The organism is Sphingomonas sp. URHD0057, assembly GCF_000620665.1.
Taxonomy (GTDB): Bacteria; Pseudomonadota; Alphaproteobacteria; order Sphingomonadales; family Sphingomonadaceae; genus Sphingomicrobium.
On record NZ_KK211162.1, the window covers coordinates 1 to 55,038 of the forward strand.

General features: G+C 65.3%; 61 protein-coding genes (1 of these 61 only partly in view). 8 read left to right on the top strand and 53 right to left on the bottom strand.

The genetic code is table 11. From position 1 onward, the window contains the following. On the top strand, positions 1 to 1,417 hold a 1,417-nt coding region (locus tag N539_RS18785; RefSeq protein ID WP_028969934.1), incomplete at its 5' end, for an Ig-like domain-containing protein. Between the two features lie 169 nt (positions 1,418 to 1,586). Next, positions 1,587 to 1,865, top strand: a complete 279-nt coding sequence (locus N539_RS0108650) for a hypothetical protein (protein WP_156029850.1) — start codon at positions 1,587 to 1,589, stop codon at positions 1,863 to 1,865. Between the two features lie 110 nt (positions 1,866 to 1,975). Here N539_RS0108650 and N539_RS18185 read toward each other — a convergent pair whose 3' ends face one another. From N539_RS18185 to truB, 11 genes are all read right to left on the bottom strand, one after another. Further along, a complete protein-coding gene (locus N539_RS18185) occupies positions 1,976 to 2,539 on the bottom strand; it encodes an RcnB family protein (RefSeq protein ID WP_028969936.1) in 564 nt (187 codons plus the stop codon). An 81-nt stretch (positions 2,540 to 2,620) separates the two neighbouring features. Then, positions 2,621 to 3,235, bottom strand: a complete 615-nt coding sequence (locus N539_RS0108660) for a DUF937 domain-containing protein (protein ID WP_028969937.1) — start codon at positions 3,233 to 3,235, stop codon at positions 2,621 to 2,623. 76 nt (positions 3,236 to 3,311) lie between these two features. After that, positions 3,312 to 3,512: a dodecin family protein gene (locus tag N539_RS0108665; RefSeq protein ID WP_028969938.1), complete on the bottom strand. Its 201-nt coding sequence runs from the start codon at positions 3,510 to 3,512 to the stop codon at positions 3,312 to 3,314. 511 nt (positions 3,513 to 4,023) lie between these two features. Next, the gene (locus N539_RS18190) at positions 4,024 to 4,842 is read right to left on the bottom strand and encodes a ThiF family adenylyltransferase (protein ID WP_081774287.1); all 819 of its coding nucleotides are present in this window, start codon (positions 4,840 to 4,842) and stop codon (positions 4,024 to 4,026) included. Beyond that, positions 4,842 to 5,348, bottom strand: coding sequence for a hypothetical protein (locus N539_RS0108675; RefSeq protein WP_028969939.1), 507 nt, complete (start codon positions 5,346 to 5,348; stop codon positions 4,842 to 4,844). Before N539_RS0108675 ends, N539_RS18190 begins: the two co-directional genes overlap by 1 nt. Positions 5,349 to 5,670: 322 nt before the next feature. Then, a complete protein-coding gene (locus N539_RS18510; RefSeq protein ID WP_156029851.1) occupies positions 5,671 to 5,934 on the bottom strand; it encodes a hypothetical protein in 264 nt (87 codons plus the stop codon). A 268-nt stretch (positions 5,935 to 6,202) separates the two neighbouring features. Further along, positions 6,203 to 6,736, bottom strand: a complete 534-nt coding sequence (locus N539_RS0108690) for an ImmA/IrrE family metallo-endopeptidase (protein ID WP_231462985.1) — start codon at positions 6,734 to 6,736, stop codon at positions 6,203 to 6,205. Next, on the bottom strand, positions 6,729 to 7,091 hold the full coding sequence (locus tag N539_RS0108695; protein WP_028969943.1) for a helix-turn-helix domain-containing protein: 363 nt from the start codon (positions 7,089 to 7,091) through the stop codon (positions 6,729 to 6,731). Before N539_RS0108695 ends, N539_RS0108690 begins: the two co-directional genes overlap by 8 nt. A gap of 292 nt (positions 7,092 to 7,383) precedes the next feature. Next, positions 7,384 to 9,771 (bottom strand): polyribonucleotide nucleotidyltransferase, encoded by a 2,388-nt coding sequence (gene pnp, locus N539_RS0108700; RefSeq protein ID WP_028969944.1) that lies wholly within the window; start codon positions 9,769 to 9,771, stop codon positions 7,384 to 7,386. A 157-nt stretch (positions 9,772 to 9,928) separates the two neighbouring features. After that, positions 9,929 to 10,198, bottom strand: coding sequence for a 30S ribosomal protein S15 (gene rpsO / locus N539_RS0108705; protein WP_028969945.1), 270 nt, complete (start codon positions 10,196 to 10,198; stop codon positions 9,929 to 9,931). A gap of 17 nt (positions 10,199 to 10,215) precedes the next feature. Further along, positions 10,216 to 11,136 (bottom strand): tRNA pseudouridine(55) synthase TruB, encoded by a 921-nt coding sequence (gene truB / locus N539_RS0108710; protein WP_051531672.1) that lies wholly within the window; start codon positions 11,134 to 11,136, stop codon positions 10,216 to 10,218. A 9-nt stretch (positions 11,137 to 11,145) separates the two neighbouring features. Here truB and N539_RS17775 point away from each other — a divergent pair, with 9 nt between their 5' ends. Continuing rightward, positions 11,146 to 13,152 (top strand): TIR domain-containing protein, encoded by a 2,007-nt coding sequence (locus N539_RS17775; protein ID WP_081774289.1) that lies wholly within the window; start codon positions 11,146 to 11,148, stop codon positions 13,150 to 13,152. A 37-nt stretch (positions 13,153 to 13,189) separates the two neighbouring features. Beyond that, positions 13,190 to 13,441 carry a hypothetical protein gene (locus N539_RS0108720; protein WP_156029852.1) on the top strand — a complete coding sequence of 84 codons (252 nt, stop codon included), beginning with the start codon at positions 13,190 to 13,192 and terminating at the stop codon, positions 13,439 to 13,441. A gap of 21 nt (positions 13,442 to 13,462) precedes the next feature. Here N539_RS0108720 and N539_RS0108725 read toward each other — a convergent pair whose 3' ends face one another. The 14 genes from N539_RS0108725 to N539_RS16285 form a co-directional block, all read right to left on the bottom strand. After that, the gene (locus N539_RS0108725; RefSeq protein WP_028969949.1) at positions 13,463 to 15,088 is read right to left on the bottom strand and encodes a S1 family peptidase; all 1,626 of its coding nucleotides are present in this window, start codon (positions 15,086 to 15,088) and stop codon (positions 13,463 to 13,465) included. A gap of 237 nt (positions 15,089 to 15,325) precedes the next feature. Next, entirely contained in the window at positions 15,326 to 16,003 is a 678-nt protein-coding gene (locus tag N539_RS0108730; RefSeq protein WP_028969950.1) for a site-2 protease family protein, read from the bottom strand. Further along, entirely contained in the window at positions 16,000 to 16,539 is a 540-nt protein-coding gene (locus tag N539_RS0108735) for a GNAT family N-acetyltransferase (protein ID WP_028969951.1), read from the bottom strand. The genes N539_RS0108730 and N539_RS0108735 overlap by 4 nt, the downstream gene beginning before the upstream one ends. Continuing rightward, on the bottom strand, positions 16,536 to 16,928 hold the full coding sequence (rbfA, locus tag N539_RS0108740) for a 30S ribosome-binding factor RbfA (RefSeq protein WP_028969952.1): 393 nt from the start codon (positions 16,926 to 16,928) through the stop codon (positions 16,536 to 16,538). The genes N539_RS0108735 and rbfA overlap by 4 nt, the downstream gene beginning before the upstream one ends. Then, positions 16,929 to 19,433: a translation initiation factor IF-2 gene (infB, locus tag N539_RS0108745; RefSeq protein WP_028969953.1), complete on the bottom strand. Its 2,505-nt coding sequence runs from the start codon at positions 19,431 to 19,433 to the stop codon at positions 16,929 to 16,931. A 1-nt stretch (position 19,434) separates the two neighbouring features. Further along, positions 19,435 to 20,145 (bottom strand): DUF448 domain-containing protein, encoded by a 711-nt coding sequence (locus tag N539_RS16275; RefSeq protein ID WP_028969954.1) that lies wholly within the window; start codon positions 20,143 to 20,145, stop codon positions 19,435 to 19,437. Continuing rightward, positions 20,126 to 21,748: a transcription termination factor NusA gene (gene nusA / locus N539_RS0108755; protein ID WP_028969955.1), complete on the bottom strand. Its 1,623-nt coding sequence runs from the start codon at positions 21,746 to 21,748 to the stop codon at positions 20,126 to 20,128. Before nusA ends, N539_RS16275 begins: the two co-directional genes overlap by 20 nt. Next, positions 21,748 to 22,281 carry a ribosome maturation protein RimP gene (gene rimP, locus N539_RS0108760; protein WP_028969956.1) on the bottom strand — a complete coding sequence of 178 codons (534 nt, stop codon included), beginning with the start codon at positions 22,279 to 22,281 and terminating at the stop codon, positions 21,748 to 21,750. Before rimP ends, nusA begins: the two co-directional genes overlap by 1 nt. 131 nt (positions 22,282 to 22,412) lie before the next feature. Then, positions 22,413 to 22,889 carry a hypothetical protein gene (locus tag N539_RS0108765; RefSeq protein WP_156029853.1) on the bottom strand — a complete coding sequence of 159 codons (477 nt, stop codon included), beginning with the start codon at positions 22,887 to 22,889 and terminating at the stop codon, positions 22,413 to 22,415. Continuing rightward, positions 22,831 to 23,319, bottom strand: a complete 489-nt coding sequence (locus N539_RS0108770) for an isoprenylcysteine carboxyl methyltransferase family protein (protein ID WP_028969958.1) — start codon at positions 23,317 to 23,319, stop codon at positions 22,831 to 22,833. Before N539_RS0108770 ends, N539_RS0108765 begins: the two co-directional genes overlap by 59 nt. Further along, entirely contained in the window at positions 23,316 to 24,359 is a 1,044-nt protein-coding gene (locus tag N539_RS0108775) for a type III polyketide synthase (RefSeq protein WP_028969959.1), read from the bottom strand. Before N539_RS0108775 ends, N539_RS0108770 begins: the two co-directional genes overlap by 4 nt. Before the next feature lie 165 nt (positions 24,360 to 24,524). Next, positions 24,525 to 25,691 (bottom strand): S8 family peptidase, encoded by a 1,167-nt coding sequence (locus tag N539_RS16280; RefSeq protein WP_037552809.1) that lies wholly within the window; start codon positions 25,689 to 25,691, stop codon positions 24,525 to 24,527. Between the two features lie 38 nt (positions 25,692 to 25,729). Further along, entirely contained in the window at positions 25,730 to 26,353 is a 624-nt protein-coding gene (locus tag N539_RS0108785) for a zf-HC2 domain-containing protein (RefSeq protein ID WP_028969960.1), read from the bottom strand. An 8-nt stretch (positions 26,354 to 26,361) separates the two neighbouring features. Beyond that, on the bottom strand, positions 26,362 to 26,961 hold the full coding sequence (locus tag N539_RS16285) for a sigma-70 family RNA polymerase sigma factor (RefSeq protein ID WP_231462987.1): 600 nt from the start codon (positions 26,959 to 26,961) through the stop codon (positions 26,362 to 26,364). Between the two features lie 133 nt (positions 26,962 to 27,094). On the opposite strand from N539_RS16285, the gene N539_RS0108795 reads away from it, so the two are divergent. Beyond that, entirely contained in the window at positions 27,095 to 28,204 is a 1,110-nt protein-coding gene (locus N539_RS0108795) for a PQQ-dependent sugar dehydrogenase (protein ID WP_028969961.1), read from the top strand. On the opposite strand, the gene N539_RS0108800 is transcribed toward N539_RS0108795, so the two are convergent. Next, positions 28,194 to 29,429 (bottom strand): aminotransferase class V-fold PLP-dependent enzyme, encoded by a 1,236-nt coding sequence (locus N539_RS0108800; protein ID WP_028969962.1) that lies wholly within the window; start codon positions 29,427 to 29,429, stop codon positions 28,194 to 28,196. The genes N539_RS0108795 and N539_RS0108800 overlap by 11 nt on opposite strands. A 15-nt stretch (positions 29,430 to 29,444) precedes the next feature. Next, complete coding sequence (gene trmB, locus N539_RS0108805) at positions 29,445 to 30,143, bottom strand: tRNA (guanosine(46)-N7)-methyltransferase TrmB (RefSeq protein ID WP_028969963.1); 699 nt, start codon at positions 30,141 to 30,143, stop codon at positions 29,445 to 29,447. A 102-nt stretch (positions 30,144 to 30,245) separates the two neighbouring features. On the opposite strand from trmB, the gene N539_RS0108810 reads away from it, so the two are divergent. Together N539_RS0108810 and N539_RS0108815 are read left to right on the top strand one after the other, a co-directional pair. Then, positions 30,246 to 30,674 carry a DUF2231 domain-containing protein gene (locus N539_RS0108810; RefSeq protein WP_028969964.1) on the top strand — a complete coding sequence of 143 codons (429 nt, stop codon included), beginning with the start codon at positions 30,246 to 30,248 and terminating at the stop codon, positions 30,672 to 30,674. Further along, a complete protein-coding gene (locus N539_RS0108815; protein WP_028969965.1) occupies positions 30,671 to 32,020 on the top strand; it encodes a PQQ-dependent sugar dehydrogenase in 1,350 nt (449 codons plus the stop codon). Before N539_RS0108810 ends, N539_RS0108815 begins: the two co-directional genes overlap by 4 nt. Here the strand turns inward: N539_RS0108815 and metK are convergent. From metK to N539_RS0108830, 3 genes are all read right to left on the bottom strand, one after another. Beyond that, the gene (gene metK / locus N539_RS0108820; protein ID WP_028969966.1) at positions 32,017 to 33,252 is read right to left on the bottom strand and encodes a methionine adenosyltransferase; all 1,236 of its coding nucleotides are present in this window, start codon (positions 33,250 to 33,252) and stop codon (positions 32,017 to 32,019) included. The genes N539_RS0108815 and metK overlap by 4 nt on opposite strands. Positions 33,253 to 33,306: 54 nt before the next feature. After that, positions 33,307 to 34,824 carry an apolipoprotein N-acyltransferase gene (gene lnt / locus N539_RS0108825; protein ID WP_231462989.1) on the bottom strand — a complete coding sequence of 506 codons (1,518 nt, stop codon included), beginning with the start codon at positions 34,822 to 34,824 and terminating at the stop codon, positions 33,307 to 33,309. Positions 34,825 to 35,006: 182 nt separating this feature from the next. Next, positions 35,007 to 36,308, bottom strand: a complete 1,302-nt coding sequence (locus N539_RS0108830; RefSeq protein WP_028969968.1) for a PQQ-dependent sugar dehydrogenase — start codon at positions 36,306 to 36,308, stop codon at positions 35,007 to 35,009. Between the two features lie 94 nt (positions 36,309 to 36,402). On the opposite strand from N539_RS0108830, the gene N539_RS0108835 reads away from it, so the two are divergent. Continuing rightward, complete coding sequence (locus N539_RS0108835) at positions 36,403 to 36,825, top strand: VOC family protein (RefSeq protein WP_028969969.1); 423 nt, start codon at positions 36,403 to 36,405, stop codon at positions 36,823 to 36,825. A 74-nt stretch (positions 36,826 to 36,899) separates the two neighbouring features. Here the strand turns inward: N539_RS0108835 and N539_RS0108840 are convergent, their stop codons facing one another. From N539_RS0108840 to N539_RS0108950, 23 genes are all read right to left on the bottom strand, one after another. Then, positions 36,900 to 37,781 (bottom strand): hemolysin family protein, encoded by an 882-nt coding sequence (locus N539_RS0108840; RefSeq protein WP_028969970.1) that lies wholly within the window; start codon positions 37,779 to 37,781, stop codon positions 36,900 to 36,902. Next, on the bottom strand, positions 37,781 to 38,284 hold the full coding sequence (gene ybeY / locus N539_RS0108845) for an rRNA maturation RNase YbeY (protein ID WP_331280082.1): 504 nt from the start codon (positions 38,282 to 38,284) through the stop codon (positions 37,781 to 37,783). Before ybeY ends, N539_RS0108840 begins: the two co-directional genes overlap by 1 nt. Further along, on the bottom strand, positions 38,281 to 39,273 hold the full coding sequence (locus N539_RS0108850) for a PhoH family protein (protein WP_028969972.1): 993 nt from the start codon (positions 39,271 to 39,273) through the stop codon (positions 38,281 to 38,283). Before N539_RS0108850 ends, ybeY begins: the two co-directional genes overlap by 4 nt. Further along, positions 39,273 to 40,580, bottom strand: coding sequence for a tRNA (N6-isopentenyl adenosine(37)-C2)-methylthiotransferase MiaB (gene miaB, locus N539_RS0108855; protein ID WP_028969973.1), 1,308 nt, complete (start codon positions 40,578 to 40,580; stop codon positions 39,273 to 39,275). The genes N539_RS0108850 and miaB overlap by 1 nt, the downstream gene beginning before the upstream one ends. After that, complete coding sequence (locus N539_RS16290) at positions 40,577 to 41,431, bottom strand: lysophospholipid acyltransferase family protein (protein WP_081774292.1); 855 nt, start codon at positions 41,429 to 41,431, stop codon at positions 40,577 to 40,579. Before N539_RS16290 ends, miaB begins: the two co-directional genes overlap by 4 nt. After that, positions 41,325 to 41,747, bottom strand: a complete 423-nt coding sequence (locus N539_RS0108865) for a Fur family transcriptional regulator (protein ID WP_028969974.1) — start codon at positions 41,745 to 41,747, stop codon at positions 41,325 to 41,327. Before N539_RS0108865 ends, N539_RS16290 begins: the two co-directional genes overlap by 107 nt. Positions 41,748 to 41,833: 86 nt before the next feature. Then, entirely contained in the window at positions 41,834 to 42,244 is a 411-nt protein-coding gene (locus N539_RS0108870) for a MucR family transcriptional regulator (protein WP_443027627.1), read from the bottom strand. 132 nt (positions 42,245 to 42,376) lie between these two features. Continuing rightward, positions 42,377 to 42,865, bottom strand: coding sequence for a GNAT family N-acetyltransferase (locus N539_RS0108875; RefSeq protein ID WP_051531675.1), 489 nt, complete (start codon positions 42,863 to 42,865; stop codon positions 42,377 to 42,379). Next, positions 42,862 to 43,473 carry a tRNA (adenosine(37)-N6)-threonylcarbamoyltransferase complex dimerization subunit type 1 TsaB gene (gene tsaB, locus N539_RS0108880; protein WP_028969977.1) on the bottom strand — a complete coding sequence of 204 codons (612 nt, stop codon included), beginning with the start codon at positions 43,471 to 43,473 and terminating at the stop codon, positions 42,862 to 42,864. Before tsaB ends, N539_RS0108875 begins: the two co-directional genes overlap by 4 nt. 46 nt (positions 43,474 to 43,519) lie before the next feature. Beyond that, entirely contained in the window at positions 43,520 to 44,095 is a 576-nt protein-coding gene (locus N539_RS0108885; RefSeq protein ID WP_028969978.1) for a NifU family protein, read from the bottom strand. Between the two features lie 31 nt (positions 44,096 to 44,126). After that, positions 44,127 to 44,762 carry a cytochrome b/b6 domain-containing protein gene (locus N539_RS0108890; protein WP_197018392.1) on the bottom strand — a complete coding sequence of 212 codons (636 nt, stop codon included), beginning with the start codon at positions 44,760 to 44,762 and terminating at the stop codon, positions 44,127 to 44,129. Positions 44,763 to 44,788: 26 nt separating this feature from the next. Beyond that, entirely contained in the window at positions 44,789 to 45,211 is a 423-nt protein-coding gene (locus N539_RS16295) for a c-type cytochrome (protein WP_051531676.1), read from the bottom strand. Positions 45,212 to 45,268: 57 nt separating this feature from the next. After that, entirely contained in the window at positions 45,269 to 46,174 is a 906-nt protein-coding gene (gene mmsB, locus N539_RS0108900; protein ID WP_028969980.1) for a 3-hydroxyisobutyrate dehydrogenase, read from the bottom strand. A gap of 2 nt (positions 46,175 to 46,176) precedes the next feature. After that, on the bottom strand, positions 46,177 to 46,953 hold the full coding sequence (locus N539_RS0108905) for an enoyl-CoA hydratase (protein WP_028969981.1): 777 nt from the start codon (positions 46,951 to 46,953) through the stop codon (positions 46,177 to 46,179). A 10-nt stretch (positions 46,954 to 46,963) separates the two neighbouring features. Beyond that, positions 46,964 to 48,031 (bottom strand): enoyl-CoA hydratase/isomerase family protein, encoded by a 1,068-nt coding sequence (locus tag N539_RS0108910; protein ID WP_028969982.1) that lies wholly within the window; start codon positions 48,029 to 48,031, stop codon positions 46,964 to 46,966. Between the two features lie 8 nt (positions 48,032 to 48,039). Further along, complete coding sequence (locus N539_RS16300) at positions 48,040 to 49,665, bottom strand: PHA/PHB synthase family protein (RefSeq protein ID WP_156029854.1); 1,626 nt, start codon at positions 49,663 to 49,665, stop codon at positions 48,040 to 48,042. A 4-nt stretch (positions 49,666 to 49,669) separates the two neighbouring features. Continuing rightward, a complete protein-coding gene (locus tag N539_RS0108920) occupies positions 49,670 to 50,812 on the bottom strand; it encodes an acyl-CoA dehydrogenase family protein (RefSeq protein WP_028969983.1) in 1,143 nt (380 codons plus the stop codon). Between the two features lie 52 nt (positions 50,813 to 50,864). Then, positions 50,865 to 51,095 (bottom strand): hypothetical protein, encoded by a 231-nt coding sequence (locus tag N539_RS0108925; protein ID WP_028969984.1) that lies wholly within the window; start codon positions 51,093 to 51,095, stop codon positions 50,865 to 50,867. After that, positions 51,079 to 51,573 carry a hypothetical protein gene (locus tag N539_RS17780; RefSeq protein WP_051531678.1) on the bottom strand — a complete coding sequence of 165 codons (495 nt, stop codon included), beginning with the start codon at positions 51,571 to 51,573 and terminating at the stop codon, positions 51,079 to 51,081. Before N539_RS17780 ends, N539_RS0108925 begins: the two co-directional genes overlap by 17 nt. Before the next feature lie 39 nt (positions 51,574 to 51,612). After that, a complete protein-coding gene (locus N539_RS0108935; protein ID WP_028969985.1) occupies positions 51,613 to 52,050 on the bottom strand; it encodes a hypothetical protein in 438 nt (145 codons plus the stop codon). A gap of 69 nt (positions 52,051 to 52,119) precedes the next feature. Next, a complete protein-coding gene (locus N539_RS0108940; RefSeq protein WP_028969986.1) occupies positions 52,120 to 52,989 on the bottom strand; it encodes a TolB family protein in 870 nt (289 codons plus the stop codon). A 68-nt stretch (positions 52,990 to 53,057) separates the two neighbouring features. Next, positions 53,058 to 53,996 (bottom strand): polysaccharide deacetylase family protein, encoded by a 939-nt coding sequence (locus N539_RS0108945; protein WP_051531679.1) that lies wholly within the window; start codon positions 53,994 to 53,996, stop codon positions 53,058 to 53,060. A 4-nt stretch (positions 53,997 to 54,000) separates the two neighbouring features. Then, positions 54,001 to 55,038 carry the 3' portion of a CoA-acylating methylmalonate-semialdehyde dehydrogenase gene (locus N539_RS0108950; RefSeq protein ID WP_028969988.1) on the bottom strand. Its footprint extends 462 nt past the window's final position, so only the last 1,038 of its 1,500 coding nucleotides appear in the window; its start codon lies beyond the right edge, outside the window; it ends in the stop codon at positions 54,001 to 54,003.

Consider the following 55,038-nt stretch of genomic DNA (forward strand, 5'->3'; position numbering starts at 1 on the left):
CGACAGCGACAACAACTCGGTGGTGACGATCACGTTCAACGAGGCGGTGTCGAACTTCTCGAACGCCGACGTGACGGTCGCCGGCGGCACGCTGAGCGCACTCTCTTCGAGCAACGGAGGGATCACCTGGACGGGGACCTTTACGGCGACCGACGGGGTCGAGACCACCGGCTCGGTGACGGTCAACGCCGGCGGCTACAACGATGCGGCCGTCAATATCGGTGTGAGCGGAAGCGACACGGTTGCGATCGACACCAAGAACCCGACCGCGACGGTGAACATCGTCGATACGCTGCTCAACGATGGCGATCCGAATTCGGTGGTGACGATCACGTTCTCGGAGGCGGTGACGGGGTTCAGCAACGCCGATGTAACGGCCACCAACGGAACGCTTACCGCGTTTACCTCCAGCGACGGGATCACATGGACGGCAACATACACTGCGAATGACGGCTTTGACGGCACCGGCAGCGTGACGCTCACGGGGCCGTACACCGACCTCGTCGGGAATACGGGCGCAACTGGGGCGAATGACACCGTCACCATCGACCGGCAGGAGGCCGCTTTTACCGCCGACAACCTTCGCTTCCTCATCAATACCACGACAGAAAATGAAGGCGGTGGTGGATCGGGTGGTCAGAACATCGTCTCCGGCGCCGATCTAGGCACGTTCCAGGCCTTGGGTCTCCCCGGTACCTGGACATTCACTCTGGCGAGTCCGGTTGCGGGCTTCCAGATCACCGGCAATCATCTGATCACGACCGACACCTTGTCCAATCTGCCGGGCACAATTCTGACGATTCATGCCACCGATGGCACGACCAGCGTGGACATTCCGGTGACCGTGGCCGTCGGCACCAATGGTACCAACACGATCTCGCTCGGCACCGGCAATGACCTCGGCTTCGGAATCGGCGGTAATGACACCATCACAGGTGGAAACGGAAACGACTCCCTGTCGGGCGGCTCCAACGACGACATCCTCGATGGTGGCGCGGGGAGCGACGTACTCTGGGGCGCGTCCTCCAACGACACACTGATCGGTGGCCTCGGGGCGGATGTCTTGACCGGCGGCACCGGCGACGACTTGTTCGAGTTCGTGAAGGTGGGCGCGGACAATGACCTTACTCACTACGGAGTCGATCAGATTACCGATTTCTCGAAGGTGGCGACCAACACCGACCATATCGGTCTTGATCATAATCTCTTCGCAGGAATCGGCAGCAGCGGGACCTTGAACGCAAACTTCTTTAAGCTGACCACCGGAGCCCTCGATGCCGATGACCGGATCATTTACAATCAGGCGACTGGCGCGCTCTTCTATGACGCGGACGGCAGCGGCTCAGGGGCGGCTATTCAGTTTGCCCAGCTAACCGCCGGAACTGTGCTCACGCCGTCCGACTTCCTTATAATCTGACGAACGGAAGGCTCCCACGGCGGGCAACCTCCCACCGTTCGCCGTTTCGTCGTTGCCGGGCGGCCGCTTGTCGCTTGGCAAAACGCCCGCGACCGCTGGTCGATGGGTGCTACATATGTCGCATGCTAGATGCTTCACTCGGGGCTCCTCGAATCAGGGAGAGGTCCCCATGCGTAGGTTCGTCATGTGTATCGCGTCGTTCACCCTCGTTGCGGCGGCTCCGGCGCCGGCGGCGCAAAGCCAGAGCTCGTCCGCGGCCTCGCGCTCGACTTGCGACGCCAAATATTACGATTATCTGGTCGGCAAGAACCTCGACAGCGCGCGCGACATCAGCGGCACCAATTATCGCGTCCTCGCGCAAGGCGCCGCGGCGGGCGCCGCGCAGCCGAAGCGGATGACCGTCACCGTCGACAAGGGCAACCAGATCGTCGACGTCAGCTGCAACTGACGCAAGTCGGCGCGAAGCGCGGAGCCGCTGAACCCCTCAGGCCCCGCGTTTCGCGCCGCGCCGCGCGGCGAAGCCTCCCGGGCGGTGGCTCGGGAGGCTCCTTCTTGCCTTCAATAAAATACGCCGGTCACGACATAGGCGATCCGGTGGGTGTGAATGTTCACCAGGAGCAGGTCGGGCCCGTAGCGAACCCAGCGGTAGCCGTGCGGCGGATAACCGACGTGGTGGTAATCGTCATAATAATAGGCCGACGAGAAAAGGAGCGCCGGGAGGATGTGGCCGACGGCCCACAGCCGGTAATGGTAGCCGCGCGGATAGCGGTAGTGCTTCGCGCGGATGCGCTTGAATTGATATTGATGCGGGCGATTGTAGCCGGGGCGAGCCGGCTTGGTCGGGCGGACCGGCTGGATCGATGGACGATCGGGCCGTGTCGGGCGAACCGGCTTGGTCGGACGGACCGGCTGGATCTGCGGGCGATCGGGCCGGGTCGGCCGATGCGCGCCGGGCCTGGACGGTTTCGTGGTGGGTCTTGTCGGCTTCGCCGGCCGCGCCGGCCGGACTTTGCCGGGGCGGGTCGGCTGCGTCTGCGGCTGAGCCGGTCGAGTCTGCGCCGCCGCGCCGGCGGGCGGAAGCAGCAGCGCCGCGATGGTCAGTCCAAGCATCGATCTCTTCATGTGCACCCCTCGATGCCCCTTAGTTTTAAGATCACGGAAGCTGCGCGAGGCGGACGCAGGTTCCGACCGAATCGAAATCGACTAGCGCGCCAGGTATTTGCCCGCCGCGCCGATGAGGTCGCCAAGAATGCTGGCCGATGGGGCCGGTTCGGACCCGCCGCGCGCCGGAGCGGTTTGCCCGCCGAGAATGCTTCCGAGCATCCCGCTGAGACCGCCGTCCAGACTGCCGCCCGCGGCGCTCCCTTGGCCTTGCCCGGCCTGCTTCATCACATATCCGGCGGCGGCCATGGCGAGCAGCGGGAGCATCTTCTTGAGCAGCGACGGCTCGACCCCGGACTGCGACGCGGCCTGCGCGGCGACCGCGCGGCTCTCGTCCTTGGAGCCGAAAATCTGGCCGAGAATCTGATTGCCTTGGCCGACGTCGCTCGGCGCGTTCGCGGTGACGTTATCGAGCAGCCCGCCGCCGCCGAGCGCGGAGATCGTCCCGAGCAATGCGCCGAGCCCGCCGCCCGCGGCATCCGTTCCGCCACCGATCGCCGATTGCGGCTCGGCGGCCGCGGCCGGATTCTGGAACCCGGAGAGGATCGAGGGCAGAAGCGCGGCCGCGCCGGCCTCGGCGGTCGCCGGGTCGATCCCAAGCTCGCGCGAGATCGCGCCGACCGCGCCGGTCTGCTGCAGCATGTCGGTAACATTCATTGCTGTTCTCCTCGTTGGCGGAGGATTCCGGTGCGGATGCTCAGGTCAACGCAAACTGGCCGAAGCCGAAGAGCGGTCAGGATACGACGAAGGTGACGGCGAGCGTGACCCGCCACTCCGTAACCTTGTTGTCGCCCACGATGACCTTGGTGTCCTTGACCCACGCGCCCTCGATTCCCTTGACGGTTTCGGACGCCTTGGTGATCCCCTCGCGGATCGCGGCTTCGATCCCGCCGGGCGAGCTGGCGATGATTTCGATGGTCTTGGCAACCGACATATGCGGTCTCCTCCGGCGGGCTCTGGGCGCCCATTTTTAACCCAAGTCAACTTGGCTCATCAATTGCGAGCAACATCGGCCGGCATTGCCGGAATTTGTGACGATTGAATGACGGGGTGGCGCGCTGGCTCCTGTTCGCGGGCGAGTGCGGTCCGTCGAAATGGCGCGAATGTTCGCGAATGTTCGCAGTGACGAGCGCTTTCGGGCGGTCTCGAAACGCAGCAAACGCAGCGAGCCTATGCGTGCGCGTGCGCGCGAGGGCAGTACGCGAAAAACGATTTCACGCAGGATTGGAGATGACCTGAGGTCAACGCTCGACGGCCTGAAGATCGGTCGTAACTCGGGTGGAGGACTCATCCGCCAGTCTATGACTCAAGGGGTGGGCTGTAGGACAGCACAAAATGCCGAGCGTAGGGGAGCGCTTTGTTCAAGCAAACGGGAGCCAGCGCGTAGAGCCTTCGAATGCCCGGACGGCGGGGCGAGAGGTCTCAGCCGAGCGAACTGTTCGACGTCACCGATTCACTCCATGACGTTCCCGTATCCGGAACCCCGGATCACCACGCTGATCAGCTGGATAATGTTGGCATCGCCCTGACCAATTCGCGAGACGATGGCTCTCCGAGACAGTGCCGATATTTCCATCGTACTGAAGCAATGCCGTTTCCACAGGGGTCGGCTGCCAAGGATTCAGCATCTGTATGATGAGCCCAACGGCCGTCGAGGCAAGCACACCGTTCGGCCAGACGACCTGTGGATTGCCGCCCGCGGCACCATAATTCCGTGCTTCGGTCGCTACCGCGGTCTCCGTGACGATACCTAGACAGCGTAGGCACGGGCCGCCGACGAACGAGAGCGCAACTTGACCAGCGATCAGATGGCCTGACGGGATTTCGTGCACATCCATGCCGATGTCGATGAATGGAATCAGGTACCGGCGACAGAACGCATCCAGTTCATCCTTCGCCCTCACTTGATCGAGACAGCCGACGATGATGTCGCATGCCTTAAGAATGTCGAAGCAAGCCTGCCATTCACCCGAAAACGAGATCACTCGCGCGGTAGCGTTGACGCGTCTGATTTGCCGCTTGGCGATCGAAGTCTTCTTACGACGAAGCAGCACGTCGAGGCGAGTGCCGCCTATGAGCCGGTTGAGATTGGTGGAACTGATGCGGTCGGGATCCACGATAACAACTTCGCCGATCCCGACATGGCCAAGTTGCTGACAAACGTGCGACCCGCCTCCGCCAAGACCAACAACTCCAACGCGTGCCGACCCAAGAAGCTCGGAGCTATTAGAACCAAGAAAGGACTGTCGCGAAAGCCAGTCCATTATCGCACTCCGAACTTGAGCAACGGCGCACCGACAAAGGCAAACTCTGCAACTTCGGTGGACCCTAGTCCCCTGTTGAGCCAGAAACGGCCTGCAGCTCGGTCGCCGCTGAAAACGATCATGCCGTGCGGCATTGACGGAATTGCCTCGAAGAACCCTGGGACAAATTCGCTCCCGCTCCGTAGGTCAATCCCGCTGAAACCCGGAATGCCGGAACCACCATGCGAGTGAATGTGCACGAGGCCAGACCGAGTCCGGTAGGCACGCTCCAGCGCTTTTCGAAAAGCCGGACCTCCAATTCGGGCGCCGCAAGATGGGTCCATTTCGTAGTCTTCGTCAGCAACCGGAGAATAGTTGCGAGCGAGCAAGAGCAGTCGCTGATCGGGCAGCGAAGTAGCGCCTACCATCAGAAAGCCGACTCGCTCATGCGCGAACGTGTGCCGTCTGCTCAGGTCCGCATGGATTTGCAGGACGAGCGATCTGGGCAGTTTAAGGTGCAGTTTCATGCGAACGCCCGCAGATGTGCGAGAATCATGTCAAGCCACGGGAGGCTCGCGGCCACGCCCTTCCACGAGCACGCATGCCATTTCCGGCCGGCAATGGAATACACCTTCCAATTGGCGGCTTTAGGCGCTTGGACTGCGTCGGACAGGAAGAAGCGGCTTTCGTACCCGTCGCGCGCAGCCGGCCAAAGGAGCACGTCCCGAACAATGGTGCGACCCTGTGACCGTATCGGCACCTGAGGCACGTAGACGACCGGCTGCTGACCGTCCTGCCAAAGCTCAGCAGCCGAATACGCCTGTTTGATCTGACGAAACATCTCCGAGGTCACGACGATTGGCCAACCGGTGGATGGGAGGCAAATCTCATGTCGTCTCGAATGACGATCTTCCGCGTCGGATCAACGTCATCAAAGCCGCCGTCTTCGTTAACGACATCCAGAATGTAGCCAGCGGGCACCGAAAAAATTGCCGCCAGCTCCGCGCCTTCATGCGCACCTGGCTTCAGGTCAAAGGCCGTTTCTCCGTAATAGACCCGGATCGTACGACCGTGCCGATCGCCAGGCTCCTTCTCCTCATGCTGAGCTGCCATTTTTAGTCCTTTGCGTCTCTCGGAGGCCCACCTTGAGCCCGCCGTCCTCGTTATGAGGTGAAGTGAATTTACTCATAGGTGAAAAAAAAGTCAACTATGGCGAATTCACGACACTAACGAGTGCCGTGAGTTATTCAGCGCGGAGCTCTGGCGCGGCCGCCGCTGGTACGCTGGCGGATAGGTCGAAATCCAATGTAAGCAGGCGGCAGGAAACGTCCCGCGCAGGAATATCAGCGATTAAGGACGACCAAAAGTTGAAGGTCGGTGGTTAGAAGGGCAGGTCCAAGTTCAACACGCTCGCGCGGACCTCAGCCGCCCTCCTGCTCACCCTGAAGCGCGTCAGAATTTCCCGGACGCAGCTGCACCGGCGCACTTCACCCTCGGGCATGAGAAACGCGCTCGCGAAAGTGTCAGCTTGCCATTCGGCATTCACATAAGGCTTGACGCTATTGCCGCGGGCCATCTGCGCGCTGCTTCCTGTATGCATGAGCAGATGGCCTAATTCGTGCGCGAGGGTAAATGCATACCTGGCTTGGCCCTGACGGGCAGCCTCGTAGCAAGTTAGTCCCATCTTTATGGATCGCTCCGTCATTGAGGTAGTTGCCTCCGCTTCGCCCAGTTCGCGATCGGCAACTACCTCAAAGCTGTACTCGTCCAGAACTCTGGGAAGGACCAACTCAAGGAGCCGAAGCATATCAACTGCTGAACCGTCCGAAACACCGAGCGCCCTACGAACCGCTAAAGCATATTCTTCAATCTGCTTACGCGATCGAGGCGCCACGATGATCGGATTGTTAGCCACCCCTTCCTCCATTGATGACCTTTGCGATGCGTTCTTTTGCATCTGGCGAAAGTCGAGCGAACTCGGTTGCGAGCGCGTCTGCCAAAACCTTATCATTGGCGTTGGCGCGATCGCCTAGCTGTATTTTGAACTCACTGGTCGAGATAACAGCATGATGTCGGACGTCGACAAGTTCGACGTCAGTAAGGCGGAGGGCGGCACGTAGCTTATCAACGAAGCCGTCTGGAATCGGCTTCTTGCCAGTTTCGATTTGGCTCAAATAGCTGGGGCTAATCTTAAGCCGTTCGGCCATGTCACCAAGCAAGAGCTCGCGATCGATGCGGAGCTTTCGCAAGGCTTTTCCGAATGGCGTCATTACTCATTTCCTTTCGCTTTCGGGATGCCCCCGCAGCGAATGTCTGCGCCCATTTGTCGCATGATTGTCCCCCTGTTCTTACCCACACATTGGGTGAAGGTCTTTTACGCTCAAGTGAATTTTCCTACAAGTCCAGTGATTAATTTACACACTTCGATAGAAAAAGGCCCCGCATCGCTGCGGGGCCTTCGTGTTTTTGTGATAAGGCATTGCGCGGCTCACGCCGCTTACCCCTCCACCACCTTTCAGGTGGTCCCCCTCCCCGAGCGAAGCTCAGGGAGGAGTTGACGGTTCAGTCGTTGTCGCCGTCGCCGGTGAGGAACGCCGGAGCGAACTCGGGCGCGGGGCCTTTGTCTTCGCCGCCACCTTCGCGTTCACGCCGGGGGCCGCGGTCGCGGTCACCACCGCCGCGCGGTCCACGATCGCGGTCGCCGCCGCGACCTTCGCCGCCACGTCCACCGCCACCGCCGCCTTCACGCCGCGGGCCACGGTCACGGCCGCCGCCGCGATGGCGATCACCACGATCGCCACGCGGGCCACGGTCGCCGCCTTCACGCGGTTCGCGCGGGGGGCGGGTGTCGGGGATTTCCTCGCCGGTTTCCTGGTCGACCAGGCGCATCGACAGGCGGACCTTGCCGCGCTGGTCGACCTCGACCAGCTTGACCTTGACCTCCTGGCCTTCGCTGAGGACGTCGCGGACGTTCTCGACCCGCTCGTTCTTGATCTCGCTGACGTGGACCAGCCCGTCCTTGCCCGGCATGAAGGTCACGAACGCGCCGAAATCGACGATGCTGGCGACCTTGCCGGTGTAGATGGTGCCGGGCTCGGGCTCGGCGACGATGCCGCGGATCCACTGGCGCGCGGCCTCGATCTGGCTCAAGTCGGACGAGCTGATCTTGATCACGCCCTCGTCGTCGATGTCCACTTTCGCGCCGGTCTCGGCGACGATCTCGCGGATGACCTTGCCGCCGGTGCCGATCACTTCGCGGATCTTGTCCTTGGGGATCTGCATCGTCTCGATCCGCGGCGCATGGGCGCTGAGCTCCTCACGGGTGTGATCGAGCGCCTTGGCCATTTCGCCGAGGATGTGGGCGCGGCCGTCCTTCGCCTGGGCGAGCGCGGTCTTCATGATCTCCTCGGTGATCCCGGCAACCTTGATGTCCATCTGCAGCGAGGTGATGCCGTTGGAGGTGCCGGCGACCTTGAAGTCCATGTCGCCGAGATGATCCTCGTCGCCGAGGATGTCGCTGATCACCGCGAAGTCCTTGCCTTCGAGGATCAGGCCCATGGCGATGCCGGCGACCGGACGCTTGAGCGGAACGCCGGCGTCCATGAGTGCAAGCGAGCCGCCGCACACCGTCGCCATCGACGAGGACCCGTTGCTCTCCGTAATGTCGGAGAGGACGCGGATCGTGTACGGGAACTCCTCGTTGCTCGGCAGCATCGGGCGAAGCGCGCGCCAGGCGAGCTTGCCGTGGCCGGTTTCGCGCCGCGACGGAGCGCCGAAGCGCCCGACTTCACCGACCGAGTAAGGCGGGAAGTTATAGTGCAGCATGAAGCGCGAGTAGGAGAGGCCCTCCAGCCCGTCGATCATCTGCTCGGACTCCTTGGTCCCGAGCGTGGTCGAAACGATCGACTGGGTCTCCCCGCGGGTGAACAGCGCCGAGCCGTGCGTGCGCGGCAGGAAGCCGACGCTGATCTCGATCGGGCGCACGGTCTTGGTGTCGCGGCCGTCGATGCGGCGGCCGTCCTTGAGGATGGCGATGCGGACGACGTCGGCCTCGATCGACTTGACCAGCTTGGCCGCGACCAGCTGCTCCTGCGGGTCGCTGTCGGCGAACGCCTCGGCGGCCTTGGCGCGGACAGCGGCGAGCGCGGTCTGGCGCTCCTGCTTGTTGGTCAGCTTGTAGGCGGCCTCGACATCGTTGCCGATGAGCGTCTTGAGCTTCTTCTTGATCGCGTCCTTCTCGGCGCTGACCGCGAGATCCCACGGCTCCTTGGCAGCCTGCTCGGCGAGCTTGATGATCGCCTCGATCACCGGCTGCAGCGAGCGGTGAGCGAACATGACCGCGCCGAGCATCTCGTCCTCGGACAGCTCCTTGGCTTCGGATTCGACCATCATCACGGCGTTGCGCGTACCGGCGACGACGAGGTCGAGCTGGCCTTCCGCGATCTGCGTCTGGGTCGGGTTGAGGATATAGTCGCCGTCAGCAAAGCCGACGCGAGCGGCGCCGATCGGGCCCATGAACGGGACGCCGGACAGGGTCAGAGCGGCCGATGCGGCGATCATCGCCAGCACGTCCGGCTCGTTCTCGCCGTCGTAGGAGAGGACCTGCGCGATGCACAGGATCTCGTTGTAGAACCCTTCGGGGAACAGCGGGCGGATCGGGCGATCGATCAGGCGGCTGGTCAGCGTTTCCTTTTCGGTGGCGCCGCGCTCGCGCTTGAAGAAGCCGCCGGGGATGCGCCCCGCGGCCGAGAATTTCTCCTGATAGTGGACGGTCAGCGGGAAGAAGTCCTGGCCCGGCTTGACCGACTTGGCGGCGGTGACCGCGCAGAGGACGACGGTTTCGCCCAGGGTCGCGAGAACCGCGCCGTCGGCCTGGCGGGCAACGCGGCCCGTTTCGAGCTTGAGGGTCTTACCGCCCCACTCGATTTCGACTGTTTTGGTATTGAACATTTGATTTCCTTCACCCCGCGGCCGGATGCCGGCGGGGACAGCTAGCGCGGGTAATCCGACCCGCTGCGGTCCGGGGCCTTGAAGCGCCCCTAAGGCCGAACCGCCGAATTGCGGATGGCCCCGATGTGCGAAAGGCGCCGGATGGGCGCCCTTGCGGTTATTTGCGAAGGCCGAGCTTGGCGATGAGACCGGTGTAACGGCTCTCGTCTTCGCGGCGCAGATAATCGAGCAGCGAACGGCGCTTGTTGACCATCATCAACAGCCCGCGCCGGCTATGGTTGTCCTTGGCGTGGCTCTTGAAATGCTCGGTCAGCGTCTGAATGCGGCTGGTGAGGATCGCGATCTGGACTTCGGGCGAACCCGTATCTTCCTTCGCGCGGGCATGTTCCTTGATCACTTCCTGCTTGCGCTCGGCGGTAATCGACATCGTGTCACTCCTGTTTTCTAAAGGTTAAAGCCCCGGACGACCTTGAGGCCGTCGGCCGTGGCTTCGACCAAAGCGACCGGAATTGCTTCCAAAGTCGCCAGGCTCAGCCCCGGCGGTGCGGGGATGCCGACAAGCCTCTGCCCATGACGGAGCAACTCGGCTTGGCGGCTAGTGACGGGGAGGGCCGGGATGTCGTCCAGCGCCGCTTGCAGCGGCAATACCGCCCGCGTCAGTTGGCGCGCCTTAGCCAATTCCTCGAGAAAGTCCAGTGAAACGGCCTGTTCGAGGGAGAAGGGCCCGGCGCGGGTCCTTCTTAGATAGGAAACGTGGCCGACCGTTCCAAGCGCATGGGCGATGTCGCGGGCAAGGCTGCGGACATAGGTGCCCTTGGAAACGGTGGCGAGCAACGAAGCCTCGTTCGCGCAATCGGAGACGACGCGCAGCTCATGGATGGTCACGTCGCGCGGCTTGAGCTCAACCGTTTCGCCGGCGCGGGTGCGGGCGTAAGCGGGCTTGCCGTAGACCTTCAGTGCCGAATGAGCCGGCGGGATCTGGCTGATCTTGCCGGTGAAGCCGGGCAGGATCGCCTGGACTTGTCCGGCGGTCGGGATGACGGCGCTGGTGGCGACGACTTCGCCTTCGGCGTCGAGCGTATCGGTTTCCTCGCCGAAGCGGATGGTGAAGGCATATTGCTTGGTCGCGCCGAGCATTCGGCCGGCGACCTTGGTCGCTTCGCCGAGCGCGATCGGCAGGACCCCGCACGCCAGCGGATCGAGCGTGCCGCCGTGGCCGACCTTGGTCTTGGGCTCGCCCGCTTCGCGCAGCAGGCGCTTGATCGCACTGACCGCCTGGGTCGAGCCAAGGCCGGCGGGCTTGTCGAGAATGATCCAGCCGTGGAGCATGGGCAGGCGATAAGCACCGATCCGCGGCTTGGCCATGCCGCGCTAATGACAAGCCCTCCGGTCAGCCCTACGGTGCGCATTGTCGTCAATCCGACGCTCCTTGGGGGAAGCAAGCGGATGGACCGGAATTCGGGCCGTGGTGAACCGCCGTCACGCGGGGAGGACTATGTCTTCCTCAGCTACGCGCGCGCCGACGAGAAGGCGGCCAGAGCGATCATCAAGCTAATCGAGCGCGCGGGATTCCGCGTCTGGTGGGACGGGCTGATTCCGAGCGGCGAGCGGTTCAGCGCGAAGATCAGCGAAGCGCTCGAAGCCGCAGGTGCGGTGGTCGTGTTGTGGTCGGCAAATTCTGCCAAATCGAACTGGGTCCAGGACGAAGCCTCGTTCGCCCGCGACCATCAGCGGCTGGTTCCGATTCTGATAGACGGATCCGAGCCCCCGCTCGGCTTCCGCCAGCTGCAGTGTGTCGATGTTTCGCGGGGCGGGCTGCGCGCCAGCAATCCTGCGATGTTCCGAGCGCTGCAGACGATCGCCGACATGATGGACCGACCATTGTCTGCGGCGGTCAATCAAAGACGAGGCGGGATTGACCGGCGTGGCGTGATCACGGCGGGCGCTGCGGCCGGCGTCGCCGCGGTCGGATTCGGCGGCTGGCAACTTCTGCGGCCTGGCCGCGCCGGTGCGAACACGATCGCGGTGCTGCCGTTCGACAACCTCAGCGGGGAGGCCGGAAAGGGATATCTTTCCGACGGCCTTGCGGCGGAACTGCGCTCGACGCTGTCCCGCAACCCGCTGCTGAGAGTGGTCGGCCAAGCCTCGTCCAACGAATTCCGCGACCGTAAGGACGGCAGCCGGAGCATCGCGCGCAAGCTGGGGGTCGCCAACTTGCTCGACGGCAATGTCCTTTCCGAGGGCGGGATTGTGCGGATCGGGATCGAGTTGATCGACGGGGATAATGGCTTCAGCCGCTGGTCGAAGCGGTTCGAACTGCCGATGGGCAATATCATCGAGGTGCAGGAGGAGATTGCGAGTTCCGTCGGTGCCGCGCTTGCGGTGCGCCTGAGCGACAACAGCGAGCAATCGCCGGAGCGATCGGGTGGGACCAGGAATGTCGCGGCGTTCGATGCCTATCTTCGCGGGAAGGATTTGTTCGATTCCCAGCGCGACGAAGACAGTGATCGCGGCGCCCTTGTGCAGTTTACGGATGCGGTGCAACTCGATCCCAAATACGCCGCGGCCCGGGCGGCGCGATCGCGCACTCTTGCAGTAATCGCCAATGCTTATGCACAAGCAACCGAGCGGCGACCGCTTTACGACGAGGCGGTCGCGGAAGCGCGACACGCGGTCGCGACGGCCAATCAGTTTGCCGATGCTTATGCCGCGCTCGGCTATGCGCTGTTCTACGGCAAGCTCGACATCATTGCCGCCGACGAGCCTTACGAGAAAGCCAGCCAGCTCGGCGGGTGGAGCGCGGATGTGCTGGGCCTTTGCGCAATGTATCGCGCACGGCGGCGGCAGTTCGATCGTGCGCTTCCCGCGATCGAACGCGCGGCTTCTCTCGACCCGCTGAACCCTACCGTGTTCAAGAACCGCGGACGGATCAAGTTTGCAGCGGGCGATTACGCGGCCGCGATCGAGGCGGCGCGGCGTGCGATCGATCTCAATCTCAAGGTTGGCGGAGCGCACGGCGACATCGGAAACGCGCTGCTGTTCCAGGGCCACACGCGAGATGCGGCGGCCGAATTCGCTCAGGAAAAGGTACAGCTGCTCGCTCTTCCAGGCCGCGCGTTCGTCGCCATTCGCGAGGGTAAGGCCGCCGAAGCGCAAGGCGCATATGACGAGCTCGTGAAGACGCAGGGTGACAATGGACTTTACCAGCAGGCGCAGGTGCTGGCGCAGTGGAACAAGGTTCCGCAGGCGCTCGACGTGCTCGACAAGGCCGTGAATGAGCAGGATTCAGGCCTGGTCTATCTGCTCAGCGATCCGTTCCTCCAGCCGCTGCAGAACCAGCCGCGCTTCAATTCGCTTCTGAAACGATTGCGCTTCGTCTAAGCTGATCAATTCTGCCGAGGGAACGAAGGGGGATACAATGCGCAGACTGATAACTGGACTCGCGATCGTAGGAGTGGCCTTGTCGCTTGAGGGATGTCCGAAGCCAGCCAACAACGAGTCCGCCAACGAGGTGGCAACCAATGAAGCCGTTCCAGTCGAGAACGCCGCAGAGATGAACGCGGCCGACATGAACGCGACAGACATGAACGCTGCCGGTGCCGCCAACACGGTCGAAGCCAACAACGCCGCCGACCAGGGCTCGACCGACCACGGTTCGACGGACCATTGATCCGAGACCCGGCGCGTTGCTTTAGCGGCCCCGCGCCGGGTCTCCGATCCTGATTACGGCGCCCGCACGGATTGCTTTGCGAGCGGCTTCGACCCAGCGCGAAAAATAGGCGGCGTCAGTGTAGATCGACGGTGTGGCCTTGTAACCGCAGCCCAGCGACCAACTGGTAAGGCCGACCAGTTCTTCAGTGGTGGACCCGTAATTGCGAACCAGCGGCCCGCCGCTGTCGCCGCGGCAGCTGAATGTCGGCGCGCCGCCGCTCGCCGCGACCGCCTTGGGCGTTACCAGGCAGAGCATTCCGGGCCGCCACTTGCCCTGGACACGCTGGTTGCAGTCGGAAGCGGCAATCACTTCAAGAGGCGCCTGCTGTAGCGTTTGAGGATTGTGCTGAATCTCGTTCGACATGCTCATTAGAAGATTGGCGCCCGGCGCGACCGATTGGGTATAGCCCCAGCCGAGACCTGTAAGCGTCGTGCCGCGTGCGGGAATAGCAATGCTGACCTTCAGGGGACGAGGGGCCAACTGGACCTGCTCGTCACTTTTCAGGAGCAGAAGTGCGATATCGTCCGGAAGCCCACTGCTCTGGCCAGTGTAGCCTCCATGAATCACGGCGCCGACGATCGCACGCGTTTCTCCGCCGCGTCCCAGCCGCAATGAACCGATGCGGACCCGCCGGTCGGTAAAGATCCTCGCCTCGTTGGGGCTGAGGAAGCGACCGGTCGCAACGCAATGCGCAGCGGTAAGCACGAGGTCTGGAGCAATCATCGTTCCGCCGCACGAATGCGCCCGTTCTTCGGGAGTCCGTTGGGCGAGATATTTCCGTTCTGCCGGAGGGAGCTTCTTGTCGGCTTCGATCTCCTCGGGTGAGTAGGGTAGCGTCGAATAGAGTTCGACCATCCAATCGGCATCTCCGCGCGCGGCAAACTGACCACCGCCCATCGCCGGGCCCGGCTCCCCATCCTGATCGTCGTAGGTGAAGCTTATTGCCGAAAGTCCGGCGGTCGACGGCAGCGGCGGGACCTTTGCGACGCAGTCGGAATAAAGGCGCACGAAGCAGGTCGCCGTGGATCCATAGGGGCTCGGCTGCGTGAGCGCGGCCGGATCGAAGGGCCGGTCCGACACGAGCACGATTTCGTGGGATGCACCCTTCGAGCCCACGCCCGCCGAGGGTGCAATCACAAGCCGTTCGCCAGCGGGGAGCTTGACGATGCTTTCCCGGCCCCGCACGCCAATGGTGCTAATTCCCAGGCTGGACGAGGTCTCGAGAATGGCGATGAATTTCGCCTCGCCGGAACCATTGCGGACCGAGGTCGACAACATGGGGCCGACGGCACGAACGAGCGCATCCGGCAGGCAGGTGTCCGGGGACTGATCATTCACCTTGCATGCTTCGATGCCGTGGGGCTGAGGCCGGTCAACTAGCGCAAGGAGGGCCTTTTGACGCTGCTGCAGCGCCAAAACTCGCGGCAGCACGGCTTGCGCGTCCCCCGAGGAGAACCGGCCAAGACGAACGAAATACAGACTGGAGTTTATTTGGTCCGTGGTCGGCCGCAATTCGGCGAAATCCGGGTCAGCACCAGTGGTGAGGAGCAAGTCGGCTGGCTCGGCGATCTCGGCGACGCCGCTCGCCGTGACGTCATTGCGCAATTGGGGTGATTCAAGCTCCGGCGCGATACGCAGCGCAAGCTTGGACGAGGCTACTTGTGGCGGAGCAGGTGGCAAGTGCGGCGCAGCGCCCGTCCGACAGGGTCCGAGCAAAAGGAATGTTGCAAAGAAGCGCCTAAACAGCACTAGCATGTTTGATCGACCCCCAACTCCCTCGATATAGCCGAGACGGCGGCAGCCGTCATGGGACCAAGCGGCGAGAGAGGTTGGCCACCTAGGCTAAGGGCGGATTCCAAACAGCGCGAGCAGTCGCGTTGCGAGACCGTCGACCACCGGCGAGACGAGATGGCCGACGATGTTGATGCCGAGCGCGGGCAGCACGAGCAGCAGGACGACCAGGACCAGCAGCGAATAGCGGCCGATCCGTCCGAATGCGGCAGCCGCGGCCGGCGGCAGCAGGCCCTGGACAACGTGGCCGCCGTCGAACGGCGGGATCGGCAGCAGGTTGAACACCGCGAGGAAGAGATTGATGAGGATGAAGTTGATCGCATTGCCGGCGATCAGCGTGGTGGCGAGGCCGTTCGGATCGGACGAGAAGGACAGCGTCGCCCCGAGGGCGGCCGCGCCGAGCACGGCCAGCAGCAGGTTCATCCCCGGCCCGGCGAGCGCGACCAGCACCATGTCGCGGCGCGGGTTCCTCAGGCGCCGATAATTGACCGGGACCGGCCTGGCCCAGCCGAACACCGGTGCATGGCTGAGCGCAAGAATCAGCGGCAGGATGACGGTCCCGAACGGGTCGATGTGGCGGATCGGGTTGAGGCTCAGCCGCCCGCGCTCCTCCGCGGTCGGGTCGCCGAGCCGCCGCGCGACCAGGCCGTGAGAGACTTCGTGAAAGACGATGGCGATGATCAGCGGGATCAGCCAGGTCGCGATCTGGAACAAGGTATTGGGGTTCATACCGGCCACTCTTCCTTCAGAATCGCGAACAGCACCGTGTCGCGGACGTGGCCGGTCCAGGTGATGCGATCGGCGCGGAGCACGCCTTCGCGGACCGCGCCCAATTTCTTCATCGCAGCCTGGGAGCGCGTGTTGCGGCGGTCGACGCGGAACTCGATCCGGCGATAGCCACGGTCGAACGCGTGGCGCATCATCATGTCCTTGCAGCGGCGGTTGTAACCGATGCCGCGGAAGGCAGGACGATAGTAGGTGCTGCCGATCTCGAGCGTCTGCCGGCCGTCGTCGATGTTGATGTAGCAGCTCATGCCGACGCACGCTTCGCCGTCGAACAAAGCGAACGGAACCCACGGCCGTTTCAAAAGCGCATCGAAGCTCGCGTCGAAATCGGCGGGCGCATAGCTGATGTAATAGATCGCCCAGATCTCGGGATCTTCGGCGCAAGCCTCGCGCAACCGGTCGCGGTGCGTCTCGCCGAGCGGTTGGGCCCGGCAGCCGTCGCCGCTCATCGGCTCGGCGAGCCGTTGGAGATCAGTCATTCCTCGCCGAGGTCCTGCGCGACCTTCTCCGACCGCAACAGCCGGTCGATGTGACCGCCTTCGTCGAAGCTCTCGTCGGCGATGAACTTCAGTTTCGCGGCATATTTGGTGCGGACCCGGCTGGCGACTTCGCGCTGGAGGAAAGCGGTGTTCTGGCGCAGGGCCTTCAGCACCGCGTCCTCGTCCTGGCCTAGGAGCGGCTTCACGAACACTGTGGCGTGGCGAAGGTCGGGGGACATGCGGACTTCGGTGATGCTGACGAGATGCGATTGCAGCGTCTCGTCATGTACCTCGGCGCGCTGCAGAATCTCGCTCAGCACGTGGCGCACCTGCTCGCCGATGCGGAGCAGGCGGACCGAGCGGCCTTCGGGAGTTTCGACGCGGCGCATTTACAGCGTCCGCGCGCGCTCCTCGACCTCGAACACTTCGAGGCTGTCGCCCGGCTTGATGTCGTTGGTGTCGGCCAGCAGCACGCCGCATTCCAGGCCCGAGGTGACTTCCGCCACGTCGTCCTTGAACCGCCGCAGCGAGCTGATCGTCGTCTTCGACACGATCACATCCTCGCGCGTGAGGCGGGCGTTGAGGCCCTTGCGGATGACGCCTTCGAGGACGAGCAGACCGGCGGCCTTGTCCCGCTTGCCCGCCGGGAAAACCTCCTGGACGCGGGCGCGGCCGACGACCGTCTCGATGATCTCGGGACCGAGCTCGCCGGCCATGGCGCCTTTGGCCCAATCGGTCAGGTGATAGATGACATCATAATAGCGAAGCTCCACCCTGGTCCGCGCCGCGACCTCGCGCGCCTTGGCGTTGGGGCGGACGTTGAAGCCGATGATCGGCGCGCTGCTCGCAGAGGCAAGCGTGACGTCGCTCTCGGTGATCGCGCCGACGCCCGAATGGAGGACGCGGACCTTGATCTCGTCGGTCGACAGACGGTTCAAGGCATGGACGATCGCCTCGACCGAGCCCTGGACGTCGGCCTTGACGACGAGAGGGAACTCCATGGTGGTCGACGCATGGTTCGCGAACATGTTCTCAAGACTGACCGGCGCCGAGGTGGTGCGCTTGCGGTCGAGCACGCTTTGGCGATAGGCCGCGACCTCGCGCGCCCGCGCCTCATTCTCGACGACCGTGAATGGATCGCCCGCGGACGGCACGACGGACAGGCCGAGCACTTCGACCGGCATTGACGGCCCGGCTTCCTTCACCTGGCGGCCATGGTCGTCGATCATCGCCCGGACCTTCCCCGACGATGCGCCCGCGACGAACACATCGCCGACGCGCAAGGTGCCGCGCTGGACCAGCACGGTCGCGAGTGGACCGCGGCCCTTGTCGAGCTTGGCCTCGATCACCGTCGCTTCCGCGGGGCGATCGGGATTGGCCTTGATCTCGAGGATTTCGGCCTGGAGCTCGATCGCTTCCAGGAGCTTGTCGAGGTTGGTCTTCTTGGTCGCCGAGACTTCGACGTCCTGGACGTCGCCGCCCATGTCCTCGACGATCACCTCGTGCTGCAGAAGCTCCTCGCGCACCTTTTGCGGCTTGGCGTCGGGCTTATCGATCTTGTTGATGGCGACGATCATCGGGGCGCCGGCCGCCTTGGTGTGATTGATTGCCTCGATCGTCTGCGGCCGGAGGCCGTCATCGGCCGCGACCACCAGGATGACGATGTCGGTGACGTTGGCGCCGCGGGCGCGCATCTCCGAGAAAGCCTCGTGGCCGGGCGTATCGAGGAACGTGACCTTCGACTTGTCGGGCAGGCTGACCTGGTAGGCGCCGATGTGCTGGGTGATGCCGCCGGCCTCGCCGGAAACGACATTCGCGCCGCGGATCGCGTCGAGCAATGACGTCTTGCCATGGTCGACGTGGCCCATGATCGTAACCACCGGCGGGCGGGCTTGCAGCGTTTCGGCGGCGTCGACGTCTGCGGACGAGTCGATGTCGATATCGCTCTCGCTGACGCGCTTGATGTTGTGCCCGAACTCGGTGACCAGCAGCTCGGCGGTATCCTGATCGATGGTCTGGGTCAGCGTGACCGGCATGCCCATCTTGAACAACGCCTTGACCAAATCGGCGCCGCGCTCGGCCATGCGGTTGGCGAGCTCCTGCACCGTGATTGCTTCCGGAACCACGACGTCGCGGACCTGCTTGGTCGCGGGGCCGGTTTCCATATGGTGCCGCTTTTCCTTCTCGCGGGCGCGGCGGAGCGCGGCGAGCGAGCGGGCGCGGCTGTCGTCCTCGCCGGACAAAGCGCGGCTGACGGTCAGCTTGCCCGCATGGCGGCGATCTTCGCGGCCGCGGGTCGGTCGCGACGGCTCCGGCCGCTTGGGCGCCGGGGCATGGCCGGGGCGGCGAAAGGAACGCTCTTCCGTCGCGTCGGCCTGCGGCACAGCCGGCTGAGCTTCCTCGGGCGGCGGGGCGGTGACGGCGAGCGCCTCCTCCTGCGCGCGGCGGGCAGTTTCCTCGGCGGCAGCCTCTTCGGCCTTGCGATTTTCCTCGGCGCGGCGGCGCTCTTCCTCATTGGCGGAGGTCTTCGCCTGTTCCTCGCGGCGACGAGCGTCCTCAAGCGACGTCATGCGCGCATCTTCGGCCTCGCGCAGCAGCTTCTCCTGGAGCTCCCGGCGGCGCGTGATCTCGTCCGTCGCCGAGGGCTTGCGCGGCTGCGGAGCGGGAGCGGCAGGCTTGGCCGCCGGCTTGGGCGCTTCGGCGACGGGCTCGGGAGCCGGAGCCGGCGGTGCCTCGCCCGGGCGGCCGAGGATGCGGCGCTTCTTGACCTCGACCACGACCGTGTTCGAGCGCCCGTGGCTGAAGCTCTGCTTGACCTTGCCGGTCTCGACCGTGCGCTTGAGGCCCAGCGGCGGCCGGGTGCCAAGCTTCGGTTTTTCGGTCTGGTCTGCCATTCTATTCCTTCGTCAAAATATCGTCAGCCGAGCCGGGGCGCGGAGCGGGAGCGCCGCCCTCTAGCCCTTCGCCAGGGTCAGTGAAAGCTCGCCACCGGGCAAGCGCGTGTCGAACACGCGACGCGGCGGCGGGATCGGTCAGCGCGACATGTACCACATTCTCGCGCCCCAGTGCCATGGACAAGATAGTGCGGCTCTCTGGGAAAATCATCCCCTGAGCGTCGCCGCCGCCGACGCGCCAGCCCTGGTCCATTCGCCGGCGGCCGTCCACGCTCGCATCGAGCGCGTGGAGCAGGAGATGGACCTTGCCGGCGCGCGCGGCCGCTTCGACCTTGTCGGCGCCGTTGATCAAATTGCCGGCGCGCGCCTCCATCCCGAGGCGGTCGAGCGCAGTCTTACGAAGCGCATGCTCGGTCCGTTCGCCGAGGTCTGAGGGCACTTGCAGCTCGCTCGTCTTGAAGGCGCGCTGGAGCGCGGCCTTGAGCTTGCCCTTGGCGTTGGCTTCGTCGAGCGCGCTGCGCGCGACACCGATCCACGCGCCCCGGCCCGGCGCGCGGGCGCGAACGTCAGGCGCGACCTCGCCGTCGGGCGCGCGGGCGAGCCGGATCAGCTCGTCCTTGCTGCCCTTGCGGCGCGTGAGGATGCACGTCCGCTCCGCGACGTGCGGGTCCGGCTCGGCTAGCGCGAGGTGGTCATTCCGGGGATTCCGCATCGGCGGCCTCCTCGGTTTTGGCGGGCGCTTCGTCCTCGAACCAGTGGGCGCGGGCGGCCATGATGATCTCATTGCCTTGCTCTTCGCTGAGGCTGTACTCGGCGAGGATTCCGCCCTTGTCCTCGGGCCGGGTGCTCGGCTCGCGGCGGCGGGGCTCAACGCGCTTCTTCTGGATGAGCTCGTCGGTGGCGAGGTCGGCAAGGTCGTCGAGCGTCCGGATGTTCGCCTTGCCGAGCGTCACCAACATCTGTTCGGTGAGGTGCGGAAGCTCGGCCAGCGCATCTTCGACGCCGAGCTTGCGGCGCTCCTCGCGGGACGCGGCTTCGCGCCGCTCGAGCGCTTCGCTGGCACGGCTCTGGAGCTCCGCCGCGATGTCGTCGTCGAGACCCTCGATCGAGGCAATTTCCTCGACCGGCACGTAAGCGACTTCCTCGAGGCTGGTGAAGCCTTCGGCGACGAGCAGTTGCGACAGGGTCTCGTCGACGTCGAGCTCGGTCTGGAACAGCGAGGACCGTTCGACGAATTCGCGCTGGCGCTTTTCGCTCGCATCGGCCTCCGTGAGGATGTCGATCTGCGAGATGGTGAGCTGGCTGGCGAGGCGGACGTTCTGGCCGCGGCGGCCGATCGCGAGGCTGAGCTGGTCGTCGGGGACGACGACTTCGATCCGGCTCTCCTCTTCGTCGATGACGACGCGGCTGACGGTCGCCGGCTGGAGCGCGTTGACGACGAAGGTCGCGGTGTCCTGGCTCCACGGGATGATGTCGATCTTCTCGCCCTGAAGCTCCTGCACCACGGCCTGGACTCGGCTGCCCTTCATGCCGACGCAGGCGCCGACCGGATCGATCGAGCTGTCGTGGCTGATGACTCCGATTTTCGCGCGCGAACCCGGGTCACGAGCCGCCGCCTTGATTTCGATGATGCCGTCGTAAATCTCGGGCACTTCCTGGGCGAACAGCTTCTTCATGAAGTCGGGATGGGCGCGCGACAGGAAGATCTGCGGCCCGCGGGCTTCGCGGCGGACTGACATGATCAGCGAGCGGATGCGGTCGCCCACGCGGACCATCTCGCGCGGAATCTGCTGATCGCGGCGGATGACTCCCTCGGCGCGGCCGAGGTCGACGACGACGTGGCCGAACTCGACGCGCTTGACGACGCCGGTGATGACTTCGCCGCCGCGCTCCTTGAATTCTTCATATTGGCGCTCGCGCTCGGCGTCGCGGACCTTCTGGAAGATGACCTGCTTGGCGGCCTGGGCGGCGATGCGGCCGAACTCGATCGGGGGCAGCGGATCGACGATGAAATCGCCGATCGACGCACCCTTCTCCAGCTTCTGGGCGCCCTTGAGGTCGACCTGCTTGAAATGGTCTTCCGGTTCTTCGACCACTTCCAGCACGCGCCACAGGCGCAGGTCGCCGGTCTCGCCGTCGAGCTTGGCGCGGATGTCGTTCTCGGCGCCGTAGCGGGAGCGGGCGGCGCGCTGGATCGCGTCCTCCATCGCCTCGATGACGATGCCCTTGTCGATCAGCTTCTCGCGCGCGACGGCGTCGGCGATCGCAATCAGCTCGGCCTTGTTGGCGCTGACGGCTGCGGGTGCAGTGGCCATTAGATTTCTTCCTCTACGGTCTGAATAGTGTCGGCGCCGTCGGTGCTGAGGGGCGCGGTGGCTTGGATGAGCTTGTCGGTCAAGACGAGCTTGGCCGACGCGATAGCGGACAAAGGCAAAGCGTGCGCAATGCCTTCCTTGTCGGTCAGCTTGACCTCGTCATGGTCGAGGCCCTGAAGCGTTCCGTTGAATTGCTTGCGCCCGTCACGCGGCGCGGCGAGCGTGATCCGCGCCTCGTGCCCGGCCCAGTCGGAATAATCGGCCGGGCGGGTCAGCGGCCGGTCGATCCCCGGGGAGGAGACTTCGAGGCGATAGCTGCCTTCGATCAGATCGTCGCGGTCGAGAAGATCGGACAGGCCGCGCGACAGCTGCTCACAATCGCTAAGGTCGAGCTGGCGCGTGTCGGGCCGCTCGGCCATCACTTGCAGCGTCGGATCGGAAACGCCGCCGATCATCATCACGCGCACGAGTTCGTAGCCGAGGCGCTTGACCTCGGGTTCGATCACTCCGGTGATGGCGGCAACGTCGACCAATTGACGCAAATCCTTATCGGGTAAGCCCAAACAGTTCTCGGACCGGAGCCGTGGGGCCCCAGCCTCAGCATCTGGCGATGTCGAGGAGAGAGCCGCGATATAGGCCGCGGCCACCGCTCGCGCAAGGCGGTTCACCGCGGGCGGCAGCCGGCTCCCATCCGCGCCCGGATCGCCTGCTCGACCTCGGGCGACTGGCGGTTCACGCAGCGGCCGATTTCGTAGGTGCCGCGGTTCTGACCTTCGCCTTCGGCGAGGAGCAGGAAAACCGGCTTGCCGATCAAGGTTTTGAGCTCGAGCGGGTCAAGCGAGCAGTCGCTGAGCAACTGAATGCGGTAGGCGGCGTGGCGCGGCCCGCGGTATTCGTGCGTCGGGGTGAATCGCCACGCGTAAGCTCCGTCGGCTTTGAGAACGCCCTCGGCCGCCACCGGATAATATTCGGCGATACGGTCGATGTCGGCCTGAAACCTGGGGTTGCCGGGAATGAGGCTGACGCAGTCGCAGGCGAGCGCGGGACCCGGAATCAACGCCAGGCCCAGCAACAATGCGAACCTAAGCGCGGCCGAGCGCGCGATCTTCCTCGCGGATGCGGATGGTGAGGACTGCGGCATTGAGCAGCGAGAATAGCACGGAGATCCACCACAGGCCGAAGACTAACGGCAGAACGGCGATTTCGGCGACGACGACCGCATAATTGGGGTGGGCGACGAAGCGATATGGGCCGTGGCGGACGAGGGGCGCATCGGGCAGGACGATGATCCGCGTCGTCCAGCGGTCTCTCAAGCTGGCGATGACCCAGAAGCGGGCGATCTGCAGTAGGACATAGAGAGCCAGCCAGAAGCCTTCGGCCGGCCGCCCCGGTGCGAGCCACCACAAAGTGGCTAGCCATAGAACGTGGACCGCTACGATCAGCGGGTATTGCTTCGCCCCAACCTCTTGCGCGCCGCGTGCGAGCAGGCGCCTCGTGTTCCGGTTGGACAGCCACAATTCGCCGAGGCGCTGGAGAGTCACCAGCGCCAGAATGACGATGCCGAGAGTCACGCGGCTTCGAGCAGCAGGCCGGAGCAGGTGAAGCCTGGGCCGAAGGCGGTCATCAGGACGCGCTCAGGCAAGCCTTGCTTGAGCAACCGTTCGAGCACGAACAGGGCGGTCGGCGCGCTCATGTTGCCGAAGTCCTTCAGTACCTCACGCTCGAGGTTGAGCTCGCCCTGGTTGAGCCGGAGCGCGGCCTCGATGGCGTCGATCACCTTGACCCCGCCCGGATGGCAGCAAAATCGGTCGATGTCGTCGCGGGCGATGCCGAGCTGCACGCACATGTCATCAACTGCATCGGCCAGCTCGGCTTCGATGAACGGCGGAATGGCGCGGTCGAACAGGACGCCGAGACCGGGGTCCTCAACCCGCCATCCCATGATCCCGAGCGTATCGGGCCAAAGCTTCTCCGCCGAGCCTTTGAGCGATGCCAGTCCACCCTCGCCGGAAGTAACGACGGCCGCCGCGGCACCATCGCCGAACAAAGCGGTGGCAACGATTGCCGCGGGGTCGTTGCTGTCGAGGCGGATCGAGATCGAGCAGGTCTCGACCGTGACCATCAGCCAATGCGTGCCGGGATCGGAGGCGGCAAGGCGCGCGGCAAGCGCGAGCCCGCTGACTCCGCCGGCACAGCCGAGACCGAAGACGGGAACGCGGCGCACGTCGGATCTCAGGCCAAGCCGCGGGCCGACGCGCGCTTCGAGGCTCGGCGTGGCGATGCCCGTCGTCGAGACGGTGACGACACCGTCGATCTCGCCGGGCAACAGCCCCGCTTGCTCGATCGCGGCACGCGCTGCATCCTCGAACATCCGCTCGGATGCGGCGAGATAGACCGCATTGCGTTCTGCCCAGCCATGCGGCTGCTCATACCATTCCGGAGGAGCGACGAGGTGGCGCTTGGCAATGGCGGCATTGTCGAACACGCTCGAAAGGCGGTCGAACAGCGCCTTGCGGCCGAACGCGCGGCGACCGATCTGCTTCGCTTGTTCTTGCTCGATCACATGCGGCGGCAGGGCCGTTGCAAGGGACACCAAACTGCAGCGCTGCATTCATCACCGCCTTTTTCGAGATCATCCCCCAACGCGAGTGACCGGCCCGAAGTTCAGGGCTGGATTGCGATGGGGCGTGCAACCCAGCCCTGAGTCGCCTGCCCGGTACAGGGGCTGATGCTGGCAGGCGGCACGTCGGTAAGTGGCCCGGAAGGGCCGCTCGGTTCACCGCCCCGCGCGGCTCGCGATGCTTCCGCACGAACAAACGCAATTGCCGACGGCGCGAATCAGCGTGGCGCAGGCGTCGATCGGCCCATCGCGATCGGTCACCAATGTCAGTGGGTTCGAGCGTTGCCGCTGACGCATCAGCGCGACGAGACCGCTGACATGCGCAGCGGCGAAGGAACTGCCGCTGACGAGGAACCAGCGGCCGCCGGGCTCGGTGGTCGGCACGTCGCGTCCAGGCGCGATGTAGGCGTGGCCACGCCGCGCGTCGGAAACTGCGATCACACCCGGCGCATTGGCTGGGAACCCTCCGTCCGGCCTCCTCGCATCGAACGCCGTCACGACCGTCAGGTCGCGGTTTATGGCGACCTTGAGCAGCTCGCGGAGCAGGCGGTCGTCGGGTCCGCTCAAGCTCAGATTGATCACGTCCGCCCGGGTCGAGATGGCGAAATAGAGCGCCTTGGCGAGGCTGAAGCTGTCGCACATGGTCGAGGCGATGCCGGCTCCCTCCTGCCAACACGCCCTCAGCGCAAGAATCCGCGACCCGGGGGCAACTCCGGCGATGCCGATGCGATTGTTGGATTTGGCGGCGATGATTCCCGCGACGCTGGTGCCGTGCTGCTCGACGGCGTCGCGCCCACGAGGGACGAAGTTGAGCCGCAACGCCACCTGCCCGGCGAGATCCGGATGCCGATTGTCGACCCCGCTGTCGATCACCGCGACCTTGACTCCGCGTCCGGTCGCGATGTGGTGCAGGTCGGCCAGGTGCCACAGTTTGGCGGCGGGCTCGGCCGCGAAAAGGGGATCGTTCGGCGAAGCCGACGCGGCTTCGCCCGAATAGATCTGCACCGGCTCCGACCATGCGACGTCGCGGTCTTTCGACATTTCGTCGACGACGTCCGCGGTCGCTCGGCCGGCGGGCACCTCCATGACAAAGCAATCGTATCCGATCAGCGCCATCGGCCAGGCGTCGACGAGCGCAAGGCCGTGCCGGTCGGCAATCAGCTGGCCGAGGCGGTCGCGCTTGCTGCGGCCGAAGCCGTCGCCGTAGCCGCGCGAATCATCGTCCCGCGGTCCATCGGGCTGCTGAAGCATGACGAGGATTTCGCGATCGGGTGGGGGCGGCGTGTCCGATTCGCGGGTCTCGGCAGCCGCGGACAGGGTCAACGCCGCGAACGCTAGCGCGAGCAGGCGCCAGGGTCCTATCACTGCGCGGCCCCGTCGATCGGCTCCGCCAGTTGCACGTCTTCATCCGCCTGCAGCGTGGCCAACGCCGCGTCGCGGCGATCCGCCGGTACCCGCAGCAAATAGGCATCGGCGGCGGTAGGTCCTCCAACCAGCGAAGCGCCGCTCGCCCGGAGTATGCCGACGATGTCCCGCTGGGTGGCATCGGCATGAAAGACCACGATCACGTTCGCGGCCGCTGCTGCCGGCGCGGGGCTGCCGAGCGCCTGATATTGCGGGCGGTCGAGCGAGAGGAGGACGCCGCCGGCGACGACGACGAAGGCGAGCTGCGCGGCGACGAGCGTGGCCACCGCGGGGCGCTTGACAATGTCCCAGGCCCCGGGGCGCGATCGCCACCCCTTGCGCGGCTCGCTCTCCTTATCGAGCCGAGCGCGCAGCCGCGCCCAGCCGCTCTCGATTTGCGGATCGAGATGCTCGAATTCGCCGGTCATCCGATGGTCGAAGCGCAGCTGGCGCTGGCATGGGAGGCAGGTCGCCAGATGCCGCTCGACAAGCGCACGCTCGTCGCCTTCGAGCTGGCCGGTGGCGTACCAGGGAAGCAGCGCCTCAGCCTGGTCGTGCGGGTTGATCGCGGGATCGGGCATCGTCCGGCCTAGAGCCAATCGCCGAGCGCGCCCGAGAGCGTGTCCTTGAGGCGCCGGCGGGCGTGGAACATCCGGGTCTTCACGGTGTCGACCGGACAGCCCATGATTTCCGCGATCTCTCGATAGCCGAGGCCGTGGAAATAGGTGAGGTCGACGACCGCGCGATGATCGGGTGACAGCTTTGTCATGGCGGTAACCAGCGCCTCGTGCAGCTCGCGATGATGAAGCTCGGCGTCGGGCGCCGGCTCGTCGCTCACGCGACTGTCGACCGCCGGCTCCTCGACCGGCTCGGGCCAGCGCGCGCGCGCCTTCAGCGCCTTGCGATAGGCAATCGCAAACACCCAGGTCGAAGGCTTGCTTGCGCCCCGAAAGCTTGCCGCGGTTTGCCACACTGCCATCATCGTATCGTCAAGCACCTCTTCCACCAGCTGCGGTCGGCGCACGAGATTGGCGAGGAACCGCGCCAGGCGTGGTTGGTAAAGCCGATACAGCTCCTCGAACGCGTGCACATCCTTCGCGCTAACGCGATCGAACAGCTCGCTTTCGGCAAGCCTGCTCGCTCGCGCAGCGTCGGTCCGGGACCGGTTGGCCGTCCCGACCAGCTTCACTTGCGCACCCTCCCGCTGCTCAATGTGTGCCTCCGTTCGAAAGATTGGTTCATTGTACGCGGATGCGGGCCCGGATGACATGGGCTAGAGACAGGCGATGCCCGTTTCCCGTTACGCAAGTGGAACAGTCCGGATGACGCTACGCTTAATGCAAGCCGCTTTGTTGCTCGCGGTCGGCGCGTGCGGCGCCTCGCCCTCCCGCTCGCAAGCGAGCGGCCAACGGCCGTTCACGACGACCGAAGTCGCGCGGTTCAACGCGCCGTGGGCGATGGATTTCCTGCCCGGCTCGGGCGTGCCCAAGACCAACATGGCGCTGGTGACCGAAAAGGCGGGCAAGCTGTGGCTTGTCGACGTTGGCTCTGGCCAGAAGCAGGAAGTCGTGGGGGTTCCGCGCGTCCACGTGCAGGGACAGGGCGGGTTCGCGGAGGTGGTCGCGCATCCCGATTTCGCCGGCAACCAGCGGATCTATCTGAGCTTCCCCGAAGCGGGTCCGAACGGGACCAGCGGCGCGACCATCGGCTATGGCCGGCTGATCCTCGGCCAGGGGCAGCCGCGCCTGGAAGGATATAAGACGATCTGGCGCCAGCAGCCCAAGGTGACCGGCGGCGCTCACTATTCGGAGCGAATCGCCTTCGCGCCGGACGGCACGATGTTCATTACCAGCGGCGAGCGCTTCCAGTTCGCGCCGGCTCAGAACCCGAACGTGGACCTCGGCAAGATCATCCACATGACGGCCGAGGGTCAAAGGATCGGCGGCAATTATTATACGCTCGGGCACCGGAACCTGCTCGGGATCGCGTTCGCGCCGGACGGACGGTTGTGGGAGGCCGAGATGGGGCCGATGGGCGGCGACGAGCTGAACCTGATCGTGAAGGGCCGCAACTACGGCTGGCCCAAAGCGTCGAACGGCAGCAATTACGACGGCAGCGACATCCCCGATCACAAGCCTGGTGACGGGTTCGAGCCGCCCAAGCTGTGGTGGAACCCGTCGATCAGCCCGAGCTCACTGCTGATCTACAGCGGCGACCTGTTTCCTCAGTGGAAGGGCGACGCGCTAATCGGCGCGCTGTCGGGTGAGGAGTTCATCCATGTCCGGATCCGCGGCGACCAGGCGACGAAGGCCGACCAATGGCCGATGAATGCGCGCATCCGCGCGGTTGATCAGGGTCCGCGCGGTGAAGTCTATCTGCTCGAAGACGGCGACAGCGGCGGGCGGCTGTTAAGGCTGAAGCCTAAGCGGTAGCGATTTCCCGGATCGCGGCGGCGAGCGCATCGACATCGCTCATCCGCGTCGCGAGCGCCGGTGTGACCCGCACGCACGAGCCCGAGGCGAGCCCGTCGCGGTGGACGGTGAAAATGCGGTGCTTGTCGAGCAGCGCCTTCGCCAGAGCGACATTGTCATCGTGCGAGGTCCGCCCGCGCAGTCGGAACGAAGTGATTGCGCCGTAGAGCTTGGGATCGCCGGGCGTCAGCACCTCGACCTGGGGCAGGTCGCGGAGCGCGTGCACCCAGCGGTCGCGCAAGGCCCTCAAGCGCGCTTCGCGCCGCGCGCCGCCGATTGCCGCTTGAAATGCGAGCGCCGTGGGAACGGTCAGCTGCGCCGAATAGTCCGGCGTGCCGGTATGGACGCGCGCGACGATGTCGCCGCTGGTCGGTTTTTCCGCCGGATCGGGGTCGATCGCGCTGATCCGTTCGCGGCGAATGTACACCGCACCGACGCCGAGCGGCGCGCCGATCCACTTGTGCAGGTTGATCCCGATGAAGTCGGCCTTGAGGTCGGGCAAGCGGAAGTCGAGCTGGCCGACGGCGTGGGCGGAATCGACCAGGACGTCGATGCCGCGCTCTCGCGCCATGGTCGCGATCTCGGCGATGGGCAGGACCAGTCCCGTGCGGTGGCTGAGGTGTGTCAGCAGCGCCATCTTGATCGCCGGATTGGCGTCGAACTCGATCCGGTAGGCGTCCACCAGGGACTGCCGCGTGGCCGGCTCGGGAAGTGCAATTTTGATCACTTTGGCGCCGCGCCGAGCGCCGAGCGACTCCATGCTCGTCTGCATGCTGTCGTAATCGAGATCGGCGTACAGCACCGCGTCGCCGGGCTTCAGCCGGTTGTACTGCAGGATCAGCGCCTTCATCGCTTCGGTCGCGTTGCGGGTAAAAGTGATCTCGTCGAGACCGACCCCCATCGCGCTGGCCAGCGCTGCGCGCGCCGCCTCGAGGTCGCCGACCATTGTCCGCCGCGCATAGTAGCTGGTGTCGCGGTTCACCCGTTCGACCATCGCGCGGTAGGCCACGAGCACCGGCCGCGCCATCATTCCCCAATTGCCGTGCTCGAGCTGGATGACTTCGCGGGTAACGTCATATTCGCCCGCGATCCGTTCCCAATCGTCTGTCGCTGCGGACGCCGCGATCGATCCCGCCGCGAATGGCACGGCGGCCGCGCCGAACAAGGTCCTGCGATCGATGTCCATGATCCGGTCTGTGGGTCAGACCCGCCGGTAGCGCAAATAATAAGGCCGGCGGCCTTCGCGGCGCGACTTGGCACCGTAGCGGGTTTCGATCCAGCCGCCGGGCGGTTCAAGGAAATCCTGCGGCCGCTCGGCGGTCCATTCGAATTGATGCGCGTGGCGCTGCATGATCATCAAAGACCAGGTGAGATAGGTCGGATCGTCGGTGGCGAGCCGGAACTCGCCGCCGGGCTTCAGCTTGGACGCGAACAGGTCGATCGGGCGGTCGTTGACCATCCGCCGCTTGGCATGACGCGCCTTGGGCCACGGATCGGGATGGAGCAGATAGAGAAAGCTCAGGGTCCCATCCGGAACGCGCTGGAGAACGTCGAGTGCGTCGCCGCGCCACAGGCGGATGTTGGCGAGATGCTGGTCGCGGATGTGGCCGAGCGCGGTGGCGACTCCGTTCAGGAACGGCTCCGCGCCGATGAAGCCGTGGTCCGGCAGCATGTCGGCGCGCTCGGCCAGATGCTCGCCGGAGCCGAAGCCGATCTCGAAGTGAAGCGGGCGGTCGTCGCCGAACAGTCCGCGCGCGGTGACTTCGCCGTCCGCCGCCACCTCGATCTTCGGGAGCAGCGTTTCGACCAGCTCCTGCTGGCTCTTGCGCAGCTTGTGCCCACTCGACCGGCCGTAAAGGCGGTTGAGGGTCAGCGGGTCGCCCGATTTGAACGCGGTCATGCGGCGCCAGTGCCTACGGCCCCACCCGGGCACTCACAACTCTTCATGGAACATCTCGACCGCTTCCGCGTCCGATGCGCGCGGGGAAAGAGAGGAGAGGCCATGGCCGACCTTGTGGCGCGCCGCCCGGCACGTCCGATGGCGATCGCACGGCGCCCGATCTCCACGATGTTCCTGCCGGTGGCGATCGTCTGCTTCGTCGGGGCGCTGATCACCGACATCGCTTATGCCCAAAGCGGCGGGACCTTGATTTGGGTGAATTTCTCGAGCTGGCTGATCGCCGCCGGACTGGTGTTCGGGGCCATTGGCGCGATCGTCCTGTTGATCGATGGCGTTCGCGGCGCAGTGACCTGGGCCCCGTTCGGACTGCTCGTCCTGACCTGGATCGTCGAATTCATCAACTCGCTGATCCATGCCCGCGACGGCTGGACCGCCGTCGTTCCGCTCGGCCTGATCCTGTCGATCGTCGCTTCGTTGCTGATCCTGATTGCGGGCTGGTTGAACCGGCCTGTCGTCGAGGTCGTACGATGACCCGCGCCCCAGTGATTTGCGTCGCCCTGGCCGCGCTGGCCGGTTGCGGCAAGGTGCAGGATATCGATCCATCGCAGCAGGTTGGGCCAAACCCGGTGCTGCCCAAACCGGCGGAAGAGCTGGTCGCCGCGGTCGGCGTGCCCAAGGTCGTCGGCTGGCAACCGGGCCAGGCGCCGTCGGTTCCGGCCGGCTTCCACGTCGAAGCAATGGCGACGGGGCTGTCGAACCCGCGCAACGTCTATCCCCTGCCCAACGGAGATATCCTCGTCGTCGAATCGCAGCGGGTCGGTTCGGAGCCGCTCGAGCGGCCGAAAGATCCGATCCGCGACTTCATTATGTCGCTCGCCCACGGCGGCGGCGGCGCCACGGAGACGGCGGGGGCGAGCGGCGGCCCGCCCGAGCGCATCACTTTGCTGCGCGACGCAAACGGCGACGGCAAACCGGAGCTCAAAACGGTGCTGCTCGACCATTTGAACGCGCCCTTCGGCGTCGCAGTGGTCGGAAGCGATCTCTACGTCGCCAACACCGATGCGATCATCCGCTACCCGTTCGCGGCGGGGCAGACGCGCATCACGGCGCGGGGCCAAAAGGTCATCGACCTTCCCGGCGGGCTGATCGACCACCATTGGACCAAGAGCCTCACCACCAGTCCTGACGGCACCAAGCTCTACGCCGGCGTCGGATCGAACAGCAATATCCAGGAACGGGGGCCGGAGGCCGAAACCAACCGCGCCGCGGTGTGGGAAGTGGACCCGAAGACGGGCGCCTATCGGGTTTTCGCCAGCGGGCTCCGCAACCCCAACGGGCTGACCTTCTACCCTGGCAGCAACACGCTGTGGACAGTGGTGAACGAGCGCGACGAGCTCGGGCCGAACCTCGTCCCCGATTACATGACTTCGGTGAAGGACGGTGCTTTCTATGGCTGGCCGTACAGTTATTACGGCCAGCACGTGGATCCGCGGGTCCGGCCGCAGCGCCCCGACCTCGTCGCCAGGGCGATCCCGCCCGATTATGCGCTGAGCTCGCATGTCGCGGCACTGGGACTTGCCTTCTACACCGCGAACAGCTTTCCGGCGATGTTCCACGGTGGTGCGTTCGTCGGCGAGCATGGCAGCTGGAATCGCACCCAGCTCAACGGCTATCGCGTGGTGTTCATCCGCTTTGCCAGCGGTCGCCCGGTCGGCAGGCCGTTCAACTTCGTCACCGGGTTTCTTGGGGCCAACGGGGAAGCCCGCGGCCGGCCAGTAGGCGTCGCCGTCGACCGCACCGGGGCGCTGCTCATCGCCGACGATGTCGGCAATACGGTGTGGAGAGTAACCTACACCGGTGGCAAGGCCGTGGCCTAGGCCTCGACCGGAAGCGCTTCGGTTCCGACGGCGGCCTTGAGGTCTTCGACCAGGTCGAGCCGCTCCCACGGGAAGAAGTCGCCCTCGGGATGGCGGCCGAAGTGGCCGTAAGCGGCGGTTATCTCGTAGATTGGGCGATTGAGGCCGAGCAGGGTGCGGATGCCGCGCGGGGTCAGGCCACCGAGCTTTTCGAGCCGCCCGATTGCGTCCTCGAGCTTCGAATCGTCGACCGTCCCGGTGCCATGGGTGTCGACATAGAGCGACAGGGGCTTCGACACGCCGATCGCATAAGCGAGCTGGATGGTGCAGCGCCGCGCCAGGCCCGCGCCGACGATGTTCTTGGCGAGATAGCGCGCGGCATAAGCGGCCGAGCGGTCGACCTTGGTCGGGTCCTTGCCCGAGAACGCGCCGCCGCCGTGCGGCGCGGCGCCGCCATAAGTGTCGACGATGATCTTCCGGCCGGTCAGCCCGGCATCGCCGTCAGGACCGCCGATCTCGAAGCTGCCGGTCGGGTTGATGTGATAGACGGTCTCGTTGCCGAGCAGCCGCGCCGGCATGACGCGGGCAATGACGTCCTTCACATAAGCATGAAGCTCGGCCTGCCGCGTGCCCTTGTCGTAGCCCGGCTTGTGCTGGGTCGAGACCACGATCGCGGTCGCCTTGGCGGGCTTGCCATTCTCGAAGCGCAGGGTGACCTGGCTCTTGGCGTCGGGCTCGAGGAACGGCGCCTTGCCGGAATGGCGGTCGTTCGCGAGCTCCATCAGGATCTTGTGGCTGTAATCGAGGTTGGCCGGCATTAGGTCGGGGGTCTCGTCGCAAGCGAAGCCGAACATGATTCCCTGGTCGCCGGCACCTTCGTCCTTGTCGCCCGACGCATCGACGCCCTGGGCGATATGCGCGGACTGGGGGTGAAGGTTATTCTCAAACCGGAACGTCTTCCAGTGAAAGCCCTCCTGCTCATAACCGATGCGCTTGACGGTTTCGCGCGCCGCGCTCTCGATCTCCTCCTGAACGCCGGGCGCCCAATTGCCGTCCTTGTCCATAATCCCTTCGCCGCGGATCTCCCCGGCGAGGACGACCGTGTTGGTCGTCGTCATAGTTTCGCAGGCGACCCGGGCTTCAGGGTCTTTCGACAGGAACAGGTCGACGATGGCGTCGCTGATCTGGTCGGCGACCTTGTCCGGATGGCCTTCGGATACGGATTCGGACGTGAACAAGTAAGAGCTGCGCATGTCTGGGAGCGGGACCTCGGAATCGGGATATAAGGAAGTCTTTATATGGCGCCTCTAGCGGCGCCGGTTGCCCAATACAATGCCGACGAAAATGAGCGCGAAGCCGAGCAAAAGCGGGATGGCGTTGCCGAACCGGGCGAACACCGTCGGCGAGTTCGCGGCCGGCGGCAGGACAACATCGATGGCCCCGGCCTTGCGCCACCCGATCTGGTTCACGACGTTGCCGCGAGCGTCGATCACCGCGCTGATCCCGGTGGGGGTCGAGCGAAGCACGGGGATTCCTTCTTCGGCTGCGCGAAGCCGCGCCTGAGCGAGATGCTGCGGCGGTCCCCAGCTGCCGAACCAGGCGTCATTGGATGGATTGAAGATGAAGCTCGGCCGGTTCTGCCAATCGACCACGTGGCCGGAGAAGATGATCTCGTAGCACAATTGCAGGCCAACCTTGCCCCACGGGTTGCCGAGCCAGATGCTGCGCGGTCCCGGGCCCGGCGTGAAATCCTCGTCGCCAGGCGCGAGGCGGGACAGGCCGATCGCCGACATCAGCGGGCGCATCGGAAGATATTCGCCGTAGGGCACGAGATGGGCTTTGTCGTAGCGCCCAACGATGCGCCCGCCGGGGCCGAGCGCGTAAATGCTGTTGGCGGCACGGTCGGCGTGGACGCCGTCAGAAGATTGTACCGCGATCCCGCCGGTGAGCAGGCGATCCTGGGGGCCCAGCAAGCTGGCCGCGCGGCTGCGTTGGAATTGCGCCAGGGCCTGGGTCTCGGGGGTGCGCGCGTCCTCGAGCGGCGTGGTGATGGCGGCCTCGGGCCACAGCACTAGCCGCGGTTCGCCTTTCGGAGGACCCGTCAGCTGGGCCAGCCGGCGCGCGGCTTCCTGGTCGAAACCGGGAGTCCATTTATCCTGCTGGCCGATGTTCGGCTGGACGATGCGCGCGTTGAGCACGGTCAGCGGATCGTCGGGCACCTTGGAGGAGGGAAGAAGCCACAGGAGCGTGGTGATCCCGAGGATGACGACCAGCGGCAGCCAGCGTTTGTAGATTTCCAGCCAGACCGCCCCACCGAGCAGCACGACCAGGCCGGAAAGCGCATAAGTGCCGATCAAGGCGGCGGTCGTGATCAGCGGCGTCGGCGCCAGCGCGGCCGCGGCGGGGTTCCACGGGAAGCCCGTGAAGAAGCTGCCGCGCATCCATTCGGTGATCGCCCACGCGCCCGCCAGGATCAGCAGCAAAGCGAGGCGGTTCTTGCGCCCGAAGCGCCAGGCGATGCCGGTCGCGATCGCCGGATAGACGGCAAGGTAGACGGAAAGCAGGACGACCGCGATCCAGCCCAGCCACGGCGGCATCTTCGCCTGGAAGGTGAAGGCGGTCGCGATCCAGTTGAGGCCAATGACGAACTGGCCGAAACCGAATGCCCAGCCGATCAGCAATGCCTGCCGCCGGGTCTTCGCGCGCGAGATGAGCTCGCACAACGCGGTGAAGGCGACGATCAGCAGCGGCCACAAGCCGACCGGCTCGAACGCCAGGGCCGAGGCCGCTCCGATGACCAAGGCGACCAGGACCGGGAACCGCATCAGAGGCTCGAAACGCAGCGAACGCAGCATCGCTACACGCGACCGCGCGCATGTGCGCACGTAAGACGAACCTGCATCCGGGGCCCCCGCGTCGCTTCAACCAACCGCATTGGCGGCGGTCATGCCTCAAGAGACCGGCAATAGGACAGAAGATTCTGCTGCAGCCAGGCCAGAGCAGCCAGTCAGGCTGCCGCGCTTACTCGCCAGACCGTGTTGCCGACATCGTCGGCGACAAGGAGCGAGCCGTCGCGGCCGAGCTGCACGCCGACGGGCCGGCCGAACGCCTTGCCGCCGCTGATGAAGCCCGAGATCACGTCGATCGGCATGCCGGTCGGTTGGGCTCCGGCAAAGGGAACGAACACCACTTTGTAGCCGCTCGGCGGCTTGCGGTTCCACGAGCCGTGCTCGCCGACGAAAGCGCCGCGCGTGAAGGCCGGACCGAGCCGCTGTCCGGTGCTGAAGGTCAGGCCCAATGCGGCGACGTGCGGGCCCAGCGCATAGTCGGGGGGAATCGCCCGCGCGACGAGGTCCGGCCGCGGCGGCTTCACGCGGACGTCCACGTGCTGGCCGTAATAGCTGTAGGGCCAGCCGTAGAAGGCGCCGTCGCGGACCGAAGTGATGTAATCGGGGACGAGGTCGCTGCCGATCTCGTCGCGTTCGTTGACCGCGGCCCAGAGCGCGCCGCTCCACGGGTTGATCGCGAGGCCGACCGGGTTGCGCAGGCCGCCGGCGACGATTCGCTTGGCGCCGGTTCGCGGATCGATCTGCCAGACCGAGGCGCGGCCTTGTTCCATCGCCATGCCATTCTCGCCGACGTTGCTGTTGGAGCCGATCCCGACGTACAGCCAGCGGCCGTCGGGCGAGGCGACGAGCGACTTGGTCCAGTGGTGATTGCGGCCAGACGGCAGCGTGGCGACCGTTCGCGGCCGAGCGGTGGCCGTGGTCATGCCCGGGGTGAACGGCACCGCGACGAGCGAGTCCGCGTTGGCGACAAACAGCTCGTTACCGATGACCGCCATCCCGAACGGGGAGCGGAGACCGCTCAGCAGCGTCGACCGGAATTCCGCCATCCCGTCGCCATCGGCATCGCGCAACAGCGTGATCCGGTTCGCGCTGGGGACGTCGCTGCCCGCCTTCTTCTTGAATTGCTTGAAGAAATATCCCTTGATGCCGGGCGGTCCAGGATCGGTTCCCGGGCCATTGGTTTCGGCGACGAGCACGTCTCCGTTGGCAAGGACGTAGAGCCAGCGCGGATGATCGAGACCGCCGGCAAAGGCGTTGACCTTCAATCCCGGCGCGGGCGTTGGCGACAGCCCGGCGGGCCAGCCCTTCGCCTTCGCGACCTCGATCGCCGGAATCAGCGCCTGCTCCGGCGGAGGGAGCCGCGGCGCCGGTCCAATGCCGGCTTCGAGTGGCAGGCGCGCCGGGCCACCGCACGCAGCGAGCGCGAACACGGCGAGCGATGGGAGGAAGGTGCGGTTCATGGCCGGCCTCTTGGACGTTGGAACGAACCCCCGGCCCGCCTCTTGGTTGCCGCAGCCTCTGGACAGGTTCAACGCGGACGGCCAGTTGAGCCGTATGAGCGTTCCGCCGTTCCACCTTGCCTTTCCGGTCGACGATCTCGCCGCCGCGCGCGCTTTCTATGGCGGGCTGATTGGCTGTCCCGAAGGGCGCAGCGCCGATCACTGGGTCGACTTCGATCTCCATGGCCACCAGATCGTGGCGCACCTCGCGCCTGATGCGGTGCCCAACCGCGCGAGCAATCCGGTTGACGGGGAAGAGGTGCCGGTGCCGCACTTTGGATTGGTGCTGGCGATGGATGAGTGGACGGCATTGGCCGACCGCTTGCAGACGGCCGGTGTCGAGTTCGTGATCCCGCCGACCGTGCGCTTCGCCGGCGAACCTGGCGAGCAGGCGACGATGTTCCTGCTCGACCCCGCCGGCAATGCCCTCGAGTTCAAGGCGATGGCCGACCCGGCGAACCTGTTCGCGACTAGTTAGCCGTCATTGCGAGGAGCCAAAGGCGACGCGGCAATCCAGCAGGCTAGATTGCTTCGCTACGCTCGCAATGACGCTTATTTGGCTTCTGCCTCACCCTCCGGCGCATGGAGGCGGACGCGCTTGATGCGCTTGCTGTCGGCGTCCGCGCTTTCGAGACGCCAGCCGGAGGGATGAAGCACCGACTCGCCGGGCTGGAGGATGCGGCCGGCGAGGAGGAACGTCAGGCCGCCGACGGTGTCCACTTCGTCATCTTCGGCAGCGAGGCGCGGGTCCACCGCGGCGCACAGCTCGTCGAGCTCGAGCCGGGCGTCGGCTTCCCACAAGCCGTCGTCGAGCAAGGTCAGCAATCCAGCTTCGGCCTCGTCATGCTCGTCCTCGATGTCACCGACGATCTCCTCGACGACGTCCTCGATCGTCACCAGCCCGTCGGTGCCGCCAAACTCATCGACGACGATCGCGAGGTGAACGTGTTCGGCGCGCATCTGGGCGAGGAGGTCGATGACCCCCATCGATTCCGGCACGAACAGGGGGGCGCGGAGCAGCTTTTCGATCGACCGGTCGCGCGTCGAATCGACGCTGGCCATGAACACGTCCTTGATGTGGATCATGCCGATCACTTCATCGAGGCTGTTGCGGTAGACCGGCAGGCGGCTGTGCCCGGCGTCGGCGAAGGCCTCGACCAGACCTTCGAAGCTGATCGTCGAGGGCACCGCAATGATGTCGCCGCGCGTGACGCACACGTCACCCGCAGTCTGGTCGCCGAAGTGCAGCAGGTTCCTCAGCATCTGCCGCTCGGATGAGCTCAAGTCGCCGGCGACCGGCCGTGCGTCTTCGGCTTCCTCGATCGCTTCCTCGATCTGGTCGCGCAGCGTCGGCTCGGCGTCGTCGCCGAAGATCAGATGCTGGATGCCGCGCCACAGGCGCGAGCCGCCGTCGTCGTCCTGCCGTGTGGCCATCAGACGCGCTCGTAGGGATTGCGGATGCCAAGGCGAGCGAGCGCGCGCACCTCACGAAATTCCATTTCGGCAGCATCGGCGTCGTCGAGATGATCGTAGCCGAGAAGGTGAAGCGTGCCGTGGACCAAGAGGTGCGTCGCATGCTCCTCGAATGGCACGCCTTTTTCTCCGGCTTCGGCTTCGCAGACGCCGTGAGCCAAGATAATATCGCCTAGCAACAATTCTTTCTGTGCAACATTCTCATCCTGCAATTCGTACGATTCCGCCATCGGAAAGGACAGAACGTTGGTCGGCCTGTCCTTCCCGCGCCACTTGGCGTTGAGTGCGCGGACGTGATCATCACTCGTCAGGCACACCGAAATCTCGACCGGGCGGCCGGACATGGCGAGATCGGGAAAAGCGCTTTCGGCGATCGCCGCCTCGGCGGCCTTGCGGACCAGCGGCGCCCACGGGCGGCTACTGTCCCATTCCTCATCCGTATCGAGGGCGATCTCGAGCATCATGCGTTGGGGCCCTCATAGGCCTCTACGATGCGTCCGACGAGGGGGTGGCGAACGACGTCGGCCGAGGTGAAGCGGACGACCGAGATGCTCTTGATGCGCTCGAGCCGGGCGACGGCGTCGGCGAGGCCGGACTTGCCGGGGTCGGGCAAGTCGACTTGGTGGGGGTCGCCGCAGATCACCATCCGGCTGCGCATGCCGAAACGGGTCAGGAACATCTTCATCTGCAGCGGCGTCGTGTTCTGCGCCTCGTCGAGGATGATGAATGCGTCGTTGAGCGTGCGCCCGCGCATGAATGCGATCGGCGCGATCTCGATTTCGCCCGACGCGATCCGCCGCTCGACCTGCTCGGTCGGAAGCATGTCGTAGAGCGCATCGTAGAGCGGCCGGAGATAGGGATCGACCTTCTCCTTCATGTCGCCGGGGAGGAAGCCCAAGCGCTCGCCCGCTTCGACCGCGGGGCGCGACAGGATCAGACGGTCGACGCTGCCGCTGATCAGCTGCGACACCGCCTGGGCGACGGCGAGATAGGTCTTGCCGGTGCCGGCGGGGCCGAGGCCGAAGATCATGTCGTCGCGCGCCAGCGCCTCCATGTACGGCGTCTGCATCGCCGAGCGCGGGACGATCGTCTTCTTGCGGGTACGGATCATGACGCTGGGCGCCGAAGTGACCTCGTCGTGGATGATGCCGTCGAGGCTCGGCTGGGCGGCCATGCCGAGCACCGCCTCGACCGCCTCCGCGTCGACGTCATGACCGCTGTCGAGCCGGTTGTAGAGGCCGATCAGCACGTCGCGAGCGCGGCCGGCGGCATCGGCCTCGCCCTCGATCTGGACCTTGTTCCCGCGCGCGGCGATGTGGACGCCGAGGCGGTTCTCGATGGTGATCAGGTGGCGGTCGTAATCGCCGAACAAGGGGCCGAGCAGATAGGGCTGCTCGAACTCGAGCTCGAGGCGGGCGCGGTCCGCCACCGCGGCGAGGTCTCGGCGGGCCATCAGGCGGCGACTTTTTGCAGGATGGCGCCAGTCATGCTGCGCGGGCCAGCGGCGACCAGGGTCGCATCGATAATGTCGCCGGGCCCGGCATCGGTGGCGACATGGACCGATTGCAGCCAAGGCGAGCGGCCGATCATCTGCCCGGCGTGCCGACCCATGCGCTCGATCAGGATTTGCGTGTTTTGACCCACTTTCCCGGCATTGAACGCAAGCTGGTGCGCCTCGATCCGTTCGTGCAGCCGAGCCAGACGGTCTTCCATGATTTCGGTGGGAATCTGTTTCTCCATGGTTGCGGCGGGCGTGCCCGGCCGCGCGCTATATTTGAACGAATAGGCCGCCGCGTAGCCGACTTCATCGACGATATTCAGAGTAGCCTGGAAGTCCGCCTCGGTTTCACCCGGGAAGCCGACGATGAAGTCGCCGGACAAAGCGATGTCGGGGCGGGCGGCGCGCATCTTATCCATAATCCGCAGGTATGTTTCAGTGCTGTGGCTGCGGTTCATCGCCTTGAGGATGTGATCGCTGCCCGACTGCACCGGCAGGTGGAGGTAAGGCATCAGCTTGTCGACCTCGCCATGCACGGCGATGAGGTCGTCGCTCATGTCGGCGGGGTGGCTGGTGGTGTAGCGGATGCGCTCCAGGCCATCGATCCCGGCGAGGGCTCGGATGAGATCGGCCAGGCCATGCTTCCCGTCGCTCCACGCGTTCACATTCTGGCCGAGCAGGACGATCTCGCACGCCCCGGCGTCGACCAAGGACCGCGCCTCGGCCACGATGGCGTCCCATGGCCGCGAGACCTCGGCGCCGCGCGTGTAGGGCACCACGCAATAGGTGCAGAATTTGTCGCAGCCTTCCTGAATGGTCAGGAACGCGCTGGGGTTGGCCTTGCGGCGCGCCGGAAACGCCTCGAACTTGCTGATCGTCGGCATATCGGTGTCGACCGGCCGGTTGCCGCCGACCGCGGCGTCGACCATCTCGGGAAGCCGGTGATAGGCTTGCGGGCCGACAACGATGTCGATCATTGGCGAACGCCGCTGCGCCTCCGCGCCCTCGGCCTGGGCGACGCAGCCGGCGAGCGCGATCAGCGGTTTCGATCCGTCTTCGCGCCTGAGCCTGCCGACGTCCGAATACGCCTTCTCGGCGGCTTTCTCGCGGATGTGGCAGGTGTTGAGCACGACGAGATCGGCGTCGTCCGCTTCGGCGGTCGCGGACATGCCCCGCGCGGCCAGCAACTCGCTCATCCGTTCGCCGTCGTAGACGTTCATCTGACAGCCGAAGTTTTTGATTTTGAAAGTCTTGGGAGTCATTTCTCCCCGCTTATAGGCGAGTGGCTTCGTAACGTTAAGCCGAGCGCCTCGCCGATCGCATTGCGGGCAGCCGCGGCCAGCTGCTTGCGGTCGCCGGAGCGGTTGAGCGGGGCCAGCAGCTTCACCGTAACGGGCAGAATGCCGCGGCGGCCGAGGATGCGGAGCACATTGGCCTTGCCCGGTTCCTCCCACCACCCGACTTCCGCGGCGGCATCGCCGTAATCGATTGCCACGGGCCGGATTTCAACGTCCTTGCCGGCATAGTTCGCGGCTTCGAGAAGGGTCGAACGGAATGGCAGCAGATGCGTGCCCGGCCCCGTCGTACCTTCGGGAAAGAGAGCGACCGGTTTGTCGCCGTCGAGCGCCCGGGCGATGGCGACCGCCTGGTCCTTCGCGCCCTTCACGTGGCCGCGCTTGACGTAAACGGTCGCGTTCTGGTCGGCCAGCCAGTGGATGAAGCCGTGCCCGAGCTCATCCTTGGACACGAACGCGCAGCCGGTCGCTCCGGAAAGAACGAGGATGTCGAGCCAGCTGGTGTGATTGCCGACCAGCAAGGTATGCGGCCGAGCGTCGGCGCCCTCGCGGCGGATGCGAGCCCCGACCAGCCAGGCGACGGCGCCCAAGAAGCGCGGCGGCCAAGGCGAACGGCGGAACAGTCGCGTGCTGGCGATATGCAGGGGGGCGAGCACCAGGAACAGGCCCGCAACGGCTGCCAGGCGCAGCGCGACAAGCAGGCGCGAGGGCTTAGCGATCGCGATCGAGGGTGACGCCGTAAAGCTCCATGCGATGGTCGACGAGGCGGAAACCGAGGCGTTCGGCGATGCGCTTCTGAAGCGCTTCCAGCTCGTCATCGACGAACTCGATCACCTTGCCCGTCTCGACATCGATCAAATGGTCGTGGTGGCTTTCGGACGCCGCCTCATAGCGCGAGCGGCCGTCGCCGAATTCATGGCGCTCGAGGATGCCGGCTTCCTCGAACAGGCGCACGGTGCGGTAGACCGTGGCGATCGAGATATTGGAGTCCACCGAGGCGGCACGGGCGTGCAAGGTCTCAACGTCGGGATGATCTTCGCTCTCGCCGAGGACGCGCGCGATAATCTTGCGCTGCTCGGTGATCCGCAGGCCCTTGTCGGCGCACAGCGCCTCGATGTCGATGGTGCGGGTCATGGCGTCTAGGTAAGCATCGCGAAGGGCCGGGTCAAAGGGCGAAGCAAGCCAATTCTCTCACCGGGCCTGCTTCGCCGATCGGAGATTTACTTGCGCGTCCGCTTACGCTTGGTGCCCAGCCCGATCGCCTTGGCCAGCGTGCGGCGCTGCTCGGCGTAATTGGGCGCGACCATCGGATAGTCGGGCGAAAGTCCCCACTTCTGCCGATATTGGTCGGGCGTCAGATTATAATGAGTCATCAGGTGCCTCTTGAGCATCTTGAGGCGCTTACCGTCTTCGAGGCAGACGATATAGTCGGGCTTGACCGACGAGCGGATCGAAACCTTGGGCTCGGGCCGCGGTTCGGGCGCCGCGGAGGCCCCGGAAATCCCGGTTAGTGCAGAGTGCACGTTCTGGATCAGAGTCGGCAGATCATTGACGGCGACGCTATTGTTGCTGACGTGGGCCGCGACAATGTCGGCGGTAAGTGTCAGCAACGTGTCTTGGGTATCGTTCATTTCGGCCATGGACGAATTCCTGAAAAAGAGCAGAGACCCATGCAGTCTTTAAGGCCGCATGTGCACTCGCCTTACGCTCCGTAAATCAGGGGTGCAACCACACCTAAAGTTAAGGCCTAGAAAAACCCAAGATCAAAGCTCTAACGCGTAGGTCAGCGCGTCGAAGCGCAAGCCATCGGCGCCGTGGTAATAGTTGCGCCGGCGTCCGACCTGGGTGAATCCGGCCGAGCGATACATGCTGATCGCCGGGTTGCCATCGCGAACTTCGAGGTGGACGCGAGCAATGCCGTCGTTCTGTGCCTGGCCGATGAAATCATCAAGGAGACGCATGCCGACGCCCTCGCGATGGCGTGAGGGAAGGACGGCAAGGAGCAAAAGCTCCGACTCCCCGGCGATGCTGCGGAAGAGCGAAAAGCCGATGATCGCACCGCTATGGGCGTCGCGCGCGAGCCTCAGCGACACACCGGACATGGGCAGGATCCCGGCGCATTGCGACTGGGTCCAGGCCTCTCCGTAGCGGTTGCCAAAGGCGTCGGTCATGACCTTCATGACCCCATCGAGGTCGGCGGATTTGCCGGTCTCGAGGCGCACAATTCGATCGAGCGCGGGGGTTGCCATCATGCGGCCTCCAGCGCGCGCGCATCGGGTGCGCGGGCATAGACGGGCTTGGCGGACAGGGTTCGCAACGCCGCGGGCAGAAGAAAAGCGTCGGCGGCGGAAGGGAAGCCGTCGCGGGCCTCGCCCCAGCCGCGGGCGTCGACCACCCGAGCGGCGCCCGAACCGACGACGAGGTCGGCACGGATCGCTTCGGCCGCTTCGGCGGGAGGCAGGTTCCTCAGCTCCGATCGGGGCTCGAGGCTGTCGCCGTCGAATTCCTGGACGAACAATTCGCCATGGCCCCCGCTCATCGCCGCGGCGACTTGCCCCTGTCCCCTTGCGCTCGCCGCGAGAAGCGCCAGCGAGGACAGGCCCCGAAGTTCGGCGTTCCAGCCAATGGCCAGGCCATAAGCGGCAGCGATGCCGACGCGAATGCCGGTGAAGCTGCCCGGGCCGACCCCGACGATGATTTGCGCGGCTCGACGGCCGTCGAGCATTTCGGCAAGCATCGGGACCAGCCGCTCGGCGTGGCCGCGTCCGATGATCTCGTCCCTGCGCGTTAGGCAGGTCTCCGCTCCGTCGAACAAAGCGGCGGTGCAGGCGGCGGTCGACGTGTCGAGCGCGAGGATCATAAACGGATGATGGTCACAAGCGGCGTAAGCCGCAACCCCTCGGCGGTCAGACGGCCTCGACCGTCTCGACCTCCGGGACGTAGTGGCGGATCAGGCTCTCGATCCCCCGCTTCAAGGTGACGGTGGACGAGGGGCAGCCCGAACAGGCGCCGTGCAGTGACAGGTAAAGGTGCCCGTCGCGATAGCCTTTGTAAACAATGTCGCCGCCATCCTGCGCGACCGCGGGGCGCACTCGGGTCTCGATCAGGTCCTTGATCTGGTCGATGATGTCGGCGTCCGCCGGATCTTCTTTGATCGACGGCGGTTCGTCGGCGATGTGGATGCCGGCGGCGGTGCCCGGCGCGAACAGCGGCGCGCCGCTGACGAAATGGTCGAGCAAGGTTTCGATGACGACCGGCTCGAGATCGGTCCACGAGACGCCTGGCGCTGCGGTCACCGAGACGAAGTCGCGGCCATAGAACACGCCCTCGACAAGGCCGCTGGCGAACAAGGCGGCGGCAAGCGGCGAAGCCTCAGCGCTGTCCGCGTCGGCGAAGTCGCGGGTGCCCGCCTCCATCACGGTCTGGCTGGGCAGGAATTTGCGCGTCGCCGGATTGGGCGTTTGCTCGGTGTGGATCAGCATGGCCCCGATGTGGTCCCGCGATGGGTTTCGATCAAGAACCAAAGGGCGGCGCGCCGGCCACGACCCATCGGGCGATCGCGAAGGCGGCAATGAGGCAGAGCAGGGCGGTCCACCACTTCCCCGGGCGCATCGGAGCAACGCCCTCAGTGAGCACCGCCTTGCCTGTGAGCATCGGCAGCGTCAGCTTCCGCCCGCGCAGACGGTAGACGGCAATTGCCGCGACGTGGAGGATGATGAGGCCGAGCACGACGTTGAACCACAGCTCATGAATGTCGCGCGCCTGATCGGAGGTGTCGGAGCTGACCAACCGGGCGAGCGGACCCATGTAGAGTCCGTCCTTATCCTGGGAGACGAGGCCAAGCCCGACCTGCACGGCCACGGCGGCGAGCAGGGCAATGACGCTCAATGCGCCCAGGGGCGAATGGCCGATGCCGGTCCAGCGTCCGCTCAGATCGTCGCGGACCGCCGCGGGACCGCGGACAAAACCGGCGAAGCGCGCGGTGGAGCTGCCGAAAACACCCCACAGGAGGCGGAAAATCAGCGCGGTGAGGATCGCGACACCGGACCAGATATGCCAGTCCGTATGATCATTCTTGACGGACCACCAACTGAACAGGATCAGGGCGGCGAGCAGCCAATGAAAAATCCGCGTCGGCAGGTCCCACACCCGCTGCATTTGATCCGGCCCGCCGCTCAGTGGTGCATCTCCGTTCGGTATTTGTCGTGACAGGCCTTGCAGGCTTGCCCCAGGTCCCCGGATTGAGCGCGGATCAGGGCGAGATCGCTGCTCCGCGCGGCCGCGTTGAAGGCACGTGCCTCAGCCTGGAAGTCGCGCATCTTCACGACGAAGTCCTGCGGGTTTTGCCAGATTTCGGGCTTCGCGCCAGTCTTTCCGAGCTCGGGACCGGTGCCCTGCGGGAACCAATGCGACGCCTTCGCCGACAGCGTCTGGATGGTCCTCGCGGAGGATCGGATCGTGTTGAGGTTGGGCGACGACGCATCGAGCTCGCGATGAAGCGCTTTGAAGTTCTTGCCAATCGTTTCCATGCCCTCGTGGCGCTCATGCATGATGGCGAGCGCCTTCGATTTGGGAAGCGCTGCGGCGGCGAGAGCCATTCCCGCGGTGGTTAGGGTAAGGACCGCAACGGCGGCGAATAGTCGAGTGCGCATAGGTTACTTCTGCTCCTCCGGAACCTTCCAGCTGTCGTCGATCATCTTGATGATGCCGGAGAAATCTTTCGCCCCACCGCCGCGGTCGACGAAGCGCTGGAACAGCTCCTCGGCCTCACCGCCCATCGGCGCGTAGCCGCCGACGCTGCGCACCGCCTCGGCCGCGAGCTTGAGGTCCTTGAGCATCAGCGCCGCCGCGAACCCGCCTTCGTAATCGTGGTCCGCCGGCGTGTCCGGCCCCACGCCTGGCACGGGCGCGTAGCTGGTCATCGACCAGCTCTGGCCCGACGCCTTGGACGAAATGTCGAAGAACACCTGCGGGTCGAGGCCGAGCTTTCGCGCGAGTACGAACCCCTCGCAGGTGACGATCATGGTCGCGCCGAGGATCATGTTGTTGCAGATCTTCGCGCCCTGGCCAGCGCCGAGATCGCCCGCGTGGATGACCGCCTTGGCCATGGGCTCGAGAATCGGACGCGCCTTTTTGAAAGCCTCGTCGGTGCCGCCGACCATGAAGGTGAGGGTGCCGCCAGCGGCCGCGGCGATCCCGCCCGAGACCGGCGCATCGACAAACTCGAAGCCGCGCGCCTTCATCGCATCGCCCACTTCGCGGGCGGAGGCGACGTCGATCGTCGAGCAATCGATCAGCAGGGCGCCGGGCTTGGCGTTGGGCGCGACGTCGTTCTCATAGACGGCGCGGACGTGCTGCGCGGCGGGAAGCATGGTGATCACGACGTCGGCGTCCTTGACCGCCTCGGCAGCCGAGGGTGCGACACTGCAGCCGCCCTCCGACGCCTTGGCGACCGCTTCCGCAACCAGGTCGAACGCGTGGACCTCATGCCCCGCCTTGGCGAGGTTCGGCGCCATCCCGCCACCCATGTGGCCGAGGCCGATGAATGCGATCCGCGCCATGACTATCGACCCTTCCAATTCCCCGGCCGCTTCTCGACGAAGGCGGCCATGCCTTCCTTCTGATCCTCGGTGCCGAACAGGCCGTGGAACAGGCGGCGCTCGAAGCGGATGCCCTGGGCCAGGGGAAGCTCAAGGGCGGCGTTGACCATTTCTTTGGTCGCCATTGCGGCCAGTGGCGGCATGGCGGCGATCGCCTCGGCGGTCTTCATCGTCTCGGTCATGAGCTCGTTGGCGGGGACGACTTTCGCCACGAGGCCGGCACGCTCAGCCTCGGCGGCGTCCATCATCCGGCCGGTCAGGCACATCTCCATCGCCTTGGCCTTGCCCACCGCCTGGGTGAGGCGCTGCGAGCCGCCCATGCCGGGGGTCACGCCGAGCTTGATCTCCGGCTGGCCGAACTTCGCGCTGTCGGCGGCGATGATGAGGTCCGCCATCATCGCGACCTCGCAGCCGCCGCCGAGCGCATAGCCGGCGACCGCGGCGATCCACGGCTTGCGCGTCGCGGTGACATGCTCCCAGCCGGCGAAGAAGTTCGCCGAATACATGTCGGCGAAGCCCTGGCCCTGCATCTCCTTGATGTCGGCGCCGGCGGCGAACGCCTTTTCGGAGCCGGTCAGCACCAGGCAGTGCTGGGCCGGGTCGGCGTCATAGGCAGCGAACACCTCGGTCAATTCCCTAAGCACGGTGGAATTGAGTGCGTTCAGCGCCTGCGGACGGTTCAACGTGACGAGGGTCACCGCGCCGCGCTGCTCGACCAGGATGGTTTCGTAATCGCTCATTTTGGCTCCGTCAGAAATCGAACGGCCGCCACTGCTCTTCCGGCGGCAGCGGCTCGAAGAATTTGTCGACGTCGGCATCGCCAATCACCGCGGGATTGGTCGGATGCCAGTTGGGCTTGTTGTCCTTGTCGATGAGGCGCGCGCGGACCCCCTCCTTGAAGTCGGGATGGCGGATCAGCCGGACCATGATGCCGTATTCCATCCGCATCTCGTCGACGAAGTGCAGCTGATACGGGCTTTCGACCAGCATCTTGAGGCTGACCTTGCAGGCCATCGGCGACTTGCCGCGGATGATCTCGGCTTCGCGCGCCGCCCAGCCGTCGCCTTCCGCGGCCGCCGCGTCGAGAGCATCCAGAATCTCCTCGAGCCGGTCGGAGGCGAACAATCGGTCGATCTGCTTGAGACGGCCGAGGATCGGAGCGTCGGGCACGTCTTCGGCGCCGAGCTCGTCGAGGATCGCTTCGGTCCGGAACGGCTGGGCGATAATCCGCTCCTTGGCCTCCTCGAGCCGGTCGGAGGGGAGATAATGGGTCGCGAGCCTGAGGCCGAGGCATTCGGCGCCGTTCAACCGGTCGCCGGTCAGCGCGAGATATTGCGCGAGGCGGCCGCGCAGGCGCGACAGATAGCGGCCGCCGCCGACGTCCGGGAAAATGCCGATGGTCGTCTCCGGCATGGCGAGGACGGTGTGCTCCGTCGCGACCCGGAAGCGGCACGGGCAGGCGATCCCGACGCCGCCGCCCATGGTGATCCCGTCCATGAAGGCGACGCCCGGCTTGGGGTAGGTATATTCGAGGTGGTTGAGGCGATATTCGTCGAAGAAGAAGGCACGCGCCGCCGCTTCATGGCCGTCGACGTTGAGCGCGATGTCGACGACATCGCCGCCGGCGCAGAAGCCGCGGCCTTCGGTGTGATCGATGAGAATGATGCGGACGTCGGGGTCGTCACGCCATTCGAGCAGCGCCGACGCCATGTCGCGGACCATCTGCCGGTTGAGGCTGTGCAGCGCGTTGGGCCGGTTGAGGCGCAGGCGGCCGGCCATGCCCTCCTTCTCGGTGATGACGTCCCGGGTCGCGGTCATCGCGTCCATCACGGCATCATCGCGTAACGGCCGGGGGCCGGCTCGATCGGATCCTGCGGCGGGCACGGCGCGACCTGCTTGCCGCTGCCATGATCGCCCAGCCACTTGGTCCACCACGGCCACCAGCTACCCTCGTGCTGGGTCGCGGTGTCGAGCCACTTCGTCGCGCTCTCCGGCTGCTCGGCGTTGGTCCAATAGCCGTGCTTGTTGGCGCTCGGCGGATTGACGATGCCGGCGTTGTGGCCCGAGCCGCCGAGGATGAAATCGGCGCCGAGGTGCCGCGCGCCGCCGTAAACGGCTTCCCACGCCGAGACGTGATCGTCTTTCAGCGCAATGACGAGAACCGGCGTGGTGATCGCCGCCAGGTCGATGGCGACGTCGCCGACCATGAAACCCGCCGGTTCCTTGAGCCGGTTCTCGAGCAGCAGCTCGCGGTTGTAGCTCTTGAGGAAGGCCGCGGGGATGCGGGCGCCGTCCTCGAACCAATAGAGCAGGTCAGACGGCGGGGCAGGGCGGTCGAGCAAATAATGGTTCACGACGGAAGACCAGATGAGGTCGTTGGCGCGCATCGCCGCGAACAACCGCTGCAGCTCGAGGCTGTCGGCGAAGCCCTGTGCTTCGAGGTGCTCTTCGATCGCTCCAAGATGCGCCTCGTGGACGAACGCCGACCAGTCGCGCATGTCCGAAAAGTCGACCAGCGCACCGATGAGGGTCGCGGAATTGACCTCGTCGGCGCGGCCCTTGGCGGCGAGCCAGGCGAGGGCGATCGCGGTCAGCGTTCCGCCAAGGCAGAAAGAGAACAGGTCGGGCGCGGCGCCGGTCGCCTTGCGGACCTGTTCAACGGCCGCAACGATGCCCGACAGGACATAGTCGCCGACGTTCTTGTTCTTGAGCTCGGGGCCGGGGTTGACCCAGCTGATCACGAACACGGTGCGGCCCTCGTCGACCAGCCATTTGACCAGGCTTTGGCGCGGCACGAGGTCGATCATGTAATAGCGGTTCACCAGCGGCGGAACGTAGAGCAGCGGTTCGGCCGCGACCTTGTCGGTGGTGGGCGTGTACTGAATGAGCTGGAACAGCTCGTTCTCGAAGACGACCGCGCCGGGGGTGGCGGCGATGGTCTTGCCCTTCTCGAATGCATTGGGGTCGGTCCGGCGCTGGACAATGCCCTTGCCGCTGCCGACGTCCTCGAGGAGGTTGAGAAACCCCTGGACGAGGTTGGCGCCGCCGGTCTCCTTGACCCGCTTGACGACCTCCGGGTTGGTGGTCGCGAAGTTGGTCGGCGCAACCGCGTTCAGATATTGGTCGAGAAGAAAGCGCGCCATGGCGCCGTTGGAGCTGTCACCGGCGCTGCGTTCAACCGCGTCGCGCAGCTGGCGCGAGGCGAGCAGGTAGGAATCGCGGATCGCGCGATAATAGGGGTCGTCCTGCCATTCGACGGACGAGAAACGGCGATCGCGCGGCTTGTCCGACGGTTTCCCAGCCAGCGCATCCGACCAGAAGTCGCTCCACTGCTTCGCCGCTTCGAGCTGGACGTTGAGCAGCTCGGCGGGACGAGCGGCAAGGCCGATCGCCGCTTCGCCGGCAGCCTGGGCAAGCGCGAACGGATCAAACGGGAGCGGGGCCTTCTTCATCACCCTACTGCCGCAGCAAATCGCGGCTGACGATCACGCGCATGATCTGGTTGGTGCCCTCGAGGATCGAATGAACGCGAAGGTCGCGCCAGAAGCGTTCGATCGGATAATCCATCAGATAGCCATAGCCGCCGTGCAGCTGAAGCGCGCGGTCGACCACCGACGAGCCGGTGTCGGTCGCCAGGCGCTTGGCCATCGCAGCGAAGCGCGTCTTGTCGGGTGCGTTGGCGGTGACTTTCGCTGCGGCGACATAGAGCAGACAGCGGGCGGCCTGCAGCTCGGTTTCCATGTCGGCAAGCGTGAACTGGGTCGCCTGGAAATCGGCGATCGGGTTGCCGAACTGCTTGCGGTCCTTGGTATATTTGATCGATTCGTCGAGGCAGCGCTGCGCCCCTCCAAGCGAGCAGGCGCCGATGTTGAGGCGGCCGCCGTCGAGCCCCATCATGGCGATGCGGAAGCCTTCGCCCTCGGCACCGACGCGATTGGCGACGGGGACGCGGACCTCGTCGAAATTGACTTGCGCGGTCGGTTGCGAGTGCCAGCCGAGCTTCTTTTCCTGAGCGCCGAAGCTGACTCCCTTCATGTCCTTCTCGACCACCAGCGCGGTGATGCCCTTGGGACCTTCCTCGCCGGTGCGCGCCATGGTCACATAGATCTCGTTCTCGCCGCCGCCCGAGATGAATGCCTTGGAGCCGGAGACGACATAATGGTCGCCATCGAGCACCGCTTTGGTCTTGAGCGCGGCAGCGTCGGAGCCCGAGGACGGCTCGGTCAGACAATAGCTCCCCATCCGCTCCATCGGGATCATCGACGGCAGGTATTTCTGCTTGACCTCGGCGGAGCCGAAGCGGTCGATCATCCACGCGGCCATGTTGTGGATCGAGATGAACGCGCTGGTCGACGGGCAGCCGTAGGCCATCGCCTCCATGATGAGCGCGGCTTCGAGCCGGCCGAGACCGATCCCGCCCGCTTCCTCGCTGACGTAGATCGCGCCGAAGCCCAGCTCCGCGGCCTCGCGGATCGTGTCGCGTGGAAAAATGTGCTTCTCGTCCCACTCGGCGGCGTGTGGGGAAATGGCGTCGGCGGTGAACTTACGCGCCATCTCCTGAATCTGGAGCTGGTCGTCGGTGAGGTCGAATTGCGTCATCGCGCCGGCGCTCTAGCCCGCGGGTTCCTTTCGAAGCAATCCTTTGCCGGGGTCAGTAGCCGTTGCCGGTCGCGTTCACGTCACTGTCGGTGTCGAAGCCGTTGGCGAGCTCGTTCGATGGGGTCTCACTGCTTTCATCGGCCGGCAGCGTTTCGATATCGTTGGGCGAGACATTATTGATATCGATGGCGACGTTCTGGTCGGATTGCGGCGCCTGCTTGTGGCAGCCGGCCAACGCCGCGAGAGCGAGGAACGCCGGCAGGACCTTAAGTGCATTTCGCATAGGTGAAGCTCGCGGTTGGATTGGTTTCCGTTCGGACAAGATCGCGTCCCTGAAGCTTGATCGATTCAAACTTGGACCACGTTTGCCCCTCTCCGGTAAAGTCGAAATTACCGCTGATCGAATCCTCGTCCGCCTGAATGTCCCGCGCCGGCACGGCGCGCGACTCATAGAAGCGCAGCTCGGTGGCGTTGACGATCAACAGGCCCTTGGCGTCGCCGATGGTCGAGGTGCAGTCGCCGGGCGTCAGTCCCCAGCGGCCCTGAAGCGCGGCGGGAATCGCGGCCGATGGAGCAGATGTGCCGCCGGCTGGAGTCGTCGCGTTTTGGGGCGGCGCCCCATCGGGGCTGGGCGAATCGACATTGCCCGGGGGAAGTCCGGCGGTGTTATTGGCTTCTGCCGCGACCGGGTCGCGGCCGCTGCAAGCGACGATCCCGGCCATCAGGGAGCAAGCGAGAATCGGGCCGGCGACGCGAAACATGCGGCCTCAACACTCCGCACGGCAAAGTTGTTTCGCGGCCTAGTTGCTGATTGCGGCGAGGCAATCGACGCCTTCGTCCGCGCGGTCCGTGAAATTGGCATGGCTGAAGAACCAGCGGTCGCCTTTGAACCCGTGGAAGGAGCCGCTGGTCAGACGAAGCGCGAACGCCGTCTGGTCGGACACGATGTAAGTGATGCCTCCGCCGTCGGCCGTTTGGGTCAAAGCGGTCTCGCCATAGTGCATGACCACGGTCCCGGGCTCCGGCCGGGCGCCGGTGTGGATGTTCACTTCCCGGCCGCCGATGACCAGCCGCGTCGCCTGCGGCGCCTGGCCCTGGGGCAGCACGAGCGCGCGATCGCCCGAAGCCAGGGAAATGGCGTACCCGCCGCCGCAGAAATTGCCCGGGCCGCGATATTCGATCGTGCGCGGACCGGTCCATTGGGCCTGAGCGGCCAGTGCAAGCGCTAACAGGATCATGGTTCACCCCCCCGATCGCCGAGGCGATCGGCTGGCGCTTACGCCGAAAGCCGATGTGGAGCCAGCAATCTAGCTCGAGCAACGGCCGCCGCGAACACCGAGGCGATAGATCTTCGAGCCGTCGGGATCGAAGCGCACGAAATAGATCGAACGGCCGTTTGGCGCCCACGCAGCATAAGCGTCCTTCGCTTGGCCGGTGGTCAGCCGCCGCCGAACGCTGCCATCGCTTCGCATGATGTAAAGATTGGGCTGCGCGCCTGGACTTGGCACCGCGCTGAACGCCAGCCAACGCCCGTCGGGCGATAGAGCGGGGTAGGCTTCTTCGGCGGGGGTGGCACCGATCAGCTTCTCGTGGCCTGTGGGCAAGTCACGAATGACGACATCGTAATTGTCGCCGTCCGTCTGACGGTGGAAGAGCAGCTTGCGACCGCGATCGAACAAATGGCCATGCGCCTCGTAGCGAGGATCGCTCGTCAGCTGCTTCAGATGTCCGTCGGCGCGGGCGGCCAGATAGAGATCGGATGTCCCGCTCCGCGTCGAGTTGAACAGGATCGAGCGGCCGTCCGCCGAATAGGAGGCCAGCCATTCTCCGGACGGACCCGACGCGAACGTGCGACTCTTGCCCGTGCGGCGATCGAGCTCGACGACCTCGGTCCGAAGAGAACGGTCGGCGGCATAATTGGCGGAGACAAGGAAACGCCCGTCGGGAGAAAAGGACGCTGCGTTATTGAGGGCGGCAAGGTCGGTACGCTTACCGGACTGGAGATTGAGGAGGTAGGCGCGGCGCTCTACGTTGGGGGCATTGCCGCGGTCCCAGCCGACCGCCAGCGTCTTACCATCCGGCGATATGCCGTCGAACATGATGTGGTTTTCGTGCGGTGCTCCAGCGATCAGGGTCGTTGCGCACATCGCCGATGCCGCGAGGGCGAGCAGGATCATGGTTCACCCCCGGTTGCCGGAACGGTTGGCAGCGTTATCGCGAAAACGAGAGTGCGCCAAATCGAGCTTCAATGCGCTGGCGGTTGCGGGGCTTCGTGCAGCACTCGCTCAGCAAACAGGCGATTGGCGAGCGTCATATCGTTGCGCTCGTACCAGCGCGGCTTGGGGACGCCCTTTTCCCAGGCGGCGAGCTCGAGCAGGGTGCCGTTGGCCGATGGCACGTCGGGCGCCAGCTTCGCGATGGGATCGGCATAGGCTTCGTCGGCCGTGATGATTGCCCATCCATCCGCGCGAAAGGCGCGAACGAGATCGACGATGAACAGTGCGGCAATGTCGGTTTCGTGGAGGACAATCACCTGCGCCGGCTGGCGCCCCCAGGTCTTGCGCGAGAGCTGATCGGCGAAATCGGCCGCGCCGACCATCGTGCTGACATAAAGGTCGCGAAGGCCGGCCATGTCGACCTTCTTGCCCGCTTTCACCGCGTCCGCGGTCAGTGACTCGATGTTCCAGTCGGAGCCGTCGACCGTCGCATAGCCGTTGTGGAGTCCGCGCGCCTGGAGGCCGGCGCGGACCGCGTCCCGCTTGGCTTTGTCCTCCTGGCCCTCGTCCAGGAACGGGTAGCGGAACCACGGGCGCCGGCCTTCGCGGCCTTTCAACCAGGCTTCGGCCTTGTCGACGTCGGCGAGGTAATCGGCGGCCGTCATCCCGCTCAAGTGCGGGTGGGTGAAGCTGTGGTCGGCGATGACATGGCCGGCGGCGACATAGGCCTTGATCCGTTCCTCTCCGCCAGCGCCGTCGTCGTGGCCGATTTGTCCGGGCACAATATAGAAAGCGGCTTGCCTGACGCCCGCCTCATGGAGGCCGGCGATCAGCCGGATCGTGCGTTCGTCGGGCGTGAAGAAAGCGCCACGGTCGCGCGGCACGTCATCGAACGTCAGCGCGATGCGCTTCTCCGCGGTTGCCGGCGCCGCCAACAGCAGCAGCAGCGCCGCGATCAGCCAGCGCACGTCTTTAGCCGAAGGTCGGGATGTTGAATGCGTTCTCGCCGTGCGGGCCGCCGTCCGGCCAGCGCTGGGTCACGACCTTGTTCTTGGTCCAGAAGCGCAGGCCCTCCTGGCCGTATTGGCCGATGTCGCCGAAGCCCGAGCGCTTCCACCCGCCGAAGCTGTGATAGCTGACGGGCACCGGGATCGGCACGTTGATCCCGACCATCCCGACGTTGACGCGCGCCGTGAATTCTCGCGCGGCGTGGCCGTTGCGGGTGAAGATCGCGACGCCGTTGCCATATTCATGCTCCGACGGGAGCTTCACCGCTTCATCGAAATCGGCGGCGCGGACCATCTGGAGGACCGGTCCGAAGATCTCGTCCTTGTACGTCTTCATGCCGGGCTTCACGTGGTCGAACAGGGTCGGGCCGATGAAGAAGCCCTCCTCATGGCCCTGAAGCGTGAAGCCGCGGCCGTCGACGACCAGCTCGGCGCCCTCGTCGATGCCCATCTGGATGTAAGTCTCGATCCGCTGCTTGTGGGCCTTGCTGACGACCGGGCCGTAATGCGCCTCGGGATCGGTCGAGACGCCGACGCGCAGCCCCTCGATCGCCGGGATCAGCTTTTTGCGCAGCGCGTCGGCGGTGTCGTCGCCGACCGGCACGACCACCGGAAGAGCCATGCACCGCTCGCCGGCCGAGCCGAAGGCGGCGCCGGCGAGATCGTTGACGACCTGGTCGAGGTCGGCGTCGGGCATGACGATGCCGTGGTTCTTGGCGCCGCCGAAGGCTTGGACCCGCTTCCCGTTCGCGGTGCCGCGCGAGTAGATATATTGCGCGATGTCCGAGGATCCAACGAAGCTGATCGCAGCGATGTCGGGATGGTCGAGGATCGCGTCGACCATTTCCTTGTCCCCATGAACGACGTTTAGGATGCCGTCGGGCAGGCCCGCTTCAGTCATCAGCTCGGCAAGGCGGATGGGGACGCTGGGGTCGCGCTCGGACGGCTTGACGATGAACGCGTTGCCGCAGGCGATCGCCATGCCGAACATCCACATCGGGAT

Bases quoted from the DNA above. Each gene is read 5' to 3' on its own strand.
- N539_RS0108865 (WP_028969974.1), bottom strand. From the start codon at position 41,747: ATGACCCGCACCATCGACATCGAGGCGCTGTGCGCCGACAAGGGCCTG.
- nusA (WP_028969955.1), bottom strand. From the start codon at position 21,748: ATGGCCACTGCACCCGCAGCCGTCAGCGCCAACAAGGCCGAGCTGATT.
- infB (WP_028969953.1), bottom strand. From the start codon at position 19,433: ATGGCAGACCAGACCGAAAAACCGAAGCTTGGCACCCGGCCGCCGCTG.
- N539_RS0108695 (WP_028969943.1), bottom strand. From the start codon at position 7,091: ATGACGCCATTCGGAAAAGCCTTGCGAAAGCTCCGCATCGATCGCGAG.
- N539_RS0108720 (WP_156029852.1), top strand. From the start codon at position 13,190: ATGCGCAGACTGATAACTGGACTCGCGATCGTAGGAGTGGCCTTGTCG.
- N539_RS0108925 (WP_028969984.1), bottom strand. From the start codon at position 51,095: ATGCGAAATGCACTTAAGGTCCTGCCGGCGTTCCTCGCTCTCGCGGCG.
- N539_RS0108850 (WP_028969972.1), bottom strand. From the start codon at position 39,273: ATGGCCCGCCGAGACCTCGCCGCGGTGGCGGACCGCGCCCGCCTCGAG.
- N539_RS0108940 (WP_028969986.1), bottom strand. From the start codon at position 52,989: ATGATCCTGCTCGCCCTCGCGGCATCGGCGATGTGCGCAACGACCCTG.
- N539_RS0108875 (WP_051531675.1), bottom strand. From the start codon at position 42,865: ATGATGGCAACCCCCGCGCTCGATCGAATTGTGCGCCTCGAGACCGGC.
- N539_RS17780 (WP_051531678.1), bottom strand. From the start codon at position 51,573: ATGTTTCGCGTCGCCGGCCCGATTCTCGCTTGCTCCCTGATGGCCGGG.
- N539_RS0108730 (WP_028969950.1), bottom strand. From the start codon at position 16,003: ATGAACCCCAATACCTTGTTCCAGATCGCGACCTGGCTGATCCCGCTG.
- N539_RS17775 (WP_081774289.1), top strand. From the start codon at position 11,146: ATGACAAGCCCTCCGGTCAGCCCTACGGTGCGCATTGTCGTCAATCCG.
- N539_RS0108775 (WP_028969959.1), bottom strand. From the start codon at position 24,359: ATGCAGCGCTGCAGTTTGGTGTCCCTTGCAACGGCCCTGCCGCCGCAT.
- mmsB (WP_028969980.1), bottom strand. From the start codon at position 46,174: ATGGCGCGGATCGCATTCATCGGCCTCGGCCACATGGGTGGCGGGATG.
- trmB (WP_028969963.1), bottom strand. From the start codon at position 30,143: ATGACCGCGTTCAAATCGGGCGACCCGCTGACCCTCAACCGCCTTTAC.
- rbfA (WP_028969952.1), bottom strand. From the start codon at position 16,928: ATGCGCCGCGTCGAAACTCCCGAAGGCCGCTCGGTCCGCCTGCTCCGC.
- N539_RS0108935 (WP_028969985.1), bottom strand. From the start codon at position 52,050: ATGATCCTGTTAGCGCTTGCACTGGCCGCTCAGGCCCAATGGACCGGT.
- pnp (WP_028969944.1), bottom strand. From the start codon at position 9,771: ATGTTCAATACCAAAACAGTCGAAATCGAGTGGGGCGGTAAGACCCTC.
- lnt (WP_231462989.1), bottom strand. From the start codon at position 34,824: ATGCGGTTCCCGGTCCTGGTCGCCTTGGTCATCGGAGCGGCCTCGGCC.
- N539_RS0108815 (WP_028969965.1), top strand. From the start codon at position 30,671: ATGACCCGCGCCCCAGTGATTTGCGTCGCCCTGGCCGCGCTGGCCGGT.
- N539_RS0108830 (WP_028969968.1), bottom strand. From the start codon at position 36,308: ATGAACCGCACCTTCCTCCCATCGCTCGCCGTGTTCGCGCTCGCTGCG.
- N539_RS0108675 (WP_028969939.1), bottom strand. From the start codon at position 5,348: ATGAAACTGCACCTTAAACTGCCCAGATCGCTCGTCCTGCAAATCCAT.
- N539_RS16275 (WP_028969954.1), bottom strand. From the start codon at position 20,145: ATGCGGAATCCCCGGAATGACCACCTCGCGCTAGCCGAGCCGGACCCG.
- N539_RS18190 (WP_081774287.1), bottom strand. From the start codon at position 4,842: ATGGACTGGCTTTCGCGACAGTCCTTTCTTGGTTCTAATAGCTCCGAG.
- N539_RS0108885 (WP_028969978.1), bottom strand. From the start codon at position 44,095: ATGCTGATCCACACCGAGCAAACGCCCAATCCGGCGACGCGCAAATTC.
- N539_RS0108870 (WP_443027627.1), bottom strand. From the start codon at position 42,244: ATGAACGATACCCAAGACACGTTGCTGACACTTACCGCCGACATTGTC.
- metK (WP_028969966.1), bottom strand. From the start codon at position 33,252: ATGCGCAGCTCTTACTTGTTCACGTCCGAATCCGTATCCGAAGGCCAT.
- tsaB (WP_028969977.1), bottom strand. From the start codon at position 43,473: ATGATCCTCGCGCTCGACACGTCGACCGCCGCCTGCACCGCCGCTTTG.
- N539_RS16300 (WP_156029854.1), bottom strand. From the start codon at position 49,665: ATGAAGAAGGCCCCGCTCCCGTTTGATCCGTTCGCGCTTGCCCAGGCT.
- N539_RS0108800 (WP_028969962.1), bottom strand. From the start codon at position 29,429: ATGGACATCGATCGCAGGACCTTGTTCGGCGCGGCCGCCGTGCCATTC.
- N539_RS0108835 (WP_028969969.1), top strand. From the start codon at position 36,403: ATGAGCGTTCCGCCGTTCCACCTTGCCTTTCCGGTCGACGATCTCGCC.
- N539_RS0108785 (WP_028969960.1), bottom strand. From the start codon at position 26,353: ATGCCCGATCCCGCGATCAACCCGCACGACCAGGCTGAGGCGCTGCTT.
- N539_RS18185 (WP_028969936.1), bottom strand. From the start codon at position 2,539: ATGAAGAGATCGATGCTTGGACTGACCATCGCGGCGCTGCTGCTTCCG.
- N539_RS16295 (WP_051531676.1), bottom strand. From the start codon at position 45,211: ATGGCTCTCGCCGCCGCAGCGCTTCCCAAATCGAAGGCGCTCGCCATC.
- N539_RS0108650 (WP_156029850.1), top strand. From the start codon at position 1,587: ATGCGTAGGTTCGTCATGTGTATCGCGTCGTTCACCCTCGTTGCGGCG.
- N539_RS18510 (WP_156029851.1), bottom strand. From the start codon at position 5,934: ATGGCAGCTCAGCATGAGGAGAAGGAGCCTGGCGATCGGCACGGTCGT.
- N539_RS0108660 (WP_028969937.1), bottom strand. From the start codon at position 3,235: ATGAATGTTACCGACATGCTGCAGCAGACCGGCGCGGTCGGCGCGATC.
- N539_RS0108735 (WP_028969951.1), bottom strand. From the start codon at position 16,539: ATGACTGATCTCCAACGGCTCGCCGAGCCGATGAGCGGCGACGGCTGC.
- N539_RS0108920 (WP_028969983.1), bottom strand. From the start codon at position 50,812: ATGACGCAATTCGACCTCACCGACGACCAGCTCCAGATTCAGGAGATG.
- N539_RS0108665 (WP_028969938.1), bottom strand. From the start codon at position 3,512: ATGTCGGTTGCCAAGACCATCGAAATCATCGCCAGCTCGCCCGGCGGG.
- miaB (WP_028969973.1), bottom strand. From the start codon at position 40,580: ATGACTCCCAAGACTTTCAAAATCAAAAACTTCGGCTGTCAGATGAAC.
- rpsO (WP_028969945.1), bottom strand. From the start codon at position 10,198: ATGTCGATTACCGCCGAGCGCAAGCAGGAAGTGATCAAGGAACATGCC.
- truB (WP_051531672.1), bottom strand. From the start codon at position 11,136: ATGGCCAAGCCGCGGATCGGTGCTTATCGCCTGCCCATGCTCCACGGC.
- N539_RS0108905 (WP_028969981.1), bottom strand. From the start codon at position 46,953: ATGAGCGATTACGAAACCATCCTGGTCGAGCAGCGCGGCGCGGTGACC.
- N539_RS0108910 (WP_028969982.1), bottom strand. From the start codon at position 48,031: ATGACCGCGACCCGGGACGTCATCACCGAGAAGGAGGGCATGGCCGGC.
- N539_RS0108795 (WP_028969961.1), top strand. From the start codon at position 27,095: ATGACGCTACGCTTAATGCAAGCCGCTTTGTTGCTCGCGGTCGGCGCG.
- N539_RS0108810 (WP_028969964.1), top strand. From the start codon at position 30,246: ATGGCCGACCTTGTGGCGCGCCGCCCGGCACGTCCGATGGCGATCGCA.
- ybeY (WP_331280082.1), bottom strand. From the start codon at position 38,284: ATGATGCTCGAGATCGCCCTCGATACGGATGAGGAATGGGACAGTAGC.
- N539_RS0108765 (WP_156029853.1), bottom strand. From the start codon at position 22,889: ATGCCGCAGTCCTCACCATCCGCATCCGCGAGGAAGATCGCGCGCTCG.
- N539_RS16290 (WP_081774292.1), bottom strand. From the start codon at position 41,431: ATGACGAGCTGGAAGCGCTTCAGAAGCGCATCGCCGAACGCCTCGGTT.
- N539_RS0108840 (WP_028969970.1), bottom strand. From the start codon at position 37,781: ATGGCCACACGGCAGGACGACGACGGCGGCTCGCGCCTGTGGCGCGGC.